The following is a 53,688-nucleotide window of genomic DNA, read 5'->3' on the forward strand; positions in this document are numbered from 1 at the left end:
AGGACCCCGATGAAATCATCAAGGCGGTGAGCCTGATGGGGCCGACCTTCGGCGGGGTGAACCTGGAAGATATCAAGGCGCCCGAGTGTTTCATCATCGAACAGCGGCTGAAGGAAATCATGGACATTCCGGTGTTCCACGATGACCAGCACGGCACCGCCGTGATCTGCGCCGCGGGTCTGATGAATGCGCTCGAACTCAGCGGCAAGAAGATCGAGGATTGCAAGATCGTGCTGAATGGCGCGGGCGCGGCGGGCATCGCCTGTCTGGAGCTGATCAAGGCGATGGGCGCGCAGCATGACAATTGCATCATGTGCGACACTAAAGGCGTGATCTATCAGGGCCGCACCGAGGGCATGAACCAGTGGAAATCGGCGCATGCGGCCAATACGCCCGCGCGCACGCTGGAAGAGGCGATGGTCGGCGCGGATGTGTTCCTGGGCGTGTCGGCCAAGGGCGCCGTGACGCCCGAGATGGTGGCGCAGATGGCCGACAATCCGGTGATCTTCGCGATGGCGAACCCGGACCCGGAAATCACCCCCGAAGAGGCGCACGCGGTGCGTCAGGATGCGATCGTCGCCACCGGCCGGTCGGATTACCCGAACCAGGTGAACAACGTTCTGGGCTTCCCCTATCTGTTCCGCGGTGCGCTGGATATTCATGCGCGCGCGATCAATGACGAGATGAAGATCGCCTGCGCCCGGGCGCTGGCCGCGCTGGCGCGCGAGGATGTGCCCGACGAAGTGGCGATGGCCTATGGCCGCAAGCTGGCCTTCGGGCGCGATTACATCATCCCCACGCCCTTCGACCCGCGGCTGATCCATGTGATCCCGCCTGCCGTTGCGAAGGCCGGGATGGATACCGGCGTGGCGCGCCGTCCGATCATCGACATGGACGCCTATGCGCTGAGCCTGAAGGCGCGGATGGACCCGACCGCTTCGATCCTGCAGGGGATTCACGCGCGCGCCCGTCAGGCGCAGGCGCGGATGATCTTTGCCGAAGGGGACGATCCGCGCGTGCTGCGTGCGGCAGTGGCCTATCAGCGCGGCGGCATGGGTCAGGCGCTGGTTGTCGGGCGCGAAACCGATGTGAAGGAAAAGCTTGATGCCGCCGGTCTGGGCGATGCGTTCCGCGAACTGCGGGTCGTGAACTCGGAAAACACCAGGCATTTCGACGCTTATCGCGATTACCTTTATACCCGCTTGCAACGCCGCGGCTATGACCGGCACGAGGCCAGCAAGCTGGCCCGGCGCGACCGCCATGTGTTTGCCGCACTGATGCTGGCGCATGGCCATGGCGATGGCATGATTACCGGCGTGACGCGTAAATCCGCGCATGTGATGGAGCTGATCAACAAGGTCTATGACGCCAAGCCCTCGGACGGGGCGGTCGGGATCACCGCGATCCTGCACAAGGGGCGCATCGTGTTGATGGGCGATACGCTGGTGCATGAATGGCCCGACGAGAACGATCTGGCGGATATCGCGACGCGCGGCGCGCAGGTTGCGCGCGGGCTGGGGCTTGATCCGCGGGTGGCTTTCGTTTCGTTCTCGACCTTCGGCTATCCGGTGTCGGAACGCGCGACCAAGATGCATCTGGCGCCGCAGGTGCTGGACGCACGCGGGGTCGATTTCGAATACGATGGCGAAATGGCGGTGGATGTGGCGCTGAACCCCGAGGTGATGAAGCATTACCCCTTCTGCCGCCTCTCCGGCCCGGCCAACGTTCTGGTGGTTCCCGCGCGGCATTCGGCCTCGATCTCGGTCAAGCTGATGCAGGAAATGGCGGGCGCGACGGTGATCGGCCCGATCCTGACCGGGGTCGCCGCGCCGATTCAGATCTGCTCGACCGTTTCGACGGTGAACGACATTCTGAACATGGCGGCGATTTCGGCCTGCAAGCTGGGTCAGGCTAAGTGAGCGGCGACCGGGGGCTTCGCGCCCCCGGACCCCCGCGGGATATTTGAGCCAAAGTGAAAGGGGCGCGGAATGGCCATTTTCAACCTCGGTTCGATCAATACCGATTATTTCTATCGGCTTGCGCATCTGCCCGTGCCCGGAGAGACGCTGGCTGCGCTGGGCTATGACCGCGGACTGGGTGGCAAGGGCGCCAACCAATCGGTTGCCGCCGCACGGGCCGGGGCGGATGTGCGCCATATCGGCGCGATCGGGGCCGATGGCGGGTGGATGCTGGACCGCCTGGCGGGGTTTGGTGTGGAATGTCGCGATGTGGCGATCCTGCCCGGGGCCTCGGGCCATGCGATCATCACCATCGACACCGCGGGCGAAAATGCCATCGTGATATTTCCGGGTGCGAACCGGCAGATCCCGGAGGAAACGCTGCAGCGGGCGTTGGCCGGGGCGGGGCCAGGTGATTGGCTGATCTTGCAGAACGAAACCGCGCTACAGGTCGAGGCGGCGCGGATGGCGCGCGACAGGGGCCTTGCGGTGGCCTATTCCGCCGCGCCCTTCGAGGCAGAGGCCACGCGCGCGATGTTGCCTTATCTTTCCTTGCTGATCGTCAACGAGGTCGAGGCGGCGCAGCTGTGCTCGGCGCTGGGGGTCACGCTGGCGGATCTGCCGGTGCCGTATGTGGTGGTGACGCTGGGCGCGAAGGGGGCGGTCTGGCACGATCTAGAGGAAGGGAAGGCGCTGCCAGTGCCTGCGCTGCCGGTGGTGCCGGTCGATACCACCGCTGCGGGCGATACGTTCGCGGGCTACCTGCTGGCCGGGCTTGCCGAGGGGATGACACCGGCACAGGCGATGCGACTGGCCAGTGCTGCCGCCGCGCTGAAGGTGACACGGGCGGGAACGGCCGATGCCATCCCCGCCCGCGCAGAGGTCGAAGCGTTTCTGGCCGCTCAGCCCAGCGAATAGCCGGTGCCGCGCACGGTGCGCACCGGATCGTCGCCGCCGTGGATCATCAGCGCCTTGCGCAGACGGCCGACATGCACGTCGATGGTGCGGGTATCGACATAGATGTCGCGCCCCCAGACCCGATCCAGCAGCTGATCGCGGGTCCACACCCGGCCCGGTTTTTCCATCAGGGTGGACAAGAGCCGGAATTCGGTCGGCCCGAGTTTCAGTGGCTGGCCGTCACGGAACACACGGTGTTCGGCCGCATCCAGCACGATGTCGTCGAAGGTCAGCCGTTCGCCCATCGTCGCGGGGCGGGTGCGGCGCAACTGCGTGCGCAGCCGGGCCATCAGTTCCACCACGGAATAGGGTTTCACGACATAATCGTCGGCGCCGGTTTCGAGGCCGCGCACCCGATCCGCCTCTTCCGAGCGGGCCGAGAGCATGATGATCGGGATCGAGCGGGTTTCGGGGTTGGCCTTGACGCGCCGGCAGATCTCGATGCCGCTGACATTGGGCAGCATCCAGTCCAGCACGATCAGATCGGGCTTTTCCTCTTTCACCATCAGAAGGGCCTCGTCGCCATTGACGGCCATGGCGACGCGGAAGCCTTCGGCCTCCAGATTGTATTGCAGAACCTCGCGCTGGGCCGATTCATCCTCGACCACCAGCACGCAGGGCTGTTGGGCGGGGCTCATGCGTTATTCCTCCGACTCATCAAGGGCGGTGACGCTTTCGGTTTTCGGCCGCGCCTCCTCGGGCATTTCGCCGGTCACCAGATAGATCACCTGTTCGGCGATCGAGGTGGCGTGGTCGCCCATGCGCTCGATGTTCTTGGCGATGAAATGCAGGTGCATGCAGGCGGTGATGTTGCGCGGATCTTCCAGCATGTAGGTCAGGAATTCGCGGAACAGCGCGTTATACATCTGGTCGACTTCGACATCGCGGGCGCGCACATCGGCGGCCAGCGCCGCGTCACGCTGAATATAGCTGTCGAGCGAGTCTTTCAGCATTGCCTCGACCGTCTGCGCCATCCGCCGGATCGCCCCGGTAGAGCCGCTGATCGGCGGCATCGTCATCAGCACGTTGGACCGTTTCGCGATGTTTTTCGCGTAATCGCCCACCCGCTCCAGGCTTGCGGCGATCTTGATGACCGACAGGGCAATGCGCAGGTCGGACGCCGTGGGAGAGCGCAGGGCGATCAGCCGTGCGGCCTCTTCGTTGATCTTTTCTTCCAGGGCGTCGACGGCCTTGTCACGCTTGCGCACCTCATCGGCAAGCTCTTCGTCGCGTGCCTCAAGGGCCTGGGCGGCATCAAGGATCTGCTGCTCGACGATCCCGCCCATTTTCACGACCAGCGCCTGAGTCGCCTCGAGGTCGCGGTCAAAAGCAGAAAGAATATGCTGGCTCATTTGGTCCCCCATCAGCCGATCCGGCCGGTGATGTAGCTTTCGGTGCGCGGATCTTTCGGGTTGGTGAAGATCTGCGCCGTTTCGCCGTATTCGACGAGGTTCCCGAGGTGGAAGAAAGCGGTCCGCTGGCTGACCCGCGCGGCCTGTTGCATCGAGTGGGTCACGATCACCACCGAGAAGTTCTCGCGCAGCTCGTCGATCAGTTCCTCGACCTGTGCGGTTGCGATCGGGTCGAGCGCCGAGCAGGGCTCGTCCATCAGCAACACCTCGGGCGAGGTCGCGACGGCGCGCGCGATGCACAGGCGCTGCTGCTGGCCGCCCGACAGGCCGGTGCCCGGGGCATCCAGACGGTCCTTGACCTCGTTCCACAGGGCGGCCTTGCGCAGGCTGGCCTCGACCACCTCGTCCAGCTCGGATTTGGAGCGGGTCAGGCCGTGGATCTTCGGGCCATAGGCCACGTTGTCATAGATCGACTTTGGGAAGGGGTTCGGCTTCTGGAACACCATCCCCACCTTGGCGCGCAGCTGCACCGGGTCGACCTTCTTGTCATAGATGTCTTCGCCGTCCAGCAGGATGTCGCCCTCGACGCGGCAGATGTCGATGGTGTCGTTCATCCGGTTCAGGCAGCGCAGGAAGGTCGACTTGCCACAGCCCGAGGGGCCGATGAAGGCAGTAACCGTCTTGTCGAGGATATCGACGCTGACGTCCTTGATTGCATGGGTGGTGCCGTAAAAGACCTGCACGCCCGTAGCCGCGATCTTGATTTCATTGCTGTCCACGGCTCTCTCCGTCAAGCTCATGTCGTTCATCGGTCGGTTTCCTTACCAGCGCCGTTCAAAGCGGCGACGCAGAATGATTGCCATCAGGTTCATCACCAGCAGGAATACCATCAGCACGATGATGGCCCCGGACGCGCGTTCGATAAAGGCCGGATCTGCCCGCTGGGTGAAGTTGTAGACCTGCACGGGCAGGGCGGCGGCGGGGTCCATGAAGCCTTCGGGCGGGGCAGCGGGGTAGTCGCGCACGAAGGCGACCATGCCGATCAACAGAAGCGGTGCGGTTTCGCCAAGCGCCTGGGCCAACCCGATGATGGTGCCGGTCAGGATGCCCGGCATCGCCAGCGGCAGAACGTGATGGAACACGGTCTGCATCTTCGACGCGCCGATCCCCAGTGCCGCATCCTTGATCGAGGGCGGAACCGCCTTCAGCGCGGCGCGGGTCGCGATGATGATGGTGGGCAGGGTCATCAGCGTCAGCACCAGCCCACCCACGATCGGCGAGGATTGCGGCAGGCCAGCAAAGTTGATGAACACCGCAAGGCCCAGGATACCGAACACGATCGAGGGCACTGCCGCCAAGTTCGAGATGTTCACCTCGATCAGGTCGGTGAAGCGGTTCTTGGGCGCGAATTCCTCAAGATAGATCGAGGCGGCCACGCCCAGCGGAAGCGACAGCACCAGCACGATCAGCATCATGTAGGCCGACCCCAGGATCGCGACGCCCAGACCCGCAGCCTCGGGGCGCAGTTCCGAGGCGTCGGGCCCGAAGATGAATCCCCAGTTGAATTTCATCGCCATCATGTCCTTGGCGCGCATCGCATCGGCCAGCTGCAGCTGTTCGGGGCTGACGTTGCTGTCCAGGGCTGCGCTTTCCATCGTCACGCGGCCCTTGAAATAGCCGTCGATGCGACCGTTGGCATAGGCGTCGAAGGTCACCGTCTGGCCGATCAGATCGGGGTTGGCCAACACCATGTTGCGCAGTTGCGCGGGCGCCTCTTTCGAGATCAGGCCGCCGATGTCCTTGGCTTTCATCCCCTCGGGATGCATGCCTTTTTCCGTCAGTTCGGCCACCAGCGCGGCCTGCAGCAGGTTGCCGTAGCCGATAGTCGTGACCTTGGCCATTTCCGCGGGGTTGCGGTTGCCCTGCTTGTCCAGAACCTGTGCGTCCAGCGGCACGTTCAGCGTCACGAAGGTCTGGCGGAAGGCGCTGAGCCCCGAGCCCAGAACGGTGCTGAGCAGAACCACAAGCGCCAGCACGCCAAAGCCCACTGCCATCATGCCATAAACCCGGAAGCGCGCCTCGGCGGCATTGCGCCGTTTCGTCCGCGCATCGGTTTTATAGAGCGAACTGCGCATATTCGTCGCCTCTGCGGTCATTCGTATTGCTCCCGGTATTTGCGCACGATGAACAGCGCGAGGACGTTCAGCCCGAGGGTGAAGACAAACAGCGTCAGACCCAGCGCAAAGGCCACCAGCGTTTCGGGACTGGCGAATTCGGTGTCGCCGGTCAGCTGGCTGACGATCTTCACGGTGACGGTGGTCATCGCGTCGAACGGGTTGAGCGACATCTTCGCCGCGGCCCCCGCGCCCAGCACAACGATCATCGTTTCACCAATCGCGCGCGATGCGGCCAGCAGGATCGCGCCCACGATGCCCGGCAGGGCGGCGGGAAGGATCACCTGTTTCACGGTTTCCGATTGCGTCGCGCCCAAGCCATAGGAACCGTCGCGCATCGCCTGCGGCACCGCGTTGATGATGTCATCCGACAGCGAACTGACGAAGGGGATCAGCATGATGCCCATCACCAGACCTGCGGTCATCACCGAGCTGGAGGAAGAGCCGATGCCCAGCGGTTGGGCGAAATAGTCGCGCAGCATCGGGCCAACGGTAATCAGCGCAAACAGACCGTAAACGATGGTCGGGATGCCGGCTAGGATCTCGAGCAAGGGTTTGGCCACTGCACGGATGCGTTTGGACGCATATTCCGCCAGATAGATCGCGGCGAAAATGCCGACCGGCACCGAAACCAGAAGCGCGATGAGCGACACATAGAGCGTGCCCCACAACAGCGGCCAGATGCCCAGATCCGACCCGCCGCGGAACTGCGGGTTCCAGACCAGATTGAAGAAGAAATCCTTGGCCGGATAGAGTTTGAAGAAGTGGACCGTCTCGAACACCAGCGACAGGACGATGCCGGCGGTGGTCATGATCGCGACCAGCGAGGCGCCGATCAGCAGCGTCTTGACGAAGGCCTCCGTCACGTTGCGGGCGCGGAATTCGGGGCTGATCCGCGACAGGGCATAGGCCATGCCCGCCAGCGCCAGCACCAGCACCGCGCCGGTCATCAGCCAGCGGCCGGTCGTCGCCGCGCTGCGATATGTTTTCGCGGCCTGAAACACCGTGGGTTTCACATTGGCACCCAACGCAATGCCGACTTCGGCCAGACGGCCGCGCACATCGGAAAAATCGGCGCGCATGGCGTCCAGATCGGCCTCGCTCAGCGCGCCCTGCGCCAGAACCAGGTCAAGCCCGGTCGAGATCCGGCGGACATCGCTCATCACCAGATCCGCGTTGGAGCCTTCGGGAATGTCGGCGGCGGTAATCATCCCCGACACGCGCGATTCGATCAGCACCGGCTGCACCAGCAGCCAGCCTGCCAATAGCACCAGCGCGGGAATCGCCGTGAACAGGAAAACGGACTGCCCGTAATAACCGGGCAAGGAATGCAAACGCCGGGCATCACCCCCGGCCTTGGCCAGCGCGATGCGCCGCCCGATCAGATAACCCGCAACCGCCAGCGCGATCACGATCAGGGATAAAAGGCCAATGCTCATGGGGTATTCCAGCAGCAAAAGGAAAAGGTGGCGCCCGAAGGCGCCACCCGGGACGTTTTAGTTCAGCGGACCCATCGGGGTTTCGGCGGCAACCATCGCCTGGGTCGCGGCCAGTTCGGGGTCCGACACCAGACCGTACGCGGCCAGCGGGCCGTTCGGGCCAGCCATATCGTCCGACACGAAGAATTCGATGTATTCTTTCAGGCCGGGAATCACGCCCAGGTGCGCGTTCTTGACGTAGAAGTAGAGCGGACGCGACACCGGGTATTCGCCTTTGGCGATGGTTTCGGTCGAGGGAACGATCCCGTCCATGGTCGCAACGCGCAGCTTGTCGGTGTTGTTCTGATAGAACGACAGACCGAACACGCCGATGGCGTTCTTGTTGGCGTCGATGCGCGACAGGGTCTCGGTGTAGTCGCCGTCGATGTCAACCGACACACCATCGGTGCGCAGGTTCATACATTTCTTGGCGCCTTCCTTCTCGTCGCCGCCAGCAGCCGCAACGAACAGTTCCAGCGCGCCGGTGGCTTCACAGCCAGCTTCGATCACCTTGGTGTCGAACACTTCACGGGTGCCGTGCTTGGTGCCCGGGATGAAGGCCAGGATGTCCTGCGCGGGCAGGGCGGCGTTCACGTCGGCCCAGGTCTTGTTGGCGTTGGCAACCAGCGCACCGTCTTTCACGACTTCGGCGGCCAGGGCATTGTACCAGTCGGCCGGCGTGAAGGCGAATTCAGCGCCGTTGATGTCCGAGGCAAAGACGATCCCGTCATAGCCGATGCGGACTTCCATGATTTCGGTCACGCCGTTGGCGGCGCAGGTGTCGATGTCCGACTGCTTGATGCGCGACGACGAGTTCGCGATGTCGATGGTGTTTTCACCAACGCCTTCGCAGAGTTTCTTGCGGCCCGCACCCGAACCACCCGATTCCACGACCGGGGTCGGGAAGTCGAAGTTTTCGCCGAAGGCTTCGGCAACGATGGTGGCGTAGGGCAGCACGGTCGACGAGCCAGCCGACTGGATCTGGTCGCGGGCGAGGGCGCCCGAGGTCGAAGCGGCGATGATCGCCAGAGCCGACACGGTAAGTTTCACGGTTTTCATGGATCACTCCTGAACTTCTTGCACGGGCCAGTGGCGGCCTCGGCGCCCGTCCTAGGCGGTGCGCATGACGCTTATGCAAATGTTCTGTGACAGTTGTGTGACAAGCCCCGAGTCGGGTCAAGCATTCCCGATTGCGCGTGCGATCAACTGTGGCACCACGGGCTGTGCGCCAAGGGGCGGCAGCAGGGGGCCGCGAAACCCAGCCTGTTGCAAGGCCTCGGGAATATCGTCTTCGACATGCCCGGCCTGCAATGCAAAGAAGGGCAAGATCAGACCGCGTTCCGATTGTGCAGCGATGTCATGTAAAAACGGGGGTTCTTCGATCAGGGCCACGCGCACCCGCCAGAACGAGGTCAGGCCTCGTAACGCCTGCGCCATGTCATAAGCCGAATCCTTGGAGCGCCGCGCAACCCTGGAGCCATGCGCAACCAGGATCAGATCGCTTGCATCGGGGCTGAGCCCGGCGTTCCGGGCTGCCTCGATGCAGATCTGTGCGATGATTTCGGGCAGGGCGGGGTCTCGGCCCAGAGGCGGCAGCTGCCGCGCGCTTATGCCCAGCTCCGCGATCCGGCGCGGCAGTTCGCGGCGGGTGAACCAGCCTTCGGCCATGAACAACGGATAGATGATCGGGGCGCTCAGCCCGGAAAGGGCCCGCTCCAGCGATCCGGGGGTGGCCAGTGTGGCCCCGCGAATCGTGTCCTTGGGGCGCAGCGCGGCCACCTGCTGCGCCAGGTTCTGCAAGAATGCCTCTTGCGGTGCGGGCTCCGACGGGGAGCCATGAGCGATGATCACGACCTCTTTCATTTTCGCCAAGCTAGCGGCTTTGCCCGGGCGGGCAATGGGGTGGTGCCGCTGAAAGTGGTAAATCCCGGTGTGATGTGGAAGCCGTTAACACGAAATTACACTTAACATCATGTAATTGCTTAAAATTTTTTGGAGTATTAGATTGCAGAGAATCGTCTGCCAGAGTAGCACCAACCTAACGGCCAGTATGGCCAGGACCCGAATAGAGTTTCACATGTGGTGCGTCAGGGGAGCATGTGGGGTGAAGGAGGGTCCTGGTAGGGGTGCCGGGGCCCTCCGCGTATTTTGTGCGATTAATCGGGCCCCTATCCGCCCGTTTCAGGGATCAATGCCGCCCAGTTCGCAGACGATCTTCCATTCCTCTTCCGTCACCGGCTGCACCGACAGCCGCATGCTGGTCACCAGGGCCATCTCGCTCAGCCGCGGATCGTTCTTGACCTCGGCCAGTGTCACATGACGGGCCAGCGGACGCACCGCCTTGATGTCGACGCAGTCCCAACGCGGATCGTCGGTGGTCGAATCGGGGTGGCTTTCGGCGCAGACCTCGACGATTCCAACGATCTCTTTCCCGATGTTGGAGTGATAGAAGAACCCCTGATCGCCCAGCTTCATCGAACGCATGTTGTTGCGCGCCAGATAGTTGCGCACGCCGTCCCATTGTTCGCCCGCATCACCCCGGGCGACCTGCTGATCCCAGGACCATTTGTTGGGTTCGGATTTGAACAGCCATTTCGCCATCAGCCGATGACCTTCTTCCATTCGGTGACCGTGGCGCTTTCGAACAGGCCCGCGGCGGCATAGGGATCGCCCGCCGCCCAGGCCTGCGCGGCCTCCAGCGTGTCGGCTTCGACAATCACCAGCGATCCGCACATCTGCCCGTCTTCCAGGAACGGCCCGGCCATGCGCACGATGCCGGTTTCCTCGATATAGGCCAGATGCGCCGCGCGGGTATCCAGGCGGATCTGCAGGGCGCCGGGTTTGTCACGGCAAATAACGGCATAAAGCATGGTCATTCCTCTTTCAGGGGGCGCGCCATCAGTGCCTGAATGGCGTCGGATACGGTGATGCGGCTTTCGGTCAGGGCCGCGATCATTGCTGCGACCGGCATGTCGATTGCGTGCGTTTTGGCCAGAATAGACACTGCTTTTGCCGTCGCAACACCTTCGACTGTGGTTTTCGCGTCAAAACTTTCGCCTGCACCAAGCGCATGACCGAAGCGGAAGTTGCGCGATTGTGCAGAGGTGCAGGTCAGCACCAGATCGCCGAAACCGGACAGCCCGGCAAGGGTTTCGGGCCGGGCGCCCAGATGCGTGGCGATGCGGTTCATTTCCGCGAAACCGCGTGTCATCAGCGCGGCGCGCGCGGAATCGCCCAGACCCGCGCCAATCACCACGCCCGCCGCAATCGCGATCACGTTTTTCAACGCCCCGCCCAGTTCGGCGCCGGTGGTGTCTGTGGTCCGATACAGGCGCAGCGTCGGTGTGGACAGTTGTGCCTGCAACGCTTCGGCATCGGTCCTGCACGCGAGCGTCAGGGCGGTCGGCAACCCGCGCGCAATGTCGGCGGCAAAGCTCGGGCCGGTCAGAACCATTGCGCGGGCCGTGGGGCAGATCGCCTCGATCAGCGCGGTCGGCCCCTGTCCGCTGGCCAGATCAATGCCTTTGGAACAGGACACCAAGGTTTTCCCTGCAAGTGCCGTGGCGTGGGTGTTCAGAAAGCCGCCCATCTGCTGCATCGGCATGGCCAGCAACAGCACATCTGCCCGAAGCGCGCGGGCAATATCCGCCGTGACAGAGACGTTTTCGGGCAGTGTCGCGCCGGGCAGCCGTGCCGTATTCTGCCGGGTGCGCTGCATCTGCGTGGCTTGATCGGCGTTGCGCGCCCACAACTGCACCGGGCCGTTTTGCGCCAGCGTTATCGCCAGCGCCGTTCCAAAGGCCCCCGCGCCCAGTATCGCGATGCTCATGCTTTGGCCCCCTTCTTCCCCGACCCCAACAGGGCCGGGGCGCTTTGATCGAGCGGCCAGCGGGGCCGGGCGCTCAGGCTCATGTCGTCACGGGCGCCACGCCGGAAGCGTTCGATCCCCGCGAATGCGATCATCGCGGCGTTATCGGTGCACAGCGCCAGCGGTGGGGCCAGGAACGTCGCGCCGAATTCCTGCGAAACAGTCTCTAACCTTGTCCGAATGGCCTGATTTGCGGCAACGCCCCCGGCCACGGCAAGTGTCGGTTGCGCCGGTGCGTGGTCCATATACTGCGCCAAGGCGCGGCGCGATTTTTCGGCCAGAACATCGGCCACGGCCGCCTGAAAACCCGCGCACATATCGGCCCGGGTCTTTCGCGGCAGGCCACCATGTTCGGCCACAACCGCATCGCGGGCGCGCAGAAGGGCGGTTTTCAGCCCGGAAAACGACATGTCGCAGCCGGGCCGATCCAGCAGCGGGCGAGGGAAAGCAAAGGCTTTCGGATCGCCCGTGCGCGCCTCGGCCTCGACTGCCGGGCCGCCGGGTTGCGGCAGGCCCAGCAATTTCGCGGTCTTGTCGAAGGCCTCGCCGGGTGCGTCGTCGATCGTGCCGCCCAGTCGGGTAAATTCTTCGGGGCCGTGGGCGATCAGGAACTGGCAATGCCCGCCCGAAACCAGCAGCATCAGATAGGGGAAGGCCACGTCATCGGTCAGCCGCGGGGTCAGCGCGTGGCCTGCCAGATGGTTCACACCCACCAGCGGCAGCCCCGCCCCCAGCGCCAGGCCCTTGGCACACATCACCCCCGACATCACGCCGCCGATCAGCCCGGGACCCGCCGTCACCGCGATACCGTCCAGATCGGTCAGCCGCAGCCCGCTTTTTTCCAGCGCTTCCTCGACGCATAGGTCCAGCTTTTCAGCATGGGCGCGGGCGGCGATTTCGGGGACGACCCCACCGAACGGGGCGTGCAGCGCGGTCTGACCCGCAACGACCGAGGCAAGGATCTGCGTGCCGTCGGGGCCGTCACGCACAATCGCTGCCGCGGTATCGTCGCAGCTCGATTCAAGGCCAAGAAAGGTCAGCACCTGTGTCATGTCGCTCCGGTTGCACCTGGGTTTCTTCGCAGGTAACACCGGGGCAGTGATCACACAATCCCGGGGCTGCCCTTGAGCGCGTCAGCCAAGACCCGTCCGACCCTGCTGTTGACCCGTCCAGAACCGGCCGCGCGGCGGTTTTGCGCGCAGTTTCGGGCACGGTTCGGCGAGGATTGGCCGGTTGTCATATCGCCGCTGATGCAGATCGTCGCGCGCCATCCGGTCTTGCCCGAGGCAGAGGCGGTGATTTTCACGTCACAAAATGCCGTGGCGCCCTTCGTGGCGCTGTCGCCGGCCGCAGGGCGCGTCGCGTTTTGCGTGGGCCAAAAGACCGCGCAGGTGGCGCGTGCGGCGGGGTTTTCCGTGATCGAAGGTCCGGGCGATGCGCAGGCTCTGGTGCCACTGATCCGGGCGCATCATCATGGCGCAGCCTTGCTGCATGCGCGCGGCCAGGAGGTTGCCGTGGCTTTGGCGGATTTGCTGAATTCGGCAGGAATAGAGACGAAAGAGGCCGTTCTTTATGCGCAAGAGCCGCGCCCGCTGAGCGCCGAGGCGCGCGCGCTTTTGCAGCAGCCCGCCCCGGTTCTGCTGCCGTTGTTTTCGCCGCGCAGTGCGGAATTGATGGCGCAGGCGGCCCTGGGGGTGAAGGCGCCGCTCTGGGTTGCTGCGATCAGCCCGGCGGTGGTGCGGGCCATGGGTGACCTGCCAGCGGCACAGGTGGATGTGGCGCACAACCCTGATGCCGAGGCGGTGCTGGAGGCCCTGGCACGACTCGCTGGACTTGATAAGGCGGGTTGAGCCATTGCCCCGGGGTCACTAGATTGACAGGGTGACGCGCAATCTGCGCGCGAAGATGGAGGAGTAGCCGTGGCAAAACCCAGAACCCCAAAACCCGAAAACACCGAGGCTACGGCGGGGGAACCCATTGATAAGCAGAATGATCTTGCGGCGGCGCCGTCCGTCGATGCCCCGGCTGAGCCCGCGGTGATCATCACGCCCGCGCAGGAAGATATAGAGCCTGTGATCGCCCGGGAGCCGGAGACCGAAACGGAAAGCGCGACCACTGTCGAATCGCCCGTTTCCGAGCAACCCGAAGAGCCGGAGACGCCCGAGGTTCCGGCGCTAGAAGCCGTGCAGGAACCGGCGCCCGCACCGCAGACGTCTCAGCGCAGCGGGTTCTTTCCGCTGGTGCTGGGGGGGGTGATTGCGGCCGGTCTGGGTGCAGGGGGTGTGATTTATGCCTTGCCGCATTTGCCGCCCGCGATTCAGGCACTGTTGCCGCAGCAGCCGCAGGTTGATGAGGCGGGCCTGAAGGCCGCCATCGCCGCGCAGGCCGCAAAAACCGATACGCTGGCCGCAGATCTGGCCGCTGTCAAATCGACCCCGGTGCCCGTTGCCGATTTGACGGGCGTGCAAACTGCGCTGGACGAAGCCCAGGCTGCCGTGCGCGCGGTATCCGAGGCGCAGGCCGCACTGGAGGCCCGGATCACCGCCCTGGAAAAACGATCGCTCGACAGTGGCGCTGTGTCCGACGCGGGCCTGGCGGCGTTTCAGGCCGAACTGGATGCGTTGCGTGAACAGGTCGCGCAGAATGGCATGGTGAACAGTCAGGCGCAGGAACAGATCGCGATCGCCGCGCAAGAGGCGCAAAAGCGTATCGCCGAGGCAGAAGAGCAGGCCGGAAAGCTGCGTGCCGAAACCGAGGCAGCAGCACAGCGCACCATGGCGCAGGCGGCAATGGCCCGTCTGGGTGCGGCTATCGACAGCGGTGCGCCGACGGCTGCGGCGCTTGCCGATCTGCAGGCTGCCGGAGTTGCCGTGCCCGCGGAGCTGAGCGCAGATGTGCCCAGTTTGACGGCGCTGCAGGCAAGCTTCCCCGATGCCGCACGGGCGGCCCTGGCCGTGGCGCGCAAGGCTGCGGCGGGCGACAAGATCACGGACCGGATCGGGGCGTTCCTGTTGGCGCAGACCGGCGCACGTTCGCTTGAACCGCAAGAGGGCACGGACCCCGATGCGGTTCTGTCGCGGGCACAGGCGGCTGTGGACCGCGGCGATATTGCGGTAGCGCTGGGCGAGATCTCGGCCTTGCCCGAGGTGTCGCAGGCCGCGCTCTCCGATTGGATGGCACAGGCCCGGCAGCGTCAGGCGGCGACCGATGCGCTGGCCGCGCTTGGTCAATCGGTGAAATGAGGGGACAGCCATGATCTGGTCATTCGTTAAAATCGCGCTGTTCCTCGTGGCGGTTGCCGCGCTGACAATGGGGGCCACCTACCTTGCCGAAAGCGGCGAGGGGGTACGGCTGATCCTGCTGGGCAAGGAATTCACGCTGGGGCCGCTGCAGGCGGTCATCGTGGCGCTTCTGACCTTTGTTGCGGTCTGGGTTCTGTTGAAGGCAGTGGGCCTGATCGTGGCGTTTTTGCGATTCCTGAACGGCGATGAAACCGCGATCAGCCGCTATTTCGACCGCAATCGCGAACGCAAAGGCTATGAGGCGCTGGCCGAGGGGCTGATGGCGGTGGCCTCGGGCGAGGGGCGGCTGGCATTGTCGAAAGCTGCGCGGGCCGAACGGTTCCTGCAACGCCCCGAGTTGACCAACCTGCTGACGGCGCAGGCGGCCGAGGTGGCGGGCGATACAAAGATGGCGACCGCGGTCTACAAGCGTCTGCTCGGTGACGAGCGGACGCGCTTCGTGGGGGTGCGTGGCTTGATGAAGCAAAAGCTGGCCGAAGGCGACACCGACACGGCGCTGAAGCTGGCGGAAAAGGCCTATGCGCTGAAGCCCAAACACCAAGAGGTGCAGGACACGCTGCTGAAACTGCAGGCCGAGAAAGGCGACTGGAAGGGCGCGCGTGATGTGCTGAGCACAAAACTCCGGCAGGGTCTGTTGCCGAAGGATGTGCATAAACGCCGTGATGCGGTTCTGGCCCTGCAAGAGGCCAAGGGTGTGCTGGATGAAGGCGCGACCGTCGAGGCGCGCGAAGCGGCAATTGCGGCCAACAAATCCTCTCCGGATCTGATCCCGGCGGCGGTGATGGCGGCGCGGGCCTATATCGCGAAGGGCAACGCGAAACATGCCGCGCGGGTGCTGCACAAGGCATGGGAGGCGCAGCCGCATCCCGACCTGGCTGCGGCCTATGCCGAAATCGCGCCCGATGAATCGCCGGCCCAGCGGCTTAAACGTTTTGAAAAGCTGCTGGCGTTGCGCCCGGATCACGAAGAAACGCGCCTGTTGCAGGCCGAGCTGAACATCGCCGCCGAGGATTTTCCCGCCGCACGGCGCGCGCTGGGCGATCTGGCGGAAGTGCATCCGACAGCGCGGGTCTTGACGATCATGGCTGCGGTCGAACGCGGGGAGGGGGCAGATGATGCGGTGGTGCGCGGTTGGCTGACGCGCGCATTGAGTGCCCCGCGTGGCCCGCAGTGGTGTTGCGACAAGTGTCAGAACATTCAGGCGGAGTGGAGCCCGGTTTGCGACAATTGCGGCGGTTTCGACACATTGAGCTGGCGTGAGCCGGTCCAGGGTGCAGTGCCTTTGCCTCATGGGGCAGAGATGCTGCCGCTGATCGTGGGTCAGCCGACAACGGCGGATGAGCATGACGATCCGGTGGATATTGAATCGATTGTTGATGCGGATTTGATCCTTGACGCCGAAACGCGGGACGGCAAGACGCCCTGAGCCAAGGGCAGAACTGGCAATCGCCGCGTGACATGATGTCCGCGGCGATTGTCGGGTCTGGGGGCGTGGGGTCTTTGGCTGTGAATGCCGCCCCAAATTCTATTGTGTGGCGCGTTTTCCTGCCTTGCGCTTCGAAGCCCGAGCGTTTAAACGCCTCAGCACACAGATCGCTCGTCCCGCGACACTTTTGTGCCCTGCGCACAATGCCGGTTTCGGGGCTTGAAATCATCAACGGAACACCCAGCACGTTCCGATCGGATTTCAAGACAGTAGAGCGCAGGCGCCGGTGTAGCTCAGCTGGTAGAGCACGTCATTCGTAATGATGGGGTCGGGGGTTCGAGTCCCTTCACCGGCACCAGTTTCATCAAGGCCCCTGATCTTGTTCGTCCCTGAGCGGTCGCAATTGTGGCCCATTGTTTTGGCCATTGTGGCGCCGGTTTTGAATGTGCTTGCGGTTAACGAGGCGTTTCCAGCTCGTGCAACAGAGCCTGCAACGCTTCTCGTTGGGATTGGCTTTTCTCGATCAGGGCGCGTGACCGGGCAAGCATCCCCGTTGTTTCGGGGTCGATTGACTCTGAGGCTGCGGTTTCGCGGGGCTCAAGGTCGAACGCTGCAAGGAAGTTTTTCTCCGCCGCGCTCCCCGAAACTGCAATGGTTTGCCAATCCGCGCTTCGCCAGGCCTCGGTGGTTTCTGCGACGACATCGCCAGTTTTCAGGAATTCGTTCTTGGCAGCGGCGTGTTCTCCCAGCATTTGCAAGGCTTTGCCGCGCAGTTGGCTGGCTTCGGGCGCCGAGATTTCCGACAGGTGGGCAAGCGTTGCCGGGGCATCACGTTCTTCAAGTGCCGCGCGCGCAAGCAAGATGCGTCCTTGCTCGGAATGTAAGGCATCCGGGCCCAGAACCTCTCTGGCGCTGGTGGCAAATCCCAGAGTGATCAGCCGGGCGGCAAGTGCGTTCCGCACGGGTTGTCGTAACCCTTGCTCGGCAGCCTGTCGCTTGTGGGCATAATAGGCCTTCAGAAACAACTGATCGTCGGGCACGACCGACAGGAGCTGGAAAAGGTCGGAAACGGTTGTCTCCTTGAGGGGGCTCTGCCTCTGCTCCGGCCATTTTTCCATGGCTGAAAATGCTTCGGTGAAACGGCCCACCGAACCGAGGCCGAGGCTGTGGGCGCGCAGAAGTGCCAAACCCTCATCGCTATCCCGGAGTTCAAATGCCAACGCCCCGGCGTTTTCTGTGGTGGCATCATCAATGGGGTCGCCGCGCCTTATTCGCTCGTTGATGTAAAGGACGATGGCCTCGGAGGCGTGGTTCGTATTTTCGTTGATGACCGGTTCAAGATGCTTTTCGGCCTGTAGCGCCGCGTCTGCGGCAACCTCAAGCCGCGCATCCATAAGGTCCATGGCATTGCCCGGGTTTTCGGGTGCGCGCGCAAGTGCAGAACGAATGGATTCCGCGATATCCGGTGCGCCAAGATCAATCAGTTTTCTGACCAGGTCCGGCCCGAAAAGTTTGCGATGAATATATGGAAGAGATGAAAAGGCACGTTGCACGGCGCCAAAGCGAACCGCATCGGGCAAGGCCTGATCCGAGGCCCCCAGCAGGGCCCACATCGCCACATCGCCATCACAATTGGCCATGGAAAGTATGGACGAATCGGGCGCAACGGGATTGGAGTCGATCACCGACGCCATGAACCGAATTGCCTCGGTCGCTTCGCTGCTGCTGTCCATCGTCTGCGCGAGGTGCCAGGCTTCCACGCCAAAGCTCAGCGTGAGATAGGTTCTGGCCAGGTTGAGAACGGCGTCGGGATTCGGGGTATCGAATTCCCCGACCAGATCCCGGCGGGCTTTGCCGATCTGCTCTGCCGGGGATGCGTCTTCAAGCCATCCTGCCATGTTGAACAATCCATCCGGGTAGCAACGTTTCCCTTGCCCTGTCAGGTCGTCCGATAGGCCTGCAGAAAAGGTATCGCGGTCGATTGCAGTCTGTGAACGAATCGCGATGTGATCGTTTGGAAGTGGCAAGACGGCCGGTAGCCCGTGTTCTTTCTGGCTAGGCCGCGTCCGCTCAGAAGCAGAAGCTGCCGGCGGTGACGGCATATCCAACCTGATCAGGCCCTGCGCGGCGGCGCGGGCCAGCTGTGCGATCAGTTCTCTTTCAGCCTGCTGGACACGAGGGTCAGGCAAGGCAATGGTTGTTGTGCGCGATTGATCAGATGGCGTTTTGGATTTTTCATCCGAACGGTCCCGCCAATAAAGAGATAAATAGGATTCCGGAGAGGCAGGCGCCCTTTCGATTTTTTTGGGTGCCGCCAAGGTTCTGAGGGGGGCGGTTTGGGGTGAGGTGACAAAATCGACCACAACGGCGCCCGACGAGAGTTCGAAGGCCTCCGCGCGAATGTCGTCGCCTGCCTCGATCAGGACGGATGAAGCGGGGTCTACCTGGGAAATTGACCTGATCCGATCTTTTGGAATGTATCGGAACACGTTCGAGAAATCGAAGGTCAGATCCGTGCGATCGAAGCTGACACGAAAATCAGTCCCGCTCTCGATCAAGGACCATTTCGTTTGTGATGGGAGCAGGAAGACGAGTCGTGAAAAGTCTTCATGTTCGCCGGAACGCACGGTGACCTGCAGGGCCGCGGCTGGGGACATAACGAGGACGAGCAGAATGGCGAGGATGCGTGCGATCATGCCGCCTCCGACTTCACGGCTTTCAGAGCTTCTTCGAGGTCGGAAAAGCTCGGCCGGATGTGATGCGGGGTATTTTGACGGCCGACTTCGATGCAAATGTTGGTGGCGTGATTGTGCAGATTTGCGACCAGAACCTCACGGATCAATTTGTAAAAATGGCTGTCTTCGTCGATGACAGCCTTCATGCGTGTTGCGAAGGGGCCGATGAACCCATAGGCCAGAAACACGCCCAGAAACGTTCCGACCAACGCGCCGCCGATCATTTTTCCCAGAATTTCAGGTGGTTGATCAATGGAGGCCATGGTCTTGATGACCCCGAGAACAGCGGCGACGATGCCGAGAGCGGGCATTGCGTCAGCAACGGACTGCATCGCATGGCTGGAATGCATCGCGTGATGGTAATTTGCCTCGAGTTGCTTTTCGAGAACCTCTTCGACCTGGTGCGGGTCGTCATAGTTCATCGAGGCCGAGCGCATCGTGTCACAGATCATCTCGACCGCTTCGTGATCGTGAAGGATCTTCGGATATTTCCCGAAGATTGAAGAGTTCTCGGGGGCTTCGATGTGTTCCTCGATGGCAACGGGGTTCTGCCGGGCGAGGCGGATCAACTCGAACAGCAGGCACAGAAGATCGCGATAATCGGCGGGTTTCCACTTCGGCCCCTTGAACACCTTTCCGATGTCTTTCATCGTATGTTTGATTGCTGCCATGTCGTTGGACAGGACGAATGCGCCGGCCGCGGCACCGCCGATCATGATGAGTTCGAACGGCAGCGATTTCAGGATGATCCCCATCTTGCCGCCAGCTGCGACATAGCCGCCGAACACCATCGCGAAGATGATGACAATGCCGATAATCCCAACCATTGGGCTGCCTCCGTTCGTTTTGCCGAGTCTCGCAGATCCGATTTAACAAATGCTGATCGACTCAGTTTTTCGGTGCATTGGCATTCCGCCCCGCCATCAGGACACTGATCGTATAGGCGACCTTGGGGTCCACACCGGCCATGATGGCCGCGGCCGCATCGGGGCGCATCCGTGCCATGAAACCCGCCGCGAATTCAGGCGCCATTTCCTCGAACAGGCGTGCGGCGTCCTTGGGCTTCATGTTTTCATAAAGCGTGACCAGTCGGGCGACGTCTTCATCGGCGGCCTTCTCGGCAATCGAAACGGTTTTCGCCAGTTCGTCTTCGGCGGCACGCAGGGCTGCGAGACGCTCTTCCATGCGCTTCTCGGCCAATTGAAGCGCCTGAGTGCGGTCGGTCATCAGGCCCTCGCGCTCGATGACGCGCTGTTCCCGGCGCTGAACTTCGTCAAGCAGCGCCATCACCCCGGCATCGGTTGTGCATTCGTTACCCTGAGGCTCCTGTGCGGCACTGCTTGCACGGGCGAAGGCGAGGCCCGCGCCATCTGTCAGGCGCAGCACCGCGGACCCGACAAACAGCGCCATGATCATTATCAGGCTGCTGCGGCCGAGCCAGCGTTTGCGCTTCTTGCGAACGGCCGGAGCTGTCATTCGGCGGCCTCCATGTCGGAATAACGCGCCCGGCGTCGCAGGACGCGCTGGCGACGGCCTTCATGGTCAGCATCAGGCAGGTCGTGCAGGGCCGCGAGCATCAGTTCCAGCCGCTCGGCGCCCTGTTCGGCGCGGGCGGTCAGGGCCGTGAGCTGTTCGGCAGAACCGGCCGCCGTCGTCTGCGCGCGGTTCAGCGCCCTGGTCATGTCATCCACCTGAGCAGAGAGCACGGCAATCGCCCCGCCCATTCCGTTTTCAAGCTGATTGAAGCGCTTCAGGCGCCGCGACAGAACGAAACAGTAAATAGCCGCGCCAAGAGCCCCGGCGCCCAGCATGATATCGGCGATGAGGTTCATGAATGCCTCCTCAATTCAGAACGAATTCGATGATCAGAAGGTCCCGCACACGGCCTTCGCCCACCACGATCTGCACCCGGCGCAACATTTGCGCACGCAATCGAATCAAGGCAGAAGGGTCTTCGAGATCCGAGATATCGACCGCGCGCAGATAGCCGTTCAGCACGTCCATCACGCGGGGTTTCAGATGTTCCACCTCTTTCTGATGTGCCAGTGGCACTTCGAGCTGGGCAGAAAACCGCAGGTGCCGCGCGCTTGATCCGTTCAGGGAAATCACCATCGGGTCCAGTGGAACAAAGGCGATTTCGGGCAGAGGCTCTGGCGTCGTTTCGTCGCCGTGGGCATTCGTTTCGGGATGGGCGGGGCCCAGAATCAGACCGGAATAGACGGCGTAAAACCCGCCGCCCCCCAAGGCCAACATCAACACAAGGCCAATGATCAAGGGCAGTTTCGATTTCTTTTTCGGAGCGTCTTCGGGCTCCGGCGCTGACTCAGCCATGGCATCACCGATTTCTTCGTTCCCGACACCTATAGCCACAGATCCACTAACCGATTGTTAAGGGCGATCTGAGAAAGGTGAGGGGACGACGGGGCAGAAGCCCGCTCAGAGGAGGTGCGTCTTGCAACAGATCATGGCCGTTTGGCAGGCTCTCGATACCCGCCGCCGCATCGTTGTTGTGGGCGCGACGGCTCTGATGTTTGCGGCGATTCTGACGGTGTCAGGCATGGCGTCCAGGCCAACGATGGCCTTGCTTTATGCCGGGCTGGAGGGGGCTCAGGCCGGGGAAATCGTGGCTGCACTGGAACAACGGGGCGCGGTCTATGAAATTCGAGGCGATTCGATTTATGTCGAAAATTCCCGGCGGGATGAGTTGCGGATGACGCTCGCGGCAGAGGGACTGCCGGCTGTTGGGGGCGCGGGGTATGAACTGCTCGATTCGCTGTCGGGGTTCGGGACGACCTCGCAGATGTTCGATGCCGCCTATTGGCGGGCGAAAGAGGGCGAGCTGGCCCGGACAATCGTTGCAAACCCGGCGATTCGCAGCGCGCGCGTGCATATCGCGCATCAGGGAAGCCAGCCGTTCCGCAAGGATTTGCGTCCGACGGCCTCGGTAACGGTTACCACGGCGAACGGCGGGCTTTCCCCGACTCATGCCAAAGCCCTGAAATATCTGATCGCGTCGGCCGTCTCCGGGATGCAGCCCGAGGATGTGTCGGTGATCGACGGCGCCGGGGGGCTGATTGCTGCTGGGGACGAGGCGGCCAGCGCCGTCGATGGCGAGGACCGGGCGACGGAGCTGAAGCGCAATGTCGAGCGGTTGCTCGAGGCCCGTGTCGGCTATGGCAATGCCGTGGTCGAAGTTTCGCTGCAAACCGTGACCGAGCGCGAGGCGATCACCGAGCGGCGTTTTGATCCGGACGGGCGAGTCGCGATCTCGACCGATACCGAAGAGCGGTCGAACAATTCGAACGACACCAAACCTGGGGCGGTGACTGTGGCCTCGAACCTGCCGGATGGACAGGCGGGCGCGGGTGGGCAGTCGCAAAGCCAGGTGTCGGAAACGCGTGAACGGACAAACTTCGAAGTGTCCGAGACGACGCGTGAAATCTTGCGCACGCCCGGCGCGATCAGGCGGCTAACGGTTGCGGTTCTGGTCGATGGTATCGAGAAAACCGATTCGACCGGCAGCACCGTCTGGGAGCCTCGCCCCGAGGAAGAGCTTGCGGCCCTGCGGGAACTGGTTGCGTCTGCCGTTGGTTTCGAAGAGGCGCGCGGAGATGTCATCACCTTGCGCTCCATGGCCTTTGAACCGGTGGTTGCCCAGGGCACCGAGGTTGGCAGCAGCCTGTTTTCACACGCCGGCATTGATGTGATGCAATTGATTCAACTGGTGGTGCTCTCGGTTGTGGCGCTGGTGCTGGGGCTTTTCGTGATGCGCCCCATTCTGACGCGGTCGGGCAGCGCCTCGACTCTCGCAGAATTGCCTGCGCCCACGGAGAACGTCGGAGGGTCGATGGCGTTGACCGGAGAGATCGACGACAGCGACATGTCGCCCGACGGCATGGAGCTGGTCTCCGATTTCGATATGGGCGGGCTGCAAATGCCGATGGCGATGGGCAATGCGTTCGGCGACGACGGGATGAATGACGATCCGGTCGTGCGGCTGAAACGCCTGATCGAGGAGCGGCAATCCGAAACCGTCGAGATCTTGAGGAACTGGATGGAAGACGGAGAGCGCGCCTCATGAGCAGCCGTTTCACACTCGAATCCTTCGAGGCGCCCGACCCCAAATCCGCACAATTGGAGCTTGACCCCGAGGAGTTCGAAAACGCCCGCCTGGCAGCTTTCGAGAAAGGCTACAGTGCCGGATGGGATGATGCCGTTGCCGCGCAGGACGCCGAAATGACCCGGCTGCGCGCCGATTTGGGGCAGAACCTGCAGGCGCTTGCCTTCACTTATCACGAGGCACGCCAGAACGTGCTGGAGGCGCTGCGTCCGCTGCTTGTCGACATGACGGCGAAAGTCCTGCCGATGGTCGCGCGTCAGGCCCTGGCGCCGGTCGTGGCCGAGCAGCTGATGCCTGTGGCCGAAAAACTGAGCGGGCAGCCGGTGACGGTCGTGGCGAGCCCCGCCGCCCTGCCTCAGATTCGCGATCTGCTGTCGGGCGAAACACGCCTGCCCCTGTCGTTCATCGCGGAACCCTCGCTGGCGGAAAGCCAAGTCTATCTGCGCTTTGCCGACACGGAAACGCAGATTGATCTGGATGGCGTGATCGGGGCCATCGGCGAAGCCATCACGACCTATTTTCAGGTAAAACAAGAGGAGCCGCACCATGGATGACGCCGCAAGACCCGATCCGCATTCGGGCAATCCATTCACACAGGTGCCGATCGAAATAACGATCTCGGTCGGCAAGGCGCGGCCGTTGGTGCGCGACCTGCTGCGGATGAAACGGGACTCCGTCATGCCGCTGGATCGTCGCGTCGATGACCCGGTTGAACTTTATGTCGGTGACAAGCTGATCGCGCGCGGTGAACTGACCGAGCTGGACGGCGACAGCACCGGGCAGCTGGCGGTGCGCCTGACCGAGGTCGTCGATTTGCAGAACGGGCTTTGACTCATGCGTTTGGGGTTGGTGGTAACCTTAATCCTGTTCGCCCTTCCGGTCTCGGCGCAGGATATTTCCTTGTCGCTGGGTGGGGAGGGCAGCCTGGCGGGGCGGTCGATGTTCATGATCGCAGCGATCACCTTGCTCAGCCTCGCCCCGGGGCTGGCGATCATGGTCACCTGCTTTCCCTTCATCGTCACCGTTCTGTCGATTTTGCGGCAGGCGCTGGGCCTGCAGCAATCGCCGCCGAACATGCTGATTGTCAGCCTGGCCCTGTTCCTGACCTGGTTCATCATGGAGCCGGTATTTACCGAAGGCTGGACAAACGGGGTCGAACCGCTGATGGCGGGCACGATTGATGTGCCGACGGCTTTTGAGCGCGGCATCACCCCGTTTCGCGGCTTCATGGCGAACCGCACCGACCCTGAAACCTTTTCGTCACTGGTCGCCTTGCGTGAAACAGCACCTTTCGAGGGCAAGATCAGTGATGCGCCGCTGGCGATGCTGGTGCCCTCGTTCATGCTGTCGGAAATCACGCGCGCCTTTGAAATCGGCTTTCTGGTCTTTCTGCCGTTTCTGATCATCGACCTTGTCGTTTCGGCGATTCTGATGTCGATGGGCATGATGATGGTGCCGCCAGCGGTGGTCGCGCTACCGTTCAAGCTCGCCTTCTTCGTGGTGGCGAATGGCTGGGTGCTGATTTCCGGGGCCTTGGTGCGCAGTTATTTCTGATGCCGGGCGCGCTTACTCGGCGGCCAGAAGCTGCGCGGCGCCCGCTTGTTTTGGCCAGCGTAGAAACAGGATTGCCGGATTGCTGATCCGGCCTGCACGCATCGCGTCGGGCAGCTGGGCCAGGGTCGTGGTCACGGTGCGTTCGCGCGGGCTTGCCGCTTCGGAAACGGCCTGCACCTCCAGGGTCGAGGGTACGCCCGCGGCCAGCAGCGCGGCACGCATGTCCCCCGCCGCCCGCACCGCCATATACAAGGCCAGAACGGTGCCCGGGCGGATCAGGGCCGCCCAGTCGGGGGCGGGATCGCCGGGTTTGCAGGTGCCGGTGGCAATGACCAGATGATCCGTTTCCCCACGTTCGGTCAGGGCACGCCCGAGGCTCACGGCGGCCGCGCTGGCCGCGGTGACCCCGGGGATCAGTTCGACCGGGATGCCGGCGGCACGGGCTGCGCTCATCTCTTCGGTTGCCCGCCCGAAAATCCCGGGGTCACCGGATTTCAGCCGCACGACATGCTTGCCCCGCAAGGCGGCGGCGACGATCACATCATTGATCCGCTCCTGCGGCCAGGTATGCGCACCGACATGTTTGCCGACAAAGATCAGCTCTGCCCCGGGGTGCGCCATGGCTATCACCTCGGGGTCGATCAGCCGATCGTAAAAAACCACATCGGCCGCCTGCAGGCAGCTTAGCGCGCGCAGCGTCAGCAGATCGGCCGCGCCGGGGCCTGCGCCCACAAGGCTGATCCGGCCGGTCATTGCGCCGCCTCGGGTAGACGAAACCGGGTAATCAGCGTGGCAAGTTCGGGACGGCACGATCCGCAAGATGTGCCCGCCCCCAAGGCCTCGCCCAGGGCCTGAACGCTCAACGCCCGCCCGCTTTCGATTGCATCGCGGATCTGGTTCAGCCCGACATTGAGGCAGGCACAGACCGTTGGTCCCGGATCGGGCGCATCCGCGCCGGGGCGTCCGGCCAGAACGGCAGGCGCATTTTCGGTGCCGACCCTGGCCACGATATGGGTGCGCGACAGGGCGACGGGCGTGGGCCCGACGAACAGTGCGGCCAGCAGAACACCGCCTTGATGAAAGGCGATCCGCGCCGATCCGCGCGCAGTGTCGATTACGGTCGCGACCTCGGCGTCGGGCAGATCGAACATTGCGCGGGCATAGGCGACCCAATCGTCCGGCTGCTCGGCCCCGGCCAGTTCCATCCGCCAGCCGGTGGTGGTGCGGACCCGCGTCCAATAGGGCGCATCGGGCTGCGGCTGCATGCCACCCGAGACGGCGAAGCCGAACCAGCCGGCGGCAAAGCGTTCCAGCGCGACGACCGAAGCTTTGCTTTCGGGCTGACCAGAGACCGGGTCGGTTTCGGCCCGAACCAGCGCGTCGATCCGCGCGGCTGCGGCGGTTTCACCTGTCCAATGCATCGGCGCAAAGACCTCGCCCATCCGCACCGTGTCGGAAATCATCACGCGCAGGATCGCCTTGCCCTGGGGGCTGCGCACGGCCACCAAATCGGCGGCCTCAAGCCCCAGTGCGGCGGCGTCCCGCGGGTGAATTTCGAGATAGGGTTCGCCCAGATGTTGGTTCAGTCGCGGCGATTTGGCGGTGCGCGTCATCGTGTGCCACTGGTCGCGTGTCCGCCCGGTGTTCAGACGAAACGGATATTCGGCCGAGGCTTGGCTGACCGGCGGGCGCGGCATGACGGGCAGCATTCGCCCCTTGCCATCGGGTGTATGGAATACCCCATCCGCAAAGAACCGCCCGCCCGATTTGCGCGCGTTGCGGGGCCAGACGAAGGGCTCCAGCGCGGCATAGTCCTGCGCGGTGATACCTGCCAGATCGGAGATGTCGAAATCGACCCCCATGCCGCCGCCCACACCGGAAAGGGCCGCATATTCGGCGAATACTTCGGCGGCGGAACCCCAACTGAATGCCTCGGCCCAGCCCATTCGTTGGGCGACATCGGCCAGAATGTCCCAATCGTGCCGGGCCTGCCCGGGGATCGGAAGAATGCGGCGCTGACGCGAGATCGTGCGGTCGGAGTTGGTGACCGTGCCTTCCTTTTCGGCCCATGCGGTTGCAGGCAACAGCACATCGGCCAGCCGCGCGGTATCGGTCTGATCGGTCACATCGCTGACCACGACGAAATCGCATCCCTGCAGGGCGCTGCGCACGGCATCGGCATCGGGCATCGACACGGCGGGATTGGTGTGGATGATCCAGATCGCCTTGATCTTGCCTTCGCCCACGGCGCGGAACATGTCGACGGCCTTCAGGCCGGCGGTTTCGGCAATGGCCGGGCTGTTCCAGAAGGCCTGAACGGCGCCGCGATGCGCAGGATTTTCAATATCCATGTGGCAGGCCAGCATATTGGCCAGGCCGCCGACTTCGCGACCGCCCATCGCATTGGGCTGCCCGGTTACGGAAAACGGCCCCATTCCCGGCTGTCCGATCCGGCCGGTTGCCAGATGGCAGTTCACAATCGCATTCACCTTGTCGGTGCCCGACGAGCTTTGGTTGATACCCTGGCTGTAAACAGTCACGACTTTCGGGGTATTTACCCACAGATCACAAAATTCTGAAATTTCAGAATCAGACAGTCCGCAAAACGTCGGGTCCGATGCGCGGGCGGCAGAAAGTGCCTCGTCGAAACCGTTCACATGGGTCAGGAAGTCGTGGTCAAGCGCACCACGCTCGGCGATGGCAACAAGCAAGGCGTTGAACAGCGCCGCATCCCCGCCGCAGGAAACGCGCAGATGCAGATCGGCAATGTCGCAGGTTGCGGTGCGGCGCGGGTCGATGACCACAACACGCATTTCGGGACGCGCCGCCTTGGCCGCGACCAGCCGTTGATACAGCACCGGATGGCACCATGCGAGGTTGGAGCCGGTCAGCACCACCAGATCGGCCGTCTCCAGATCCTCGTAAAGCCCCGGCACGGTGTCGGTGCCGAAGGCCCGGCGATGCCCCGCCACGGAAGAGGCCATGCACAGCCGCGAATTGGTGTCGATATTGCCGCAACCGATGAAGCCCTTCATCAGCTTGTTCGCGACATAGTAATCCTCGGTCAGCAACTGCCCCGAGACATAGAGCGCGACGGACCCCGGCCCATGATCGCGGATCGCGGCGCTGAACTTCGCAGCAACCAGATCCAGCGCCTCGTCCCAATCGGTATTGCGGTCCCCGATCCGTGGGGTCAGCAGGCGATCCTCCATCCCCAGGGTTTCGGCCAGGGCGGTTCCCTTGGAACACAGCCGCCCATAGTTCGCCGGGTGATCGGGGTCGCCCTTGACGACGACACCGCCTGCCGCATCGCGCCCGATCAGCACCCCGCAACCGACCCCGCAATAAGGGCAGGTCGAGCGCGTCATCGACGCGGGATCGGGGCGGGCGGGGCGGACACGGGCAGGACGGGCATTCATCAGGCGGCACTCCGTGCGGAAAGGCGGGTGGCATCCAACAGCACGCGGCCGTTCTCGATACGGGCGGGATAGGTGTTCACCTGGCCCTCATCGGCGCCCTGCGCCGCACCCGAGGACATGTCGAACACCCAGTTGTGCAGCGGGCAGGCCACCGAATGACCATGCACGATCCCTTCGGACAGCGGCCCGCCCTTGTGCGGGCAGCGGTCATCCAGTGCAAAGACCTGATCGTCCAGCGTGCGGAACACCGCAACGCAGCCCTGCGCCGTCTTCACCACACGCGCGCCTTGTGCGGGAATATCCTCCAGCGCGCCAATATCGACCCAGCTCATTCTGCTGCCTCCTTGGTGAAATCCGCAATCGGGGCCCATTTCGCCCGTTCGGAAGGTTTCGCATGTTCGGCCCAGGGGTCGGTGCGATAGATCGACTGCGAGAGTTCGAACCGCGCGGCCAGCGCCTTGCGATTTGCCAAGTCGTCGACCACCTGCGCCTTGCACCAGTCGAGCCCGACCTTCGCCACCCATTTGTAGATGCGATGCAGGTAGCGCGCGTTTTCGCGGTAAAGCTGGGTGAAGGCCGCCACGATCTCCATCACCTCTTCTTCGGTGGCGACGGTGCACAGCAGTTCGGTTTCCTTCAGGTCCATGCCCGCCGCGCCCGCGACCCCGATCTGATAACCGCTGTCCACGCAGACGATGCCGATATCCTTGCAGGTCGCTTCGGCGCAGTTGCGCGGGCAGCCGGTGACCGCGAGTTTCAGCTTGTGCGGCGTCCAGGACCCCCAGAGCATTTTCTCGAGCTTGATCCCAAGGCCGGTCGAATCCTGCGTGCCGAAGCGGCAGAATTCGGTGCCGACGCAGGTTTTCACCGTGCGCAGACCCTTGGTATAGGCATGCCCCGATACCATCCCCGCCGCGTTCAGATCGGCCCACATCGCGGGCAGGTCCTCTTTCTTGACACCCAGCAGGTCGATCCGCTGCCCGCCGGTCATCTTGACCATCGGCACGTCGTATTTCTCGGCCGCGTCGGCAATCGCGCGCAGTTCGGCGGGCGTGGTGACGCCGCCCCACATCCGCGGCACGACGCTATAGGTGCCGTCCTTCTGGATGTTGGCGTGGTTGCGTTCGTTCACGAAACGCGACTGGCGGTCGTCCTTATACTCCAGCGGCCAGTCGGCCAGCAGGTAATAGTTCAGTGCCGGGCGGCACGAGGGGCAGCCATCGGGGGTTTTCCAGCCCAGTTCCTGCATCACCGCGGGCATCGACTTCAGCTGTTGCGATTTGATCAGGCGGCGCACGTCTTCATGGGTGTGATCGGTGCATTTGCACATCGGCTGCACGGTGGGCATGACGAAAGCGTCACCCATCGTGACCGCCATCACCTGTTCGACCAGCCCGGTGCAGGTGCCGCACGAGGCCGAGGCCTTGGTCGTGGCCTTGATCGCATCCAGTGTGGTGGCGCCGGCCTCGATCGCCGCGACGATTTTTCCTTTGCAAACGCCGTTGCAGCCACAGATTTCCGCCTCAGGCGGCAAGGCTGCAACGGCCGCCAGAGGGTCCGACGAGGCCCCCCCCTGGAAGCCCGGGCCAAAGATCAGCGTGTCGCGCATGTCCGACACATCGGCGCCGTCCTTGATAAGGCCGAAGAACCAGTTGCTGTCGGCGGTATCGCCATACATCACCGCGCCGATCAGCTTGTTATCTTGCAAGATCAGGCGCTTATAGACACCGCGGCCGGGGTCGCGGAACACGATGTCCTCGCGGCCTTCGCCATCGGAAAAATCGCCCGCCGAGAACAGGTCGCAGCCGGTAACCTTGAGCTTGGTCGAAACTTCGCGCGTGACATAGGTCGCGGCGTCGCCCTGCAGGGTTTTCGCCAGAACCTTGGCCTGGTCATACAGCGGCGCGACAAGGCCAAAGATCTGGCCGTCATGTTCGATGCATTCGCCCAGGGCCAGGATGTCGGGGTCCGAGGTGACCATGCCGTCATCGACCTGAATGCCGCGGCCCACCGCCAGACCGGCCTCGGCGGCCAGTTTGGTGTTGGGGCGGATGCCCACGGCCATCACCAGAATATCGCAGGGCAGTTCGGTGCCGTCTTTCAGGCGCAGCGCCGTGACGTGGCCATCCTCGCCCAGGATCTGTTCGGAATTGGCCTCGCACAGAACGGTGATGCCCCGGTCTTCCAGCGCCTTTTTCAGCAGGTAGCCCGCCGAAGGGTCCAGCTGGCGTTCCATCAGGTGCCCCATGATATGCACCACGGTCACATCCATGCCGCGCAGCTTCAGCCCCGCCGCCGCCTCGAGCCCCAGCAGACCGCCGCCGATCACCACCGCGCGGGCGCCGGGTTTCGCCGCCGCCTCGATCATCGCATTGGTGTCTTCCAGGTCGCGATAGGCCAGCACGCCTTTCAGGTCGTGCCCTGGCATCGGAATGATGAACGGGGTCGAGCCGGTGGCGACGATCAGCTTGTCATAGGCGACATCGCCGTTTTCGCCATGCACCACCTTGGCGGCGCGGTCGATCGACACAACCTTTTCGCCAAAGCGGCAGGTTACGCCATGTTCGGCATACCAGGCATCGTCATGGGTGACGATTTCCTCATAGGTTTTTTCGCCCGACAGCACCGGGCTCAGCATGATGCGGTTGTAGTTTCCGCGCGGTTCGGCGTTGAACAGCGTGACATCCCAGGCGCCGGGCGCCTCTTCGAACAGGTGCTCCAGCGCACGGCCAGAGGCCATGCCGGCACCGATAACGACAAGCTTCTGTGCCATTATGCTGCGTCCTTCTTGTGCGCGCCGTGTTCGTATTCCTCAAGGAAATCCAACACTTCCTGGCGATAGTGGTAATAATCGGGGTGATCGAGCAGCGCCTTGCGGGTGCGCGGGCGCGGCAGCTTGACTTCGGTGATTTTGCCGATGGTGGCGCGGGGGCCGTTGGTCATCATCACCACACGGTCGGCCAGCAGGATCGCCTCGTCCACGTCATGGGTGACGCAGACGGCGGTCACGTTGGTGCGCGACCAGACCTCCATCAGCACCTCTTGCAACTCCCAGCGGGTCAGGCTGTCGAGCATGCCGAAGGGTTCATCCAGCAGCAGCAGTTTTGGGCTGAGCGCGAAGGCCCGCGCAATGCCCACCCGCTGGCGCATGCCGTTCGACATGTCGCTGGCGGGCTTGTCCATGCTGTCGGCAAGGCCCACGCGTTCAAGGTAGTATTCCACCACCTCCTGCCGTTCGGCCTGCGTGGCCTTGGGGTAAACCTTGTCGACCCCGATCGCGACGTTTTCCTTGGCGGTCAGCCAGGGGAACAGGTTCGGCGACTGGAACACCACGGCGCGTTCCGGGTCGGCCCCTTCGACGTGAACACCGTCAAGCTTGATCGCCCCTTTCGAGATCGCGTTCAGCCCGGCCGTCATCGTCAGCACGGTGGATTTGCCACAACCGGAATGGCCGATCAGGCTGATGAACTCGCCCTTCTTCATGGTCAGGTTGAAATCCTCGACCACGGTCAGCGGGCCTTTCGGCGTGGGATAGATCTTGTGCAGCTGCGAGAACTGCAGATACCGCTCATCCGCAAAACCCTGTGCCGCCGAGGCGTCGGCATAGGCCTTGGGCATCGCATGGCGCGGGGTCACGTCGGGCAGGCGGCGGGTTTCCTCGGCCTTGCCCTGAATGCCCACATCCATCAGATAGCTGGTCACCGCGGCGCGCAGATGCATGAACTGCGGGTCCTCGTTCATGGCAGACCGGTCGCGCGGGCGCGCCAGATCGACCTTGAAGGTTTCGCCCAGGGTGCCGTCGGGGTTGAGGCAGACGATGCGGTCAGCCAGAACCAGCGCTTCGTCGACATCGTTGGTGATCAGGATCGCGGTGCGGCGGTCGGCTTCCCAGATCGCCTCGATCTCGCTGGCGACATTGGCCCGGGTCAGCGCGTCCAGCGCCGACAGCGGCTCGTCCATCAGCAAAACCTCGGGCTGCATCGCCAGCGCCCGCGCCACGGCGACCCGCTGGCGCATGCCCCCCGACAATTCGGCCGGGCGGCGATCGACGGCATGGCTGAGGCCCACCATCTTGATGCAGTTGGCCACGATCGCGGCGCGCTCATCCTTGGTCTTCTTGCTATGCACCGCCTCGACGGCCAGGGCAATATTGCCCTCGACGGTCAGCCACGGCATCAGCGCGTAGGATTGAAACACCAGCCCACGGTCGGGGCCCGGCCCGGTGACCGGGGCGCCCTTGAACAGCACCTCGCCGCGATCGGGCAGTTCCAGCCCCGCGATCAGGTTGATCAGCGTGGTCTTGCCGGTGCCGGAAAAGCCCAGCACCACCAGGAATTCGCCCTCTTCCACGCTCAGCGAGATGTTCTTCAGAACATGGGTGGCGGTGTCGCCCTCGCCAAAGCTTTTCGACACATTCTTGAGTTCGATGAAGGACATGGCGATCACCGGTTGTTCGAGAAGGTGAACAGCGACTGCAGCGCGAACATCACCCGATCCAGCAGGAAGCCGATGATGCCGATGGTGAACACCGCCACCATGATCCGCGCCAGCGATTGGCTGGAACCGTTCTGGAACTCATCCCAGACGAATTTGCCAAGGCCCGGGTTCTGCGCCAGCATCTCGGCGGCGATCAGCACCATCCAGCCCACGCCGAGGCTCAGACGCAGCCCGGTGAAGATCAGCGGCAGCGCCGAGGGCAGCACGAGGCGGGTGATCTTTTTCCACGGCCCGAGCTTCAGCACCTTCGAGACGTTGACCAGATCCTTGTCGATCGAGGCCACGCCAAGCGCGGTGTTGATCAGCGTCGGCCACAGCGAGCACAGCGTGACCGTGATGGCCGAGATCAGGAAGGATTTCGAAAACATCCCGTCGCCCGTGGCATAGGCGGCCGAAACGATCATCGTCACGATCGGCAGCCAGGCCAGCGGCGAGACCGGCTTGAACACCTGCACCAGCGGGTTGATCGCGGCATTGGCGGTGGGCGACAGGCCCGACACGATGCCCAGCGGCACGGCCACGGCAGTGCCCACGAGGAAGCCGAAGAACACGGTTTTGATCGAGGTCCAGATCTGCTGATAATAGGTCGGCTTGCCGGTATAGGCGCGAGTTTTCACCTTGTCGGCCTTGCCCTCGGCGATCAGCTGCGCGTTGCGGTCGTCCTGACGGGCGTAGAATTCGGCCTCTTTCTGCTTTTCGGCCAGCGCGTCCTGATGCAGCACGCCGACCTGTTCCCAGACCTGCGCCGGACCGGGAATCGCGCCGAGCGAGGTTTGCACCATCGGCGCCAGCGCACCCCAGGCGGCCAGGAAGGCGACGATGGCCAGAACCGGCACGCCCAGCAGCTGCCAGATGGATTTGAGCTGCGCGCGCGGGGTGTCGCCAGCGACGAGGCGCAGGATCGGGGTCAGCCAGGGCAGGCCGAGTACCTTGAACCAGCCGTCAAGCTTGGCGATGCGGGCAAACCGTTTGGCCCGGCGGTCGTCGCGCGCCTTGGCCTGGGCGGCGCTGGTGGCAGTGGGGTCAATTGCGGTCATTTTTCTATCCTGGCTGGTCATTTGCTGGGGTGGGGCGCCGATCCGGCGCCCCGGGTCGATCACTGGCCGACGGTTTCGTCGCCCTTCAGGCCAATGGTCAGGCTGTCGAGATAGGCGTTGGGGGTTTTGCCGTCGTAGGCCACGCCGTCGATGATGTCGGCCGCAGGCGTCGGCGCGCGATAGCCATCTTCGTCGAAATCGAACTCCGAGGCCGGGATCGTGCCGTCGTCGATCAGCGATTGCGCGGCGGCTTTATAGATCTCGGGCTTGTAGACCGATTTCGCGGTTTCATCATACCAGGCATCGTCATGCGCTTCGGCGATCTGGCCCCAACGGCGCATCTGGGTCAGATACCACACCGCATCCGAGTAGTAGGGGAAGGTCGCGTTATAGCGGAAGAACACGTTGAAATCGGGCACGTCGCGCTTGTCACCGGCTTCATATTCGAACGTGCCGGTCATCGAGTTGGCGATCACCGCCGCATCGGCACCGACATATTCGGGGCGCGACAGGATCTCGACTGCTTCGGCGCGGTTGGCGTTGTTGTCTGCATCCAGCCATTGCGCGGCACGGATCAGCGCGCGGGTCAGCGCCAGCGTGGTGTTCGGGTTTTCCTCGGCGAAGGCCTCGGTGATGCCAAAGACTTTCTCGGGGTTGTTCTTCCAGATCTCGTAGTCGGTCACGACCGGCACACCGATACCCTTGAACACGGCGGCCTGGTTCCACGGCTCGCCCACGCAATAGCCGTAGATCGTGCCGGCCTCCAGGGTGGCGGGCATCTGCGGCGGCGGGGTCACCGACAGCAGCGCATCGGCGCCGATCTGGCCCGACACGTCATCGGGGCTGTAAAGGCCCGGGTTGATGCCGCCCGCGGCCAGCCAGTAGCGCAGTTCGTAGTTGTGGGTCGAGACCGGGAACACCATGCCCATGTTGAACGGCTTGCCCTCGGCCTTGAACTTCTCGATCACCGGCTTCAGGGCGGCGGCGCTGATCGGGTGCTTGATCTTGCCGTCGGCGTCGGTTTCCAGATTGGGCTTCATCATTTCCCAGACCTCGTTCGACACGGTGATGCCGTTGCCGTTCAGGTCCATCGAGAAGGGGGTGATGACATGGCCCTTGGTGCCGTAACCGATGGTCGCGGCGATCGGCTGACCGGCCAGCATATGCGCGCCGTCCAGCTCGCCCGCGATCACCCGGTCCAGCAGAACCTTCCAGTTCGACTGCGCTTCCAGCGTGACATACAGCCCTTCGTCTTCGAAGAAGTGCTTTTCCTTGGCAATCGCCAGCGGCGCCATGTCCGTCAGCTTGATGAAGCCCAGCGTCAGTTCGTCTTTCTCGACGTCAAACGCCAGTGCCGGGGTGGCCAGAAAGGCCGTGGTGGCGAGAAGCGCAGCAATCCGTTTCATATCGTCCCTGTCCCTGATGTGCCCTTTGCGGGGGCTGAAAATGAAAAAAGCCGCTCAATCGGTCACTGCGGGAGGATGCAGTAACGGATCGAACGGCTTTGTTCGGGGCCCCCATCATCGGGGGTTCCGCGCTGTGAGACATCGTTGCCCCTTGCGCTTGAATTCAGAAATGCGCGGCGTTCAGCCTCGCGTCAATCGGTCGGTGGCGGCAAGTTGGGTGCTGCGGCGGAATTTTCGCAGGTGCAGCATTTTTCTGCCCGGTTTTTCATCGCTGCACTGCGGCGGGGTCAAAAATCCGGCGGTCGAAAAATTCGTCTGCAGGGAGAATCATGCGGCCACGTTCGGAGGCGACAGCCGTCGGGGCATGCAGGGCGCCTTCCAGTTTCTCGGAGGCGCCGGGCAAATCCGCCCCGGCATTGCGCAGATGCAGCCGATACAGGTCGGCGCGGAAAACCTGGCCTGCCGCCTGTGCCGCCTGCACCGGATCGAGCCCGTTGCGCAGCGCCAGATGGGCGCCGATCCAGGCCGCCTGCGACCGCCAGGGAAAGGTTGCCGCCCCCGAGAAAAACTCGATCAGGCCGGGCACGTCACGTTCTTCGCCGCGTTGCGAGATGATCATGCGTCCTGACAGCGCGCGGTCGATGATCTCGGCTGAAATCGGCAGCCGGTCAGGGCCGGACAGGATGTCGGACACCAGAAAGCGGTTCTCGGGCGCGCCAAGCCAGCGGCAGGCACGCCAGATCGCCCGCATCAGCCGACCGGCGAGATCGGGGTTGTCATCGGCCCAGCCCCGGCGCACCGCCAGCACCTTTTCCGGTGCGAAAGCCCAGATCGCCGTGCCCGGCAACAGCAATGTACCCACGCCCTGCTCGACCGAGTGCGAGCCCCAGGGTTCGCCCACGGCGAAGGCGTCGATCTCGTCGGCCTTCAGTGCGGCGGCCATCAGCGGCGGTGGCACCGTGCGGATCTCCAGGGTTTCGGGCAGCGGCTGGCCCAGGTTTTCCAGCCAGTAATGCACCAGCTCGGCATGCATCGAGAACGGGAAGGGCACGCCGATCCGCAGCCGCCCGCCCGCAGCCGCCAGCAGGGCCTGCCCGGCGCGATACGCGTCGGCGAAGTCAAAACCGAACCCGGCGGCGCGCATCTTCTCGGCCAGCGGTTGCGAGACGCCGATCACATCGCCATTGGCATTGAGCAGTTGCAGCGCGTCGAATTGCGCGGGGTTGCCACCCAGCCCCAGCGCGCCGGCCACCGGCACAGGCGCCAGCATCTGCGCCGCCTCGACCGCGCCCATTGCCAGCATATCGCGCAGCGCGGACCATGACGGCGCGGGGTGCAGGCTAAGATGCAGCCCTTCCTGTTCGGCAAAGCCCAGCGTATCTGCGATGAACAGCGGCGCCGCATCGACCAGCGGAATATAGCCCAGGCGCAAGGACCGACCGTTCATTTCAGCAACTCCGCGGCGGTCACCAGCGCCTGCGCCACATCGGCCAGTTTCTTGCCCTGCGCCATGGCCGTCTTGCGCAGCAGCGCATAGGCGGCGTCCTCGTCGATATTGCGCGCCCGCATCAGCAGGCCCTTGGCGCGGTCGATGACCTTGCGTTCTTCCAGCGCGCGTCGGGTTGCGGCCAGTTCGGCGCGCATCTTCTGCACCATCTGGAACCGCGCGATCGCCGCATCGAGGATCGGCTTGATCCGCTCGGGGCGCAGCCCGTCGACGACATAGGCTGACACCCCCGCCTCGATGGCGGCCTGAGTCATGCCGCCATCGGTGCGGTCGACGAACATCGCGACGGGCCGATCCATCGGTGACGTCGCCAGCGTCAGTTCCTCCAGCACATCGCGGGATGGCGACGCTAGGTCGATCAGCACCAGATCGGGATTGCGTTCGGCAATCCGGCGCGCCAGCCCGGTTTCGTCGCCGATAACCACAACGTCATGCGCCCCTGCTTCGCGCAGACCGTCAACGATCATCAGGGCGCGTTCGCGATCTTTTTCGACAACAACGATGGAAAGCGGTCGGGTCATGCTGGCCTCTGTTTCCATCGGCCTGCGCGCGGGCACGCGGCTTGACAAGTCGAGCCTGTCGCGTGGGCCATAGCGGGCGACAGGACCCCGCACAAATGCACATATCGAAGTCGTTTCGCCCTTAATTTGAGCGATTGCGAAACCCTCAGGCGTCATCTCCGCTTTGCGGCGCCCGGCTCAGGGCATTGCCGGCCTCGACCACCTTGGACATCAGCGCGATCAGCGTTTCGCGTTCGCTTTGGGTCAGGCCGACCAGAATATCCGTCTGAAATGCTTCGACTTTCGGTTCAAGTGTCTGCATCAGGGCCTCGGCCTCGGGGGTCAGGGTCAACACCCGGGCGCGCCGGTCCTTCGGGCTGACGGCGCGTTCCACCAGTTTTTTCGCCACCAGCCGGTCGACCACCCCGCCAATCGTCACCCGGTCATAGGCGACCAGCCCGGCAAGCGTTGCCTGATCGACCCCGGGATGGGCGCGAATCGCGGCCAGCGAGGCGAATTGCACCGGCGTGATCTCTTCGCCGATCCGGGCCATCCGCTCTGTGAAGATCGCGGTGGAAATCTGATGCAGGCGCCGGATGATGTGACCCGGCATGCGGTGAACGGAAACCATCAGAGCCGCCTTTCCCCAAGTTTTACAGATAGATAACAGAGCATGTTGAAATATGGCAAGCATGCTTTCCATACGCATGCAACGTATTTGTTGACGGATATAAGTTAATAAGCATACTACCTAATACATGTTTGAAATCGAACTTTGCTGAAGGGAGGAAGCAATGTCCGAGGTTTTGGGCACGCTCGAGGAGCTGCCGCTGGACTACCGTGCCGATATGACCGCTGCCGGTGTCGCGCCGCTCTGGCCGATGATGCGCAATGTGTTGCCCCATGGCGCGCCGCATCCGGTGACGCAGCCGGGCCACTGGGCGTTTGAGGCGCTGCGCCCCCTGCTGTTGCGTGCAGGCGAACTGACCCCCGTCGAGAAGGCCGAGCGCCGTGTTCTGGTGCTGTCCGATCCCGGCCGTGGCACGGGGGCGATGCAGGCCACCGCCTCTATCTACATCGGGATGCAACTTCTGTTGCCGGGCGAAACCGCGCCGGCGCATCGTCACACGGCCTCGGCCGTGCGGATCATCGTCGAGGGCAAAGGCGGGTTCACCGTTGTCGATGGTGAAAAGCTGCCGATGGAAGAGGGCGATCTGGTGCTGACGCCTGCGGGTGAATGGCATGACCATGGCCACGAAGGGACCGAGCCGGTGATCTGGCTGGATGCGCTGGACCTGCCGGTTCTGTATACCATGGAAGGCTCCTACGCCGAAGAAGCGCCGCTGCAGGCGCAACGCAACCGCCCCGATGCAAGCCAGGTCGAATATCTGTCCGCCGGTCTGGCCCCCGCGCGCAAACTGGGCGCGCAGACCCGCCGCTATCCGATGATGCGTTTTCCCTGGGCGCGCACCGAACAGGCCCTGCGTGAAATGGCGAAATGGGCGGGCGATGCCCCGGTCGAGATGGACTATGTGAACCCCGAAACCGGCGGTGACATCCTTCCGATCATGGGCTTCACCGCGATCATGTTGCGCAAGGGTGAAAAGCTGTCGCCCGATCTGACCTCGGCCTCGGCGGTGTTCCATGTCATCCGCGGCAAGGGCCGCAGCACGATCAACGGCGCCGAGGTGAGCTGGCGCGCAAAAGACACGTTCTCGGCCCCCGTCTTTGCTGCCATTGATCATGTCGCGGAGGAAGAAAGCTTCCTGATCCGCATCCACGACCGCCCGATGCAGGAAAAGCTGGGCTATTATGAGGAACGCAAACGGTGAGTGATCTACTGTTTCCCGCCAATCAGGTGAAAACCGTGCCGGTGCAGGGCGAAACCGCCCTCTATCCGGTCAACCGGATCTTCTGCGTTGGCCGCAACTATGCCGAGCACGCCAAGGAAATGGGTGTCGAAGTCGACCGCGAGGCCCCGTTCTACTTCACCAAGTCCCCCTCGACGATCGAACCCACGGGCGCGACGCAGCCCTATCCGCCGGGGACCGAAAACTACCATTACGAAATGGAACTGGTGATCGCCATCGGCAAGCCGGTGTTCAAGGCCGATCTGGCCGAGGCGAAAGCCGCGATCTACGGCTATGCCGCCGGGCTCGACATGACGCGCCGCGATCTGCAACTGGCGGCGCGGGCGAAGCAGCGCCCGTGGGATACCGGCAAGGATGTCGAACGGTCCGCCGTGATCGCACCGATCACCAAGGCCGCCGACATGGCCGAAATCGGCCCGCAGCGCATTTCACTGAGCGTGAATGGTGTGGTCAAGCAAGATGCGCATCTGGCCGATCTGGTCTGGTCGGTTGCCGAACTCGTCAGCCACCTGTCGGGGCTGTATCATCTGGCGCCGGGCGATCTGATCTATACCGGCACGCCCGCGGGTGTGGGGGCCGTGGTCGCGGGTGACGTAATCGAAGGGGCGATCGACGGGCTGGCGCCGGTCCGCCTGGCGATCGGGGCGGCTGAATGATCCGTTTTCACGGGTATTTCCGCAGCTCATCCGCCTATCGCTGCCGGATCGCCTTTGGCCTGAAGGGGGTGGCGTATGACTTCACCTCGGTCCATCTGCGCAAAGACGGGGGTCAGCAAAAGACCCCCGCCTACCGCGCGCTGAACCCGCAGGCGCTGGTGCCTACACTGGAAAGCGGCGATCTGCGGCTGACGCAATCGCTGGCGATCATCGAATGGCTGGATGAAACGCACCCCGGGCCGCGCCTGCTGCCCGAGGATGCCGATTTGCGCGCGCAGGTGCGCGCCTTCGCGCAGGTCATCGCCTGTGACATCCACCCGCTGCAGAACCTGCGCGTGCTGGATTACCTGAAGGCCGAATTCGGTGCCGATCAGGCCGTGCTCGACGCCTGGTGCCAGCGCTGGATCACCGAAGGTCTGGCCGCCTGCGAGGCGCTGCTGGCTGCGCGTGCCCCCAGCACCTTCTGTTTTGGGGACAGCCCCGGCTTGGCCGATATCTGCCTTGTGCCGCAGGTGTTTTCTGCCGCCCGCTTCGGCGCCGATCTGTCGGCCATGCCCCGCATCCGCGCGATTGCCGAGGCCTGCGAGGCCGTGCCCGCCTTTGCGCAGGCCCATCCGAAACGCCAACCCGACTGGGAGGCGTAACGAATTTTCAGGGAGGACGTCATGTTTCAGGGAGGAAAAATCATGACAATTGCACAACTTGGCCGCCGCCTGACCCTGGCGGCAGTGATGACCGCCGCCGCCATCGCCGCCGAAGCGCGCGAATTGCGGATGGGGGTGATCACCCCGCCCAGCCACGTCTGGACCAAGGTCGCCAACCGCATCGCCGAAAAACTGCCCGAGGCGACCGGCGGCAGCCTGACGCTGGCGGTGTTTCCGGCCGGTCAGCTGGGATCAGAGCAGGAAATGTTCCAGCAGCTTTCGACCGGCCTGCTGGACAGCGGCCTGATGACCGCCGCGATCACCAGCCTGCGCGCGCCCTCGATGCAGGGTTGGTTCACGCCCTATCTGTTCAAGGACGTGTCCGCCGCCATCGCCGCCGCCAATACGTCCGCCGCGCAGGACATGCTGGCTGAACTGGACGCCGCCGGTCTGCATGGCATGGGTTATACCTTCGCCGGCATGCGCCACATCCTGATGAAGGACGCGCCGGCGATGACCACCGCCGATCTGGCGAACAAGAAGATCCGCATCGTGCCGTTCCCGGCGATGAAGGTCTGGTGGGGCGCCGTGGGCGCGGTCCCGACGCCGGTCAACCTGACCGAAGTCTATCAGGCGCTGCAGACCGGGTTGCTGGATGGCATCGACATAGACCTTGATGCACTGGTTGGTCTGAAATTTCAGGAAGTTGCGAAAGGGCTGACGATCACCAACCACATGGCCTTCCCGTCGGTGATGATGGTGTCGGACATGACGTGGAATGGCCTGACGCCAGAGGAACAGACCGCGTTCCAGGCCGTCGTGGATGAGGCGCTGGCCTGGGGTTCGGCCCAGCAGGTCGAGGCAGAGGCTGCCAACCTTGCCAGCCTGCAGGCGGAAATGACCGTCGAGGTGATGACTGACGGCGCCACGGCCTTTGCCGATGCGAATGCCGCGGTGGCCGACAGTTTCGCCGGCAATGCCCTGATCGCGCAATTTCAGGCGCAAGTGGCGGAGCAACAAAAGTGAGCTTCCTGCCAACCCTTTCGGGGGCGCTGGTCCGGCTTGAACGCTGGGCCAGCAGGCTTCTGGTGCTGGGCTTCGTGGGGCTGATCGTGACCAACGTCGCCATGCGGTATGCACTGGGTCGCCCCATGGTCTTTGCCGAGGAACTGGCGGCGATCTTGCTGGTCTGGCTGGCGCTGGTGGCGATTTCCATCTCGATCCACGACCGTGCGCAGATCGGCGTCACGCTGCTGTCCGAGGCCCTGCCCGGGCAGCTCCGCCGTGGGTTGAGTGTGGTGGTCTGGGCGTTGATTGCCGTGATGCTGGGGATGCTGCTGAAAGCAGGAATCGCCTGGGTGCGTTCGCCCGCGGTCGCGTTCGAGCAGATCATCACCACCGGCTGGGCCAAGGCGCCGTTCTTCACCATCTTCCCGATCTTCTGCCTGACGTCGCTGGTGCATGTGCTGGGCCATCTGGCCACGGGCATTACCGAATGGAGGGATCACGCATGACCGGCCTGTCCTTTCTGGTCCTGATGCTGACCGGCATGCCGATTGCTTTCGTGCTGATCGGGGCGACGCTGGTCTTCGTGTTTCTGGCCGATCGCGCCGCGATTCTGAGCGCGATTCCGCAGATCGCCTTCGGGTCGGTGGAAAACTTCGATCTGCTGGCGATCCCGCTGTTCGTTCTGCTGGGCGAGATTATGAACGAAAGCGGATTGACCAAGCGCATCATCATCGCGGTGCGGGTCTGGCTGACGCGGGTGCCGCATAACCTGGTAATCGTGAACCTGATTTCCAACCTGGCGCTGGCGGCGATCATGGGGTCGGCCACGGCGCAGATGGCGGTGATGAGCCGTGTCGTCGTGCCCGAGATGGAGCGTGACGGCTATGACCGCGGCTATGCGGCGGGTCTTACGGCCTCGGCGGGGCTGCTGGGGCCGATCATTCCGCCCTCGATGATTTTCATCATCTTCGGCGTGATCGCGCAGGTGTCGATCGCCGACATGTTCACCGCGGGGATCGTGCCGGGGATGGTGCTGTTCGTGCTGATCCTGGGGCTGGCGCTGTTTCAGGCCGGGCGTAATCGTGACCCCGGCCACAAGGGCGCACCGCTGCCGCAGGGCTCGAAATGGCGCGCGACGGTGCCGGGGCTGGCCACGATGGCGATTCCGCTGGTGATTGTGGGCGGCATTTCCTTTGGCATCTTCACCCCCACCGAAAGTGCCGCCGTGGCGATCATCGTGGCGCTTTTGTTCGGCGGCGTGGTGTTTCGCGAATTGCCCTGGCGCAGCCTGCCCAAGATCATCGACCGCACGGTGACCAATTCGGCGGTGGTCCTGTTTCTTATCATGGCGGCCAAGATCTTTGGCTGGGTGCTAACCTATAACCAGATCCCGCAGGCGGCGGCCGCCTTCATCGTGTCGCTGACCGATGATCCGATCATCTTCATGCTGCTGATCGTGGCCGCGCTGACGGTGGTGGGGATGTTCCTGGACGGGATCGCCGCGCTGATCATCCTGACGCCGATCTTGCTGCCGGTCGCCACCGGGCAATATGGCATCGACCCGATCCAGTTTGGCGTGGTGATGGCGCTGACGCTGGTGCTGGGGCTGCTGACGCCGCCGGTGGGCACCGGGCTTTATATCGCGGCGGCGCTGTCGAACGTGTCGATCCTGCGGCTGTCCAAACTGGTCGCGCCCTATATCGTCGCGACTTTCCTTGTGATTTTGCTGGTGGTTTTCCTGCCCTGGATGGTGCGGCCCTTCTGACGCCGCGCGCCCTTTCACCCTGATCTGACACACTGGCCCGTGCGGGAGGCACGCGGCCGAACAGAGGAGCTTTGCATGACTGAACTTCCCATTCTTATTGCCGGTGGCGGTATCGGCGGCCTTGCCACGGCGATTGGCCTTGCGCAGAAAGGCGTGGCCTCGCTGGTGCTGGAACGCGCGCCCGAGCTGGGCGAGATCGGCGCCGGTATCCAGCTGGGCCCCAACGCGTTTCATGCCTTCGACTATCTGGGCGTCGGCGATCAGGCGCGCGACATGGCGGTTTATATCGACAGCCTGCGTCTGATGGATGCGATGTCGGGGTCGGAAATTACCCGCATTCCGCTGGACGAAGGGTTCCGTACCCGGTTCGGCAACCCCTATGCCGTGATCCATCGCGGCGATCTGCATGGCGTCTTTCTGAAGGCCTGCATGGATCACCCGCTGGTCGATCTGCGCACCAGCGCCGAGGTGGCCGATTACGACCAGGACGGCAGCAGCGTCACCGTCACCCTGGCTTCGGGCGAACGCGTCACGGGGCGCGCGCTGATCGGCGCCGATGGTCTGTGGTCGAACATCCGCAAGCGTCTGGTGGGCGATGGCGCGCCGCGTGTGTCGGGGCATACGACCTATCGCTCGGTCATCCCGACCAAAGACATGCCCGAGGATCTGCGCTGGAACGCCGCCACCCTTTGGGCCGGGCCGAAATGCCATATCGTGCATTATCCGCTGAAGGGCTGGAAGCTGTTCAACTTGGTGGTGACCTATCACAACGATGCGCCCAGCCCCGAGGCGGGCGTGCCGGTGACCCATGACGAGGTGAAGATCGGCTTCCAGCACGTCAACCCGGTTGCGCGTGAAATCATCGACCGTGGCCAGAACTGGAAACGCTGGGTGCTGTGCGATCGTGACCCTGTGGAAAACTGGGTCGATGGGCGCGTGGCGCTGCTGGGCGATGCGGCGCATCCGATGCTGCAATATTTCGCGCAAGGCGCCTGCATGGCGATGGAGGATGCCGTGGCCTTGGCCGCCGAGCTGGAGCGCACGGCCGATCTGGAAACTGCGCTGCAGAATTATCAAGCGCTGCGCCGGTTGCGCACCGCGCGGGTGCAGCTGCAATCGCGTGAAATCGGCCAGCATGTCTATCACCCGGCGGGGGCGCATGCGGCCCTGCGCAATGCGGTGATGCAGGGCAAGACCGCCGCCGATTGGTATGATGCGGTCGAATGGCTGTATGGCTCGACCGGGCTGGAAGGTGCGGTTTCGCCCGAAACCCGCCGCGCGGCCAAGGCGGCCCGCTGATCCCTGCGCGCCCCCGGTTTCGCCGGGGGCGTCGGCTTTTGCAAGAAGCTTGCGCTCTGGCGTCGGAAACTGGCGCGCCTCGCGTATAAATGCATTATCCCTGTGGGGATGTGTGCGAACCGAGGATCATTATGCCCAAGCAATCCAGCGAAGAGATCGCCAAAGCCATTTCCGCCGCCAAACAGAAACATGGGGGGTGGCGTTGGATTGTGCCGGCTGTCGTGGTGCTGCTGGTTCTGGGCGGGTGGCTCTGGCTGGGGCGCACGCAAAGTGCGACGGGTGTCACCTATACGACCGAGGCCGTGACGCAGGGCACCCTGACGGTGACCGTCACCGCGACCGGCACCGTTCAGCCGACGACCGAAGTCGAGGTTTCTTCCGAACTGTCAGGCACGCTGGCCACGGTCGAGGTCGATTATAACGATGAGGTCGAGATCGGGCAGGTTCTGGCACGGCTCGACGATACGAAATTCAAGGCGCAGGTGGCCAATGCAACGGCCTCGCTGGCCGCGGCGAAAGCGCAACTGGTCCAGGCCGAGGCCAGCGCGCGCGAGGCCGAAGCGATTTACGAGGCGCAGAAGGAACTCGACCGGCGCGGGGTGGTGACGCATACCGATTTCGTCACCTATACCGCCAATCACGAACGCGCGCAGGCCGCCGTCGATGCCGCCAAGGCCGCGCTGACGCTGGCAGAGGCCAATCTGGAACTGGAGCAGGCCGATCTGGACAAATCGGTGATCCGTTCGCCGATCAAGGGCGTCGTTCTGGACCGTGCCTATTCGGCCGGGCAGATCGTGGCGGCCTCGTTGTCGGCGCCGACGCTGTTCACGCTGGCCGAAGACCTGACCCGGATGGAATTGCAGGTCGACATCGACGAGGCCGACATCGGTCAGGTGGCGACCGGCAACACCGCCACCTTCACGGTCGATGCCTATTCGGGTCAAAGCTTCCCGGCGACGATCACCCAGGTGCGTTATGCGCCCGAGGAAACCGACGATGTGGTGACCTACAAGGCGGTTCTGGCGGTGAACAACGACACCAAGCTGTTGCGCCCGGGGATGACCGCGACCGCGACAATCACCGTGGCCAAGGTGGACGATGCCGTGCAGGTGCCCAATGCCGCGCTGCGCTATGCGCCGCCGCAAGTGACCGAAGATACCAGTTCGGGGGCGGGCGGTCTGGTAGGGCTGATCATGCCGGGACGCCCCGGCAATGGATCGACGGCCAAGGCTTCGGCCAAAACCGTCTGGGTGCTGAAAGATGGTGTGCCGACAGAGATCGAGGTGACGCCGGGCGAAAGCGACGGAAAACACACGATCATCACGGCGGGCGATCTGGCTGTGGGCGATCTGGTGATTACCGATCAGCGCGAGGCGCAGTGATGACCGCGCCACTCATTGAATTGCGCGGGATCACCCGAACCTACGGCGAGGGCGAGGCGATGGTGCGCGCGCTCGACGGGGTCGATCTGATTATCCGCGAGGGCGAATTCGTGGCGATCATGGGGCCCTCGGGGTCCGGCAAGTCGACCGCGATGAATATCATCGGGTGCCTCGACCGGCCCTCGGGCGGGCATTACCTGTTCAACGGGGTCGAGGTGGCGACACTCGATCAGGATCAGCGTGCGCTGTTGCGGCGCAACTACCTTGGGTTCGTGTTTCAGGGCTTCAACCTGCTGGCGCGGACGACGGCGCTGGAAAATGTCGAACTGCCGCTGATCTACAAGGGGCAGCCCCGGGCCGAGCGCGAAGTGCGCGCGCGCGAGGCGCTGAACCGCGTGGGTCTGGAGGGGCGCGAACACCACCACCCCTCGCAACTTTCGGGTGGGCAGCAGCAGCGTGTGGCGATCGCGCGCGCGCTGGCGGGCGAGCCGATGGTGATGCTGGCGGACGAGCCGACCGGGAACCTCGATACCACGCGTTCGCGCGAGATCATGGAGTTGTTGCGGCGGCTGAACCGTGAAGAGGGGCTGACCATCGTGATGGTCACACACGAAGAGGATATGGCCGCCTTCGCCAGCCGTCTTGTCGTGTTTACCGATGGCCGCGTGGTGCGCGACGAACCTGTTACCGAGGGGGCTGCCTGATGCTGTGGGAAACCGTTCGTCTGGCCTTCACGGCCATCATCCGCAACGCGCTGCGCTCGTTCCTTACGGTGCTGGGCGTGGTGATCGGCGTGGCTGCGGTGATCGCGATGGTGACCGTGGGGCAGGGCTCGTCCGAGCAGGTGTCGTCCAATGTCGAGAGCCTGGGCACCAATGTGCTGGTGCTGCGCTCGGGGGCGCGGATGATGGGGCCGGGCACGCGCGACACCGCGCCGGCGTTCAAACTGGCTGATGTCGAGGCGCTGCGGGAACTGACGGTCCTGTCCGCGGTGGCGCCGGTGGTCAGCGCCTCGGAAACCGCGGTCTATGGTAATACGAACCGCTCGACCTCGATCACCGGCACGACCTCGGATTATCTGGAAATCGGCGGGTGGGAGATCGCCCGCGGGCGCGGGTTCACCACGCTCGAGGACAAATCCGGTGCGAATGTCTGCATCATCGGGGAAACCGTGCGCACCGCCCTGTTCGGCGCGACCGATCCCACCGGCGAAACGATCCGCATCAAGGCGATCTCGTGCGAGGTGATCGGCCTGCTGACCGCGAAGGGCGCGGGGTCTTTCGGGCAGGATCAGGACGATATCATCATCATGCCGGTGCGCACCGTGCAGCGGCGCCTGATCGGCGATCAGGACGTGGCCTCGGTTTCGATGCAGCTTGCCTCGGGCGTGTCCACCGATCGCGGGATTTCGGAAATCGAGACGCTGATGCGCGAACGCCGCCGGATCGAGATTGGCGAGGAAGACGATTTTTCCGTGACCGACATGAAGGAAATCGCCTCGATGCTGAATTCGGTCAACTCGGTGCTGACGGGGCTGCTGTCCTCGGTGGCCGCGGTCAGCCTGCTGGTCGGCGGGATCGGCATCATGAATATCATGCTGGTTTCGGTCACCGAACGGACGCGCGAAATCGGCATTCGTCTGGCGGTGGGGGCGCAGGCGGGGCAGGTGCTGATGCAGTTTCTGGTCGAAGCGGTGGTGCTGTCGGTGATCGGCGGGGTGATCGGCATTCTGACCGGGCTTGGGTTGGCCTATGTCGCCGCGCGGATCATGGTCATCCCCTTTGCGCCCAATGCGTCGGTGGTGCTGCTGGCCTTCGTGTTCTCGGCGGTGGTCGGGGTGATCTTCGGCTATTTTCCGGCGCGGTCCGCGGCGCGGCTCGATCCGATCGAGGCGCTGCGGCACCAGTAAGGCAAACGGGCGCCCGATGGGCGCCCGTCTTTTCATCCTGCAGGGGGCGGGCTCAGACGCCCGCGTCGATGATCGCCCGCGCCAGCAGCGGCACGGTTTTCGCGTTCAGCCCGGCGATGTTCAGCCGCGAGTCGCCGACCATGTAGATCGCGTTGTCGACCCGCATCTTTTCCACCGCCTCGGGCGTGGCGCCCAGCCGCGAGAACATGCCGCGATGCTGTGCGATGAAATCGAACCGATCCGAATTCGACAGCTGGCGCAGCTCGGCGGCCAGTTGCTCGCGCAGGCCCAGCATGCCTTTGCGCACCTCTTCCAGCTCGGCCATCCAGTCCGCGCGCAGCGCCGGATCGGTCAGCACCATCGTCACCAGACGCGAGCCGTGGTCGGGTGCGAAGGAATAGTTCTGCCGGTTCAGATAGGCCAGCGTGCCTTGCGTCACATCCTTGTTGGCGGCATCGGACAGAACCATCAGACAGCCGGTGCGTTCGCGGTAGATGCCGAAGTTTTTCGAGCAGGAGGCCGCGATCATCACCTCGGGCAGGCGGCTTGCGATCAGGCGGGTGCCGGCGGCGTCTTCTTCCAGCCCGTCGCCAAAGCCCTGATAGGCCAGGTCGATCATCGGGATCGCGGCTTTCGCCTCCAGCAGGTCGGCCACGGCGGCCCATTGCTCCAGCGTCAGGTTGGCGCCGGTCGGGTTGTGGCAGCAGCCGTGCAACAGCACCACGTCACCGGCCTGAACGCCGTCCAGATCGGCCATCATCGCATCGAAATCGACCGCGCGCGCGGCATTGTCGAAATAGCGGTAGGGTTTCGTGGCCTGTTTCATAAAGGCCAGGATCGACAGGTGGTTCGGCCAGGTCGGGTCCGACACCCAGATCGTGCAATCCGGGTTGGCCAGCCGCGCCAGTTCAAACCCCTGACGGCAGGCGCCGGTGCCGCCCACGGTGGCCAGCGCCGACAGCCGATCGGCCGGATAACCCGCGCCCAGAACCATTTCCGCCATCGCCGCGTGGAAGGCGGGTTCGCCCGCCAGCGCGGTGTAGGTCTTGGTCGTCTCGGTTTCCCACAGCTTTTTCTCGGCCGCCTTGATCGCGCGCATCACCGGGGTGTGGCCCTCGGCGTCCTTGTAGACGCCCACGCCCAGGTCGACCTTGTTATCCCGCGGATCGGCCTTGAACTGGCCCATCAGCGCCAGAATCTTGTCGGGCGCCTGGGCTTTGAGGGAATTGAACATCATGCTTCTCCGGTTGCGACGCGAAGGTCGTTGAACATGCCCCATTCGGCCCAGGCGCCATCATAAAGCGCGTGGTCGCGGTGGCCGATGATTTCGAGCGCCAGCGTCAGCATCGCGGCGTTCACGCCCGAACCGCAGGTGCAGATCGCAGGCTTGGTCAGATCGACGCCCGCCGCGGTGAACAGCGCACGCAGTTCGTCGGGCGATTTCATCGTGTTTTCCGGGGTCAGCAGGTCCATCCAGGGCACGTTCTTCGATCCCGGAATGTGGCCCTGACGCAGGCCGGGGCGCGGCTCGGGATCGACGCCGATGAAACGGCCGTGCGCGCGGGCGTCGATGATCTCGTGGTCGCGCAGCTTCGAGGCATGCGCGACCTGGGTCACGTCCTTCACCAGCCCGGCCTGACGCTGCACGGTGATGTGGCGGTCGCGCACCATCGGCGGCAGGTCTTCGGTCTCGCGCCCTTCGGCGATCCATTTCGGCAGCCCGCCATCCAGCACGGCGATATCCATCTTGCCCATCAGGCGGAAGGTCCACCACACGCGCGGCGCGGAAAACACGCCCATCTGGTCATAGACCACGACCTGATGGCCGTCGCCCACGCCCATCGCGCGCATGCGGCTGACGAATTTCTCGACCGGGGGCGCCATATGCGGCAGTTCCGAACGCGAGTCGGCGATTTCGTCGATGTCGAAGAACCGCGCGCCGGGGATATGCGCCGCGTCATAGCCCGCACGGGCATCCCGGTTCATCGTGGGCAGAAACCACGAGCCATCCAGAATCCGCAGATCGGGATCTTTGAGGTGGGCTTCCAGCCAGTCGGTGGAAACAAGGGTTTTGGGATCATCCATGGCCATCGCACGCCTCCGTTTATCCTTTTGTGCTTAGCCGTAACCGGGCGGGTGAGGCAAGGGCGGATAGGTGCGAAATGGGGCTGTGGGGGCTGCCGCAGGGGCTTAATGGCTCTGTTTCAGCAGACGTTGTTTCTGCCGGTTCCAGTCACGCTTGGCTTCGGTCTCGCGTTTGTCGGCCAGCTTCTTGCCCTTGGCGACGCCTAGCTTGATCTTCACGCGGCCACGGTCGTTGAAATACATCGACAGCGGCACGATGGTCATGCCCTCGCGCCCGATCGCCTGCCACAGCCGGCTGAGTTCCTTTTTCGAGACCAGCAACTTGCGCCGACGCCGTTCTTCGTGGCCGAAGACGCCCGCCTGCATGTAGGGCGCGATATAGGCGTTGATCAGCCACAGCTCGCCGTCTTCGACGCTGGCATAGCTTTCGGCGATATTCGACTGGCCGGTGCGCAGCGATTTCACCTCGGACCCGGTCAGCACGATGCCCGCCTCCAGATCGCTCTGGATGGCGTAATGGTAACGCGCCTGCCGGTTTTCGGCGATCAGCTTGGAATTCGGGTCGGACTTCTTGTTCATGGTCGCCCCGAGATAGGGCAGGGGGGACCGTCTGTCCAGTGCGACAGCATGGATCTTGACCGAAACGGCCAGCCCACGTTACCCGCGATCAGGGGGAGAGAGCGGATGTTTCTACAGATCTTCATCGGATCGGTGATGATGGTGACCACGGTCATCATTGCCGGCTTTGGCGCATGGGCGATGGAATGGGCCTTTGCGCGGGCGCATTTCTGGCTGCTGCGCGAACCGCACCGGCCCAAGCTGATGCTGGTGGTGCTGGTCACGGCGCTCTGGGCGCTCGCGATGGTCACCGTCGGGGTCTGGCTCTGGGCGTTTTGTTTTCGCGCCCTGGGCATATTCATCACCATGGAGGCGGCTGTCTATTTCGCGCTCGTCTCTTTCACCACGCTTGGCTACGGCGACATCCTGCTGACCCATGAATGGCGTATCCTGGGCGGGATGGCGGCGGCGAACGGTCTGCTGAACATCGGCCTGTTGACCGCGATGCTGGTCGAGGCCTTGCGCCATGTGCGCATGGCCCAGCTGCAAGCGCATCGCGCGCATGACCCGGATTGAAGCGAAGGGCCCGATACCGGGCCCGCTGTTCATTCCTCGAGCATCAGCGCATCGGCGATGATCCCGCCCAGCAACTCCTCGACCTGATCCATCTCGCCCTCGGGATAGTCGCGGAAGCCCACGGTGATGATGCCGGGGCGATCCGGGGTTTCATACAGAAAGACGTTATACGGGCAGAACTGCACATTGGCCGGGTTGATTTCCATCACCGCGCGCGACACCGTGGCCGAGCAGAAGGAATAGATGTCTGCCTGCGTGAAGATCACCTTGTCCGAGCCGGTGGCCGGGCGCGTGCGTTCCAGCATTTCGCCCGTGTGGCTGGTGCTGTCGATCACCAGCCCGGCGCCGATGATGGCGTTCTCGATGGCAAAGCCGACATTCTCGAAATTGTCCTCGACTTCCCAGGTATGGGCGTCACCCGCCCAGACGGAACTGCCGAAGGCCAGAGCGCCAGCCGCGAGGCCTGCGGTGATAAACTGTTTCATGGGTCTCCCTTTCCCTCCCATGGCGCACCGCGCCATGCCTGCTGCACTCTGGCGACAAAGCGGCCTGCGGTTCAAGGGGTAACAATGTCGCGACCTTTGTGCATTCTGGCCCGCCCGTTCCGTATTGCTTCTTATAGTCAGTGCAACAGATGGAGACAGCCATGCGCAAGACCAAGAACCTGAACTGGGCCGATGTGACGCCCCGGGCCGACTGGATCAACCGGCGTGCGCTGATTGCGGGTGCGGGCGCGGCGCTGGGGCTGGGGGCGCTGCCTGCTGCGGCCCGGATCGCCGCGGTGCCCTCGGCCTATTCCACCGATGCGACGCCCAACACGCTGAAAGAGATTACCTCTTACAACAATTTCTACGAATTCGGCTGGGACAAGTCTGATCCCGCGAAATACGCAGGCCAGATGACTACCGATCCGTGGTCGGTCGAGATCGGCGGTCTGGTCGAACGCCCCGGCAGCTATGGTCTGGATGACATCCTGCGCAATGCCACGCTGGAAGAGCGGATCTATCGCTTCCGCTGTGTCGAGGCCTGGTCAATGGTCATTCCCTGGATCGGCTTCACGCTGGCCAGCCTGCTGGACCGGGCGGGCGTGCAGCCCGGCGCGAAATATGTGGCCTTCGAAACCCTGCACCGCCCCGGGGAAATGCCCGGCCAGCGCGCGGGCGGCATCGACTGGCCCTATGTCGAGGGGCTGCGGCTGGACGAGGCGATGAACCCCCTGACAATCCTGGCCACCGGGCTTTATGGCGAGGCGCTGCCCAATCAGAACGGCGCGCCGATCCGGCTGGTCGTGCCGTGGAAATACGGCTTCAAGTCGATCAAGAGCATCGTGAAGATCACCCTGACCGAGGCCGAGCCACGCACCACCTGGAAAGCGTTGCAGCCGCGCGAATACGGGTTCTACGCCAATGTGAACCCCGAGGTGGATCATCCGCGCTGGTCCCAGGCCAGCGAACGCAAGATCGGCGGCGGGTTGTTTGCCGCGCGCGAGCCCACGCTGATGTTCAACGGATATGCCTATCAGGTCGCCGGGCTTTATGCCGGGATGGATCTGGCGAAGAACTACTGATGCCGGGGGTATCGTTGAACGGCGCGCTGCGCCGCGTGCCCCCGGGGGCGGTTTATCTGCTGGGTCTGTTGCCCTTGGCGTGGATCGTCTGGCTGACGCTGTCGGGCGGGATCGGCGTCGATCCGGTCAAGGGGATTGAACACCGTCTGGGCAAGGTCGCGCTGTGGTTTCTGGTGGGCGGGCTGGCGATCACGCCGCTGCGCCGCATCACCGGGTTGAACCTGCTGCGCTATCGCCGCGCGGTGGGGTTGCTGGGCTTTGGCTATGTCGCGGCTCATCTGCTGGCCTGGGTGGTGCTGGACATGGGGTTCTTGTGGGCGCAGGCAGCGGCGGATCTGGTCAAGCGGCCCTATCTGCTGCTGGGGATCACCGGCTTTGCGCTGCTGGTGCCGCTGGCGCTGACCTCGAACACCGCTTCGGTGCGCAGGCTTGGGCGCAACTGGCGACGGCTGCACTGGCTGGTCTATCCCGCGGTGAGCCTGGGCGTCCTGCATTATCTGATGCAGATGAAGGTGATCTCCTCCGAGGGCTGGATCTGGGCCGCGGTGTTGGCCGGGTTGCTGGGGGTGCGATTGGTCCTGCGATTCCGGGGGCGACTCGGGGTTTTGTGGGCTGACGCAGGGTAAGGTTGCGCAGAATGTTTCGTTGAATCGGGTGATTTGCGAAACATTCTTCCCCTCGTCTGTTTCGTCTGCTGCAGCTGCAAAATGATGTGCTGCGCAACGCCAATAAAATAAGGGCCGGGAACGGGCCGTCACAAAAAATGGAAGTTTTTTGCCAAAACCCTCTTGCGGACCCCGGCGCCGATCCGTAAATACCCCCTCACCGAAGCGGAACACACCGCGACGGGATGCAGACGGAAGCGCAAGCAACTGAAAGCAAACAAAAATTTGGATACACGGTTGGCAGGTCGCGCCCCAAAGAATGAGGCGCCTCCAGTTGATTTTGTCTCCACGCTCTTTGACATTGCGAGATATCTGAAGAGATATGTGGGCGGTTTGGTCGTTTCGATGATTGGCCGGCGCATATCGGGTCCTTAGGCTTCGGCCGATGATAGGATTGTCAGCTTCACTGTTTG

At 63.5% G+C, this 53,688-nt stretch carries 52 protein-coding genes and 1 tRNA gene (1 of these 53 running past the window's edge); 23 read left to right on the plus strand and 30 right to left on the minus strand.

What is annotated here, in order from left to right:
- Together P2G62_RS10680 and P2G62_RS10685 are read left to right on the plus strand one after the other, a co-directional pair.
- On the plus strand, positions 1-1,919 hold the 3' portion of the coding sequence (locus tag P2G62_RS10680; protein WP_275734885.1) for an NADP-dependent malic enzyme. It extends 349 nt beyond the left edge of the window; 1,919 of the gene's 2,268 nt are visible here — the last part of the coding sequence; its start codon lies beyond the left edge, outside the window; the stop codon is at positions 1,917-1,919.
- 69 nt (positions 1,920-1,988) lie between these two features.
- Complete coding sequence (locus tag P2G62_RS10685) at positions 1,989-2,876, plus strand: ribokinase (protein ID WP_275734886.1); 888 nt, start codon at positions 1,989-1,991, stop codon at positions 2,874-2,876.
- Here the strand turns inward: P2G62_RS10685 and phoB are convergent.
- From phoB to tsaD, 11 genes are all read right to left on the minus strand, one after another.
- Positions 2,861-3,553 carry a phosphate regulon transcriptional regulator PhoB gene (gene phoB, locus P2G62_RS10690; protein WP_275734887.1) on the minus strand — a complete coding sequence of 231 codons (693 nt, stop codon included), beginning with the start codon at positions 3,551-3,553 and terminating at the stop codon, positions 2,861-2,863. The two genes, P2G62_RS10685 and phoB, sit on opposite strands and share 16 nt — an antisense overlap.
- Positions 3,554-3,556: 3 nt before the next feature.
- Positions 3,557-4,267, minus strand: a complete 711-nt coding sequence (gene phoU / locus P2G62_RS10695; protein ID WP_275734888.1) for a phosphate signaling complex protein PhoU — start codon at positions 4,265-4,267, stop codon at positions 3,557-3,559.
- Between the two features lie 11 nt (positions 4,268-4,278).
- Positions 4,279-5,076: a phosphate ABC transporter ATP-binding protein PstB gene (gene pstB, locus P2G62_RS10700; protein ID WP_275734889.1), complete on the minus strand. Its 798-nt coding sequence runs from the start codon at positions 5,074-5,076 to the stop codon at positions 4,279-4,281.
- Positions 5,077-5,088: 12 nt separating this feature from the next.
- Positions 5,089-6,423, minus strand: a complete 1,335-nt coding sequence (gene pstA, locus P2G62_RS10705; protein ID WP_275734892.1) for a phosphate ABC transporter permease PstA — start codon at positions 6,421-6,423, stop codon at positions 5,089-5,091.
- Positions 6,420-7,880, minus strand: a complete 1,461-nt coding sequence (pstC, locus tag P2G62_RS10710) for a phosphate ABC transporter permease subunit PstC (RefSeq protein ID WP_275734893.1) — start codon at positions 7,878-7,880, stop codon at positions 6,420-6,422. The genes pstA and pstC overlap by 4 nt, the downstream gene beginning before the upstream one ends.
- A 57-nt stretch (positions 7,881-7,937) precedes the next feature.
- On the minus strand, positions 7,938-8,978 hold the full coding sequence (locus P2G62_RS10715; RefSeq protein ID WP_275734894.1) for a substrate-binding domain-containing protein: 1,041 nt from the start codon (positions 8,976-8,978) through the stop codon (positions 7,938-7,940).
- 117 nt (positions 8,979-9,095) lie between these two features.
- A complete protein-coding gene (locus P2G62_RS10720; protein WP_275734895.1) occupies positions 9,096-9,719 on the minus strand; it encodes a CbiX/SirB N-terminal domain-containing protein in 624 nt (207 codons plus the stop codon).
- A 381-nt stretch (positions 9,720-10,100) separates the two neighbouring features.
- Positions 10,101-10,520: an EVE domain-containing protein gene (locus P2G62_RS10725; protein ID WP_275734941.1), complete on the minus strand. Its 420-nt coding sequence runs from the start codon at positions 10,518-10,520 to the stop codon at positions 10,101-10,103.
- Positions 10,520-10,789, minus strand: a complete 270-nt coding sequence (locus P2G62_RS10730) for a YciI family protein (protein ID WP_275734942.1) — start codon at positions 10,787-10,789, stop codon at positions 10,520-10,522. The genes P2G62_RS10725 and P2G62_RS10730 overlap by 1 nt, the downstream gene beginning before the upstream one ends.
- Before the next feature lie 2 nt (positions 10,790-10,791).
- The gene (locus tag P2G62_RS10735; protein WP_275734896.1) at positions 10,792-11,748 is read right to left on the minus strand and encodes an NAD(P)H-dependent glycerol-3-phosphate dehydrogenase; all 957 of its coding nucleotides are present in this window, start codon (positions 11,746-11,748) and stop codon (positions 10,792-10,794) included.
- A complete protein-coding gene (tsaD, locus tag P2G62_RS10740) occupies positions 11,745-12,839 on the minus strand; it encodes a tRNA (adenosine(37)-N6)-threonylcarbamoyltransferase complex transferase subunit TsaD (RefSeq protein ID WP_275734897.1) in 1,095 nt (364 codons plus the stop codon). Before tsaD ends, P2G62_RS10735 begins: the two co-directional genes overlap by 4 nt.
- A 72-nt stretch (positions 12,840-12,911) precedes the next feature.
- Between tsaD and P2G62_RS10745 the strand changes: the two genes are divergently transcribed.
- The 4 genes from P2G62_RS10745 to P2G62_RS10760 all read left to right on the plus strand — a co-directional run bounded on the left by P2G62_RS10745 (position 12,912) and on the right by P2G62_RS10760 (position 16,873).
- Entirely contained in the window at positions 12,912-13,637 is a 726-nt protein-coding gene (locus P2G62_RS10745; RefSeq protein ID WP_275734898.1) for a uroporphyrinogen-III synthase, read from the plus strand.
- A 186-nt stretch (positions 13,638-13,823) separates the two neighbouring features.
- The gene (locus P2G62_RS10750; protein ID WP_275734899.1) at positions 13,824-15,029 is read left to right on the plus strand and encodes a hypothetical protein; all 1,206 of its coding nucleotides are present in this window, start codon (positions 13,824-13,826) and stop codon (positions 15,027-15,029) included.
- A 10-nt stretch (positions 15,030-15,039) separates the two neighbouring features.
- On the plus strand, positions 15,040-16,515 hold the full coding sequence (locus P2G62_RS10755; RefSeq protein WP_275734900.1) for a heme biosynthesis HemY N-terminal domain-containing protein: 1,476 nt from the start codon (positions 15,040-15,042) through the stop codon (positions 16,513-16,515).
- 282 nt (positions 16,516-16,797) lie between these two features.
- Positions 16,798-16,873: transfer RNA gene (locus tag P2G62_RS10760), tRNA-Thr, on the plus strand.
- A 97-nt stretch (positions 16,874-16,970) separates the two neighbouring features.
- Here P2G62_RS10760 and P2G62_RS10765 read toward each other — a convergent pair.
- From P2G62_RS10765 to P2G62_RS10785, 5 genes are all read right to left on the minus strand, one after another.
- On the minus strand, positions 16,971-19,211 hold the full coding sequence (locus tag P2G62_RS10765) for a hypothetical protein (RefSeq protein ID WP_275734901.1): 2,241 nt from the start codon (positions 19,209-19,211) through the stop codon (positions 16,971-16,973).
- Positions 19,208-20,077 (minus strand): flagellar motor stator protein MotA, encoded by an 870-nt coding sequence (gene motA, locus P2G62_RS10770; RefSeq protein ID WP_275734902.1) that lies wholly within the window; start codon positions 20,075-20,077, stop codon positions 19,208-19,210. The genes P2G62_RS10765 and motA overlap by 4 nt, the downstream gene beginning before the upstream one ends.
- A gap of 61 nt (positions 20,078-20,138) precedes the next feature.
- Positions 20,139-20,726: a hypothetical protein gene (locus P2G62_RS10775; RefSeq protein WP_275734903.1), complete on the minus strand. Its 588-nt coding sequence runs from the start codon at positions 20,724-20,726 to the stop codon at positions 20,139-20,141.
- Positions 20,723-21,082: a hypothetical protein gene (locus P2G62_RS10780; protein ID WP_275734904.1), complete on the minus strand. Its 360-nt coding sequence runs from the start codon at positions 21,080-21,082 to the stop codon at positions 20,723-20,725. Before P2G62_RS10780 ends, P2G62_RS10775 begins: the two co-directional genes overlap by 4 nt.
- 10 nt (positions 21,083-21,092) lie before the next feature.
- Positions 21,093-21,581 carry a flagellar basal body-associated FliL family protein gene (locus P2G62_RS10785; RefSeq protein WP_275734905.1) on the minus strand — a complete coding sequence of 163 codons (489 nt, stop codon included), beginning with the start codon at positions 21,579-21,581 and terminating at the stop codon, positions 21,093-21,095.
- Between the two features lie 121 nt (positions 21,582-21,702).
- On the opposite strand from P2G62_RS10785, the gene fliF reads away from it, so the two are divergent.
- The 4 genes from fliF to fliP are packed head-to-tail and all read left to right on the plus strand — an operon-like array spanning position 21,703 to position 24,924.
- Positions 21,703-23,331 (plus strand): flagellar basal-body MS-ring/collar protein FliF, encoded by a 1,629-nt coding sequence (gene fliF, locus P2G62_RS10790; protein ID WP_275734906.1) that lies wholly within the window; start codon positions 21,703-21,705, stop codon positions 23,329-23,331.
- Complete coding sequence (locus P2G62_RS10795) at positions 23,328-23,924, plus strand: flagellar biosynthesis protein (RefSeq protein WP_275734907.1); 597 nt, start codon at positions 23,328-23,330, stop codon at positions 23,922-23,924. Before fliF ends, P2G62_RS10795 begins: the two co-directional genes overlap by 4 nt.
- A complete protein-coding gene (locus P2G62_RS10800) occupies positions 23,917-24,201 on the plus strand; it encodes a FliM/FliN family flagellar motor switch protein (RefSeq protein WP_275734908.1) in 285 nt (94 codons plus the stop codon). Before P2G62_RS10795 ends, P2G62_RS10800 begins: the two co-directional genes overlap by 8 nt.
- A gap of 3 nt (positions 24,202-24,204) precedes the next feature.
- Complete coding sequence (gene fliP / locus P2G62_RS10805; protein WP_275734909.1) at positions 24,205-24,924, plus strand: flagellar type III secretion system pore protein FliP; 720 nt, start codon at positions 24,205-24,207, stop codon at positions 24,922-24,924.
- Positions 24,925-24,936: 12 nt separating this feature from the next.
- Here the strand turns inward: fliP and cobA are convergent, their stop codons facing one another.
- From cobA to P2G62_RS10855, 10 genes are all read right to left on the minus strand, one after another.
- The gene (gene cobA, locus P2G62_RS10810; protein ID WP_275734910.1) at positions 24,937-25,677 is read right to left on the minus strand and encodes a uroporphyrinogen-III C-methyltransferase; all 741 of its coding nucleotides are present in this window, start codon (positions 25,675-25,677) and stop codon (positions 24,937-24,939) included.
- Positions 25,674-28,343, minus strand: coding sequence for a nitrate reductase (locus tag P2G62_RS10815; RefSeq protein ID WP_275734911.1), 2,670 nt, complete (start codon positions 28,341-28,343; stop codon positions 25,674-25,676). The genes cobA and P2G62_RS10815 overlap by 4 nt, the downstream gene beginning before the upstream one ends.
- A complete protein-coding gene (gene nirD, locus P2G62_RS10820) occupies positions 28,343-28,675 on the minus strand; it encodes a nitrite reductase small subunit NirD (RefSeq protein WP_275734912.1) in 333 nt (110 codons plus the stop codon). Before nirD ends, P2G62_RS10815 begins: the two co-directional genes overlap by 1 nt.
- Positions 28,672-31,116, minus strand: a complete 2,445-nt coding sequence (gene nirB, locus P2G62_RS10825) for a nitrite reductase large subunit NirB (protein WP_275734913.1) — start codon at positions 31,114-31,116, stop codon at positions 28,672-28,674. The genes nirD and nirB overlap by 4 nt, the downstream gene beginning before the upstream one ends.
- Complete coding sequence (locus tag P2G62_RS10830; protein ID WP_275734914.1) at positions 31,116-32,780, minus strand: ABC transporter ATP-binding protein; 1,665 nt, start codon at positions 32,778-32,780, stop codon at positions 31,116-31,118. The genes nirB and P2G62_RS10830 overlap by 1 nt, the downstream gene beginning before the upstream one ends.
- Before the next feature lie 5 nt (positions 32,781-32,785).
- A complete protein-coding gene (locus P2G62_RS10835; protein WP_275734915.1) occupies positions 32,786-33,877 on the minus strand; it encodes an ABC transporter permease in 1,092 nt (363 codons plus the stop codon).
- Between the two features lie 59 nt (positions 33,878-33,936).
- Positions 33,937-35,283 carry a CmpA/NrtA family ABC transporter substrate-binding protein gene (locus P2G62_RS10840; RefSeq protein WP_275734916.1) on the minus strand — a complete coding sequence of 449 codons (1,347 nt, stop codon included), beginning with the start codon at positions 35,281-35,283 and terminating at the stop codon, positions 33,937-33,939.
- A gap of 265 nt (positions 35,284-35,548) precedes the next feature.
- Positions 35,549-36,730 (minus strand): CmpA/NrtA family ABC transporter substrate-binding protein, encoded by a 1,182-nt coding sequence (locus P2G62_RS10845; RefSeq protein WP_275734917.1) that lies wholly within the window; start codon positions 36,728-36,730, stop codon positions 35,549-35,551.
- The gene (locus tag P2G62_RS10850) at positions 36,727-37,311 is read right to left on the minus strand and encodes an ANTAR domain-containing protein (protein WP_275734918.1); all 585 of its coding nucleotides are present in this window, start codon (positions 37,309-37,311) and stop codon (positions 36,727-36,729) included. Before P2G62_RS10850 ends, P2G62_RS10845 begins: the two co-directional genes overlap by 4 nt.
- A gap of 145 nt (positions 37,312-37,456) precedes the next feature.
- Entirely contained in the window at positions 37,457-37,921 is a 465-nt protein-coding gene (locus P2G62_RS10855) for a MarR family winged helix-turn-helix transcriptional regulator (RefSeq protein WP_275734919.1), read from the minus strand.
- 163 nt (positions 37,922-38,084) lie between these two features.
- On the opposite strand from P2G62_RS10855, the gene P2G62_RS10860 reads away from it, so the two are divergent.
- The 10 genes from P2G62_RS10860 (at position 38,085) to P2G62_RS10905 (ending at position 47,824) form a co-directional block, all read left to right on the plus strand.
- Complete coding sequence (locus P2G62_RS10860) at positions 38,085-39,122, plus strand: cupin domain-containing protein (RefSeq protein WP_275734920.1); 1,038 nt, start codon at positions 38,085-38,087, stop codon at positions 39,120-39,122.
- Positions 39,119-39,817 carry a fumarylacetoacetate hydrolase family protein gene (locus tag P2G62_RS10865; RefSeq protein WP_275734921.1) on the plus strand — a complete coding sequence of 233 codons (699 nt, stop codon included), beginning with the start codon at positions 39,119-39,121 and terminating at the stop codon, positions 39,815-39,817. Before P2G62_RS10860 ends, P2G62_RS10865 begins: the two co-directional genes overlap by 4 nt.
- Complete coding sequence (maiA, locus tag P2G62_RS10870) at positions 39,814-40,461, plus strand: maleylacetoacetate isomerase (RefSeq protein ID WP_275734922.1); 648 nt, start codon at positions 39,814-39,816, stop codon at positions 40,459-40,461. The genes P2G62_RS10865 and maiA overlap by 4 nt, the downstream gene beginning before the upstream one ends.
- A gap of 42 nt (positions 40,462-40,503) precedes the next feature.
- A complete protein-coding gene (locus tag P2G62_RS10875; protein ID WP_275734923.1) occupies positions 40,504-41,487 on the plus strand; it encodes a TRAP transporter substrate-binding protein in 984 nt (327 codons plus the stop codon).
- Positions 41,484-41,975 (plus strand): TRAP transporter small permease subunit, encoded by a 492-nt coding sequence (locus P2G62_RS10880; RefSeq protein ID WP_275734924.1) that lies wholly within the window; start codon positions 41,484-41,486, stop codon positions 41,973-41,975. The genes P2G62_RS10875 and P2G62_RS10880 overlap by 4 nt, the downstream gene beginning before the upstream one ends.
- A complete protein-coding gene (locus P2G62_RS10885) occupies positions 41,972-43,234 on the plus strand; it encodes a TRAP transporter large permease (protein WP_275734925.1) in 1,263 nt (420 codons plus the stop codon). The genes P2G62_RS10880 and P2G62_RS10885 overlap by 4 nt, the downstream gene beginning before the upstream one ends.
- 75 nt (positions 43,235-43,309) lie before the next feature.
- The gene (locus tag P2G62_RS10890) at positions 43,310-44,533 is read left to right on the plus strand and encodes a 3-hydroxybenzoate 6-monooxygenase (RefSeq protein WP_275734926.1); all 1,224 of its coding nucleotides are present in this window, start codon (positions 43,310-43,312) and stop codon (positions 44,531-44,533) included.
- Between the two features lie 131 nt (positions 44,534-44,664).
- Entirely contained in the window at positions 44,665-45,915 is a 1,251-nt protein-coding gene (locus P2G62_RS10895; protein ID WP_275734927.1) for an efflux RND transporter periplasmic adaptor subunit, read from the plus strand.
- The gene (locus P2G62_RS10900; protein ID WP_275734928.1) at positions 45,912-46,619 is read left to right on the plus strand and encodes an ABC transporter ATP-binding protein; all 708 of its coding nucleotides are present in this window, start codon (positions 45,912-45,914) and stop codon (positions 46,617-46,619) included. The genes P2G62_RS10895 and P2G62_RS10900 overlap by 4 nt, the downstream gene beginning before the upstream one ends.
- Complete coding sequence (locus P2G62_RS10905) at positions 46,619-47,824, plus strand: ABC transporter permease (RefSeq protein ID WP_275734929.1); 1,206 nt, start codon at positions 46,619-46,621, stop codon at positions 47,822-47,824. Before P2G62_RS10900 ends, P2G62_RS10905 begins: the two co-directional genes overlap by 1 nt.
- 52 nt (positions 47,825-47,876) lie before the next feature.
- Here the strand turns inward: P2G62_RS10905 and P2G62_RS10910 are convergent, their stop codons facing one another.
- The 3 genes from P2G62_RS10910 to smpB all read right to left on the minus strand — a co-directional run bounded on the left by P2G62_RS10910 (position 47,877) and on the right by smpB (position 50,488).
- Entirely contained in the window at positions 47,877-49,058 is a 1,182-nt protein-coding gene (locus tag P2G62_RS10910; protein WP_275734930.1) for an amino acid aminotransferase, read from the minus strand.
- Positions 49,058-49,915 carry a 3-mercaptopyruvate sulfurtransferase gene (gene sseA / locus P2G62_RS10915; protein ID WP_275734931.1) on the minus strand — a complete coding sequence of 286 codons (858 nt, stop codon included), beginning with the start codon at positions 49,913-49,915 and terminating at the stop codon, positions 49,058-49,060. Before sseA ends, P2G62_RS10910 begins: the two co-directional genes overlap by 1 nt.
- Before the next feature lie 99 nt (positions 49,916-50,014).
- Positions 50,015-50,488: an SsrA-binding protein SmpB gene (gene smpB / locus P2G62_RS10920; RefSeq protein ID WP_275734932.1), complete on the minus strand. Its 474-nt coding sequence runs from the start codon at positions 50,486-50,488 to the stop codon at positions 50,015-50,017.
- 105 nt (positions 50,489-50,593) lie between these two features.
- On the opposite strand from smpB, the gene P2G62_RS10925 reads away from it, so the two are divergent.
- The gene (locus tag P2G62_RS10925; RefSeq protein WP_275734933.1) at positions 50,594-51,043 is read left to right on the plus strand and encodes an ion channel; all 450 of its coding nucleotides are present in this window, start codon (positions 50,594-50,596) and stop codon (positions 51,041-51,043) included.
- A gap of 29 nt (positions 51,044-51,072) precedes the next feature.
- Here P2G62_RS10925 and P2G62_RS10930 read toward each other — a convergent pair whose 3' ends face one another.
- Positions 51,073-51,528, minus strand: a complete 456-nt coding sequence (locus tag P2G62_RS10930) for a DUF302 domain-containing protein (RefSeq protein ID WP_275734934.1) — start codon at positions 51,526-51,528, stop codon at positions 51,073-51,075.
- Positions 51,529-51,689: 161 nt separating this feature from the next.
- On the opposite strand from P2G62_RS10930, the gene msrP reads away from it, so the two are divergent.
- Both msrP and msrQ read left to right on the plus strand, forming a co-directional pair.
- Positions 51,690-52,610 carry a protein-methionine-sulfoxide reductase catalytic subunit MsrP gene (gene msrP, locus P2G62_RS10935; protein ID WP_275734935.1) on the plus strand — a complete coding sequence of 307 codons (921 nt, stop codon included), beginning with the start codon at positions 51,690-51,692 and terminating at the stop codon, positions 52,608-52,610.
- Positions 52,610-53,236 (plus strand): protein-methionine-sulfoxide reductase heme-binding subunit MsrQ, encoded by a 627-nt coding sequence (gene msrQ, locus P2G62_RS10940; RefSeq protein WP_275734936.1) that lies wholly within the window; start codon positions 52,610-52,612, stop codon positions 53,234-53,236. The genes msrP and msrQ overlap by 1 nt, the downstream gene beginning before the upstream one ends.
- The last annotated feature ends 452 nt before the right edge of the window (positions 53,237-53,688 follow it).

Origin of the sequence: Paenirhodobacter sp. CAU 1674, from assembly GCF_029222945.1 — a bacterium.
GTDB lineage: Bacteria > Pseudomonadota > Alphaproteobacteria > Rhodobacterales > Rhodobacteraceae > Rhodobacter.

Excerpts from the sequence above, each read along its gene's own strand:
- P2G62_RS10685 (WP_275734886.1), top strand. The coding sequence starts at position 1,989 with ATGGCCATTTTCAACCTCGGTTCGATCAATACCGATTATTTCTATCGG.
- phoB (WP_275734887.1), bottom strand. The coding sequence starts at position 3,553 with ATGAGCCCCGCCCAACAGCCCTGCGTGCTGGTGGTCGAGGATGAATCG.
- phoU (WP_275734888.1), bottom strand. The coding sequence starts at position 4,267 with ATGAGCCAGCATATTCTTTCTGCTTTTGACCGCGACCTCGAGGCGACT.
- pstB (WP_275734889.1), bottom strand. The coding sequence starts at position 5,076 with ATGAACGACATGAGCTTGACGGAGAGAGCCGTGGACAGCAATGAAATC.
- pstA (WP_275734892.1), bottom strand. The coding sequence starts at position 6,423 with ATGACCGCAGAGGCGACGAATATGCGCAGTTCGCTCTATAAAACCGAT.
- pstC (WP_275734893.1), bottom strand. The coding sequence starts at position 7,880 with ATGAGCATTGGCCTTTTATCCCTGATCGTGATCGCGCTGGCGGTTGCG.
- P2G62_RS10715 (WP_275734894.1), bottom strand. The coding sequence starts at position 8,978 with ATGAAAACCGTGAAACTTACCGTGTCGGCTCTGGCGATCATCGCCGCT.
- P2G62_RS10725 (WP_275734941.1), bottom strand. The coding sequence starts at position 10,520 with ATGGCGAAATGGCTGTTCAAATCCGAACCCAACAAATGGTCCTGGGAT.
- P2G62_RS10730 (WP_275734942.1), bottom strand. The coding sequence starts at position 10,789 with ATGCTTTATGCCGTTATTTGCCGTGACAAACCCGGCGCCCTGCAGATC.
- P2G62_RS10735 (WP_275734896.1), bottom strand. The coding sequence starts at position 11,748 with ATGAGCATCGCGATACTGGGCGCGGGGGCCTTTGGAACGGCGCTGGCG.
- tsaD (WP_275734897.1), bottom strand. The coding sequence starts at position 12,839 with ATGACACAGGTGCTGACCTTTCTTGGCCTTGAATCGAGCTGCGACGAT.
- P2G62_RS10755 (WP_275734900.1), top strand. The coding sequence starts at position 15,040 with ATGATCTGGTCATTCGTTAAAATCGCGCTGTTCCTCGTGGCGGTTGCC.
- P2G62_RS10765 (WP_275734901.1), bottom strand. The coding sequence starts at position 19,211 with ATGATCGCACGCATCCTCGCCATTCTGCTCGTCCTCGTTATGTCCCCA.
- motA (WP_275734902.1), bottom strand. The coding sequence starts at position 20,077 with ATGGTTGGGATTATCGGCATTGTCATCATCTTCGCGATGGTGTTCGGC.
- P2G62_RS10775 (WP_275734903.1), bottom strand. The coding sequence starts at position 20,726 with ATGACAGCTCCGGCCGTTCGCAAGAAGCGCAAACGCTGGCTCGGCCGC.
- P2G62_RS10780 (WP_275734904.1), bottom strand. The coding sequence starts at position 21,082 with ATGAACCTCATCGCCGATATCATGCTGGGCGCCGGGGCTCTTGGCGCG.
- P2G62_RS10785 (WP_275734905.1), bottom strand. The coding sequence starts at position 21,581 with ATGGCTGAGTCAGCGCCGGAGCCCGAAGACGCTCCGAAAAAGAAATCG.
- P2G62_RS10795 (WP_275734907.1), top strand. The coding sequence starts at position 23,328 with ATGAGCAGCCGTTTCACACTCGAATCCTTCGAGGCGCCCGACCCCAAA.
- P2G62_RS10800 (WP_275734908.1), top strand. The coding sequence starts at position 23,917 with ATGGATGACGCCGCAAGACCCGATCCGCATTCGGGCAATCCATTCACA.
- fliP (WP_275734909.1), top strand. The coding sequence starts at position 24,205 with ATGCGTTTGGGGTTGGTGGTAACCTTAATCCTGTTCGCCCTTCCGGTC.
- cobA (WP_275734910.1), bottom strand. The coding sequence starts at position 25,677 with ATGACCGGCCGGATCAGCCTTGTGGGCGCAGGCCCCGGCGCGGCCGAT.
- P2G62_RS10815 (WP_275734911.1), bottom strand. The coding sequence starts at position 28,343 with ATGAATGCCCGTCCTGCCCGTGTCCGCCCCGCCCGCCCCGATCCCGCG.
- nirD (WP_275734912.1), bottom strand. The coding sequence starts at position 28,675 with ATGAGCTGGGTCGATATTGGCGCGCTGGAGGATATTCCCGCACAAGGC.
- nirB (WP_275734913.1), bottom strand. The coding sequence starts at position 31,116 with ATGGCACAGAAGCTTGTCGTTATCGGTGCCGGCATGGCCTCTGGCCGT.
- P2G62_RS10830 (WP_275734914.1), bottom strand. The coding sequence starts at position 32,780 with ATGTCCTTCATCGAACTCAAGAATGTGTCGAAAAGCTTTGGCGAGGGC.
- P2G62_RS10835 (WP_275734915.1), bottom strand. The coding sequence starts at position 33,877 with ATGACCGCAATTGACCCCACTGCCACCAGCGCCGCCCAGGCCAAGGCG.
- P2G62_RS10840 (WP_275734916.1), bottom strand. The coding sequence starts at position 35,283 with ATGAAACGGATTGCTGCGCTTCTCGCCACCACGGCCTTTCTGGCCACC.
- P2G62_RS10845 (WP_275734917.1), bottom strand. The coding sequence starts at position 36,730 with ATGAACGGTCGGTCCTTGCGCCTGGGCTATATTCCGCTGGTCGATGCG.
- P2G62_RS10850 (WP_275734918.1), bottom strand. The coding sequence starts at position 37,311 with ATGACCCGACCGCTTTCCATCGTTGTTGTCGAAAAAGATCGCGAACGC.
- P2G62_RS10855 (WP_275734919.1), bottom strand. The coding sequence starts at position 37,921 with ATGGTTTCCGTTCACCGCATGCCGGGTCACATCATCCGGCGCCTGCAT.
- P2G62_RS10860 (WP_275734920.1), top strand. The coding sequence starts at position 38,085 with ATGTCCGAGGTTTTGGGCACGCTCGAGGAGCTGCCGCTGGACTACCGT.
- maiA (WP_275734922.1), top strand. The coding sequence starts at position 39,814 with ATGATCCGTTTTCACGGGTATTTCCGCAGCTCATCCGCCTATCGCTGC.
- P2G62_RS10875 (WP_275734923.1), top strand. The coding sequence starts at position 40,504 with ATGACAATTGCACAACTTGGCCGCCGCCTGACCCTGGCGGCAGTGATG.
- P2G62_RS10885 (WP_275734925.1), top strand. The coding sequence starts at position 41,972 with ATGACCGGCCTGTCCTTTCTGGTCCTGATGCTGACCGGCATGCCGATT.
- P2G62_RS10890 (WP_275734926.1), top strand. The coding sequence starts at position 43,310 with ATGACTGAACTTCCCATTCTTATTGCCGGTGGCGGTATCGGCGGCCTT.
- P2G62_RS10895 (WP_275734927.1), top strand. The coding sequence starts at position 44,665 with ATGCCCAAGCAATCCAGCGAAGAGATCGCCAAAGCCATTTCCGCCGCC.
- P2G62_RS10905 (WP_275734929.1), top strand. The coding sequence starts at position 46,619 with ATGCTGTGGGAAACCGTTCGTCTGGCCTTCACGGCCATCATCCGCAAC.
- P2G62_RS10910 (WP_275734930.1), bottom strand. The coding sequence starts at position 49,058 with ATGTTCAATTCCCTCAAAGCCCAGGCGCCCGACAAGATTCTGGCGCTG.
- sseA (WP_275734931.1), bottom strand. The coding sequence starts at position 49,915 with ATGGCCATGGATGATCCCAAAACCCTTGTTTCCACCGACTGGCTGGAA.
- smpB (WP_275734932.1), bottom strand. The coding sequence starts at position 50,488 with ATGAACAAGAAGTCCGACCCGAATTCCAAGCTGATCGCCGAAAACCGG.
- P2G62_RS10925 (WP_275734933.1), top strand. The coding sequence starts at position 50,594 with ATGTTTCTACAGATCTTCATCGGATCGGTGATGATGGTGACCACGGTC.
- P2G62_RS10930 (WP_275734934.1), bottom strand. The coding sequence starts at position 51,528 with ATGAAACAGTTTATCACCGCAGGCCTCGCGGCTGGCGCTCTGGCCTTC.
- msrP (WP_275734935.1), top strand. The coding sequence starts at position 51,690 with ATGCGCAAGACCAAGAACCTGAACTGGGCCGATGTGACGCCCCGGGCC.
- msrQ (WP_275734936.1), top strand. The coding sequence starts at position 52,610 with ATGCCGGGGGTATCGTTGAACGGCGCGCTGCGCCGCGTGCCCCCGGGG.